The following is a 57,671-nucleotide window of genomic DNA, read 5'->3' as shown; positions in this document are numbered from 1 at the left end:
TGGAGCATTGTCTGGTTCAGAAGATTTCTCCCATATCTCTCAGGCCGTTCCTTCCGCATTTGTGGTTCTAGGTACAGGGAAAGAAGGAGAACCGCCGGTGCATAACCCGCGCATGCATCAAAATGAAGCTATTTTCAAATACGGTGCTGCCTTACATGCCAATGTGGCGATGGAATGGTTAAAGGCGCAGCATAAATAAACCTGCACTTGCGGAATAGCCAGCATAATAAATGCATTCGTTTTCCAATGCCGCCCGAATAGCCAAAGTAAAAGAATGTGCTGAAATTCCGGCACATTCTTTAATTTTTATTATTTTTATGTTTGCCCCCACAGCCTAACAGTAGCATGGTTTATTATGTCCATTACAATTTCTGGTCAAAATTTATTTATCCCTGGGTGCTGACTACCTTCATAATCCCTTTCATACCTGCCTCCTTATGGCCGGGTATGGTGCAATAAAATTCATAAATCCCAGATTCAAGTGGAATAAATTTAAATTCACTTTGGCTATTCGGTAATCCATGTAAATGGATGGTGAATTTTGAGCAAAATAAAGTACAGCCAAAAATAGAATGAATTACATAATTTAAAAATGAAAAGAGATCGGCATGTTACCAATCTCTTTAAATATTATTTTACAGGTGATAGTTCACTTTCTGTTACCCACATATGATTTGTTATCTTCTCACCAGTTTTTGTATCGGTGTAATCCACCATATAAACGGTGGTTGGTTCAGCCGTATCAATTGTTGCCTTTGCGCCTTTCATTCCTTTCATATGTTCTGCATTTAAAACAACCTCATCACCCTGTTTATATGGTTTGTCACTAGCATTTTCAATTTCTTCATGAACCACCCATTTGTGATTTTTCACTGGATTCCCGCCAGTTGTTGGGGTGTAGGTTACTGAATAGACAGTAGTATCAAAAGCTCCAGAAACAGTTGCTTCAGCACCTTCCATTCCCGGCATATGTTCAGCATGAATAATCACTTTACTTTCAACAGGATAGGTAGGATTTTCTGCCTTTGCTAGACCTTCTGGAACCTCTCCTGAACCAGAGTGATCCATTTCTGAATGATCCATTTCTTCCATAGAATCAGATTTATCATGCGTGTTAGATTTTGTTTCCGAAGTATCCTTTGGAGATGTCTCATGATTACCTCCACAAGCAGCTAAAAAGAATACCAACAATAATGAAGCTATTCCTAAAAATGCCTTTTTATTTTTCACTATTAACACCCTTTCTAACATTTTTATAGTCTAAAATAGATTATCAATAAATTGTGGAGATTTTATGCAGATAATATAGGGCTTTTGTCTTGATTTTGACCTTGTATAAATTTATTTACCACATGAAATATAATTAAAAGTTTCAAAACAAATTATATGGATAATATAATCATTGATAGTTTATTCATTTCGTAATATCAAAGTATCCACGAAGTCTAACGCAATATGATTACCACTATAAATGTAGTTGAAACTTGAAAATGGTCTTTTTTCAATCAGGGTTTAAAAAATAAAGCATATGGCATCCAAAAAGGAACACTTTCTCTTTATGTTAATATTCAAGCAGCTAGTGACTATTTCGGAGCATATTTTTGCTTAAAACCACACCATATTTAAACGGAAATTAACCATTTTTTTAAAATACTTCCCCAAGTATTCCCATACATAAGAAAAATCATCAAGTGCAAACTTTCAATGTAAGAAGGAGGGAAATTGTTTGAGTATTTCTGGAAAGCAGTTATCAGAGAAGGAGTCTTGGAGAGACGTCGTCAAAATAGTAAAACAGTTAGACCCAAAGAAATTGGAAATTGTTAAAGCCACATTGCCGGTGGTCAAAGAGCACGGTGAAGCAATTACCAAACGGTTTTATAAACGAATGTTTGCCAACCATCCCGAATTAAAAAATATTTTTAATATGACACATCAAATAACCGGTCACCAGCCAAAGGCCTTGGCAGACGCTGTTTACGGTGCTGCTGCTAATATTGAAGATATGTCCCAAATCATGCCCGTTTTAGAGCGGATAGGTGAAAAGCATCGAAGCTTACAGATCAAGCCGGAGCACTATCCGATTGTCGGCGAAAATTTATTAGGTGCCATTAAGGAAGTATTAGGAGATGCGGCCACCGATGATATTATGGATGCCTGGGCCGATGCCTATGAAGTGATTTCCGACGTCTTTATCCGCATGGAAAATGAGATGTACAAAACAACGGAGGCACAGCCTGGAGGATGGGCTGGGTTTAAGGATTTCGTCGTCGACCGGAAAATTCCGGAAAGCGACGTGATTACATCGTTTTATTTAAAACCAAAGGATGGCACAAAACTGGCCGAGTTTACGCCAGGACAATATATTACGGTCAAAATGGAAATCCCAGACCAAGAATACACAGCTCTTCGCCAATATAGCTTATCCGACCGACCAGGTCTGGATTATTTCCGCATCAGTGTTCGACGTGAAGATCCAAGGCAGGAAGGGCTGCCTCCTGGGATTGTTTCTACCTATTTGCATAACCACATCAATGAAGGAGATATCATCCCAGTTTCCGCTCCGGCAGGCGACTTTTATTTAGACCGAGATAGCAAACTTCCTCTGGTGCTAATTAGCGGCGGCGTTGGCTTAACCCCGTTAATGAGCATGTTAAATACGGTAATTGAAGAAGAACCACAAAAGGAAATCTACTGGATTCATGCAGCGGTTAGCAGCAAATATCATGCCTTTAAAAAACATGTCAATGACCTAGCTGCCAATCATAAAAATTTGAAGCCTTATATCATTTATGAAAAGCCAACAGAAGAAGACATAGAATCTAAATTATATGATAAGGAAGGGTACATTACACTCGATGTCCTTAAAGAAGCACTCCCTTCTAAAGACAATGATTTTTACTTCTGTGGTCCAACACCGTTTATGAAAGCCGTAAATCGAGCCCTAAACCAATGGGAAATCCCAAAAGAACGGATCCACTACGAATTTTTCGGATCCTTTGGAGATTTGGACGAATAAGAAGGACCTATCACTGCCCGAGAATCCAACTTCCGGATGAATCTTATTCAAAGAAGAAGTATCGAACTGTTAACTTTTTTGACTAACAGTAGATTACTTCTTCTTTCCAAATCCTTTTCCCCTTTTTGAAAATCCTCTTCAAATACTTTTAAACCTTCCAGAGCATTTTGTCCGCCTTCTAGGATAAATGATGCAGAATATCATATTTATTCTGTATATTACCTGCTATATTTGTTACGTTTTTTCAAATATGAACTTCTATTTGCACGGCGCTCTTAATTTTCAACCTGTTCGCTTTTCTTTGACCCTTCTCTGTTCATACTTCCACCTAATTTATCCATTTTTTTAAAATATCGTTTATTTAATAAGTCCGTAATACCTATTTCAAATGGTTTAGATGTAAAGGGTATCTACGTTCGTTTACTACGACAAAAGAACTGTTTTTATTCGTTTTACAGTGTCTTCATATTCTATTAATAGCTGCTCAACAATTCTCTTATATTTTTAGTTTAGAAATATACTAATCATATGGGAGATGAAAAGAAGATGAAAAAAAGTTTGATTGCTGGTCTTGCTTGTTTATCCCTGTCAGCAGCGGTTGCCGCTCCTTATGCCGTTTTGGCTAAACCGATAGAAATAACCGACAATGGACAGTCAACATTACGTCCGCTTACCTCTGATGTAGCCGTTATTGCCCACCGCGGTGCTTCGGCATACGGCCCCGAACATACACTTGCAGCCTATAAGCAAGCCATCACGATGAAGGCTGATTATGTGGAATTCGATTTACAAATGACTAAAGATGGACAATTGATTGCCATGCATGATGAAACACTGGCCCGAACAACCAACGCCAAGGAACTTTATCCGGATCGCGCTCCATGGAGGGTAAAGGATTTTACCCTCGACGAAATCAAGCGTCTTGATGCCGGTTCATGGTTTAATAAAGCTTATCCCAATCAGGCTAAAACAGCATACATAGGAGAGAAAGTTCCAACCCTCGAGGAAGCAATTAATTTCGTCAAACAGCATGGAAACGGAAAAGCCGGTCTTTATATGGAAACAAAAGCACCAAACGTTTATCCGGGAATGGAAGAGAAAGTAATTGAAATCTTGAAAAAAACCAATGTCCTGAATGATGAAAAACTGTTCCTCGAATCATTCAGTGAGGAAAGCCTTCGTAAACTACATAATCTTGCACCTAATGTTAAACTGATTCAGCTTTATACCGGAAAAATGATGGCAGGAAAAGATGTGTACCAGGAAATGAAGCGAATCACTGATTATGCTTCTGGTGTTGGTCCAAGTAAAGAACTGGTGCTTCCGAAGCTGATGCAAGCTGCTCACCAAAACAAGCTTCTCGTTCACCCATGGACCGTCAATTCTCGGGATGATATGGTATCGCTGACCTCCCTTGGTGTAGATGGACAATTTACAAACTATCCGGATCAATTTGAGAATCTTTTGGACAAACCGTTTATTTCTCATGGGGTTGCGAGCGGAGATGTAACAAGTTCTTCAGCGATTTTATGGACACGGACAAATAAACAGGCAACAGTACAATTTGAAATCTCAACAGATAGCACTTTTAAACATAATAAAATCGTCAAAACGAGCCCCTCGGATCAAGCAAATGATTTTACTGTAAAAGTAAATGTTAACGGGTTAAAGCCGGATACCACTTATTATTACCGGGCTCATGCAGTTTCCAGCAACTATACCGTAAACGGCACATTCAAAACGGCACCCGAGGAAAACAGCTTAAAGCCATTGACGATGGTTTGGGGCGGAGACACAGGCGGCCAGGGAGAGATTCCACCATTTAAATCGTTTGAAACGATGGCAGCGTTAAATCCGGACTTCTTCCTGTTTAGCGGGGACACGATTTATGCTGATAACGCCACACCAGCTGTGCCGAATCCTCCCTCCCAAAAGGTAGAGGATTTCTGGGCGAAATATAAAGAAAACAGGACCGACAAAGGATTGCGCAGTCTCCTGCAAAAAACAGGCACCTTTGCGATTTGGGATGATCATGAAGTAATCAATGACTTTTCAGGCCCTTCCCAACCGCTGACTCCAACTGGACTAAGTGCCTTTAAAAATTACTGGCCAATTTCAAGTGAGCGCAGCGACGCAGACAAGCTGTATCAGAAGTATTCTTGGGGGAATACAATGGATATGATTATCCTGAACAACCGCGGCTACCGCTCTCCAAACACTCAGGCAGACGGGCCAGACAAAACCATGCTTGGTGATGAACAGCTAAATTGGCTGAAACAGCAGCTTCTTGAATCAGATGCAAAAGTGAAGCTAATCGCGACTTCTGTCCCCATCTCAATTCCAACCGGAAAGGCGATGGCTAGAGACGGATGGGCAAATGCAGATAATATAAATCCAAAAGATCCAACTGGATACGAGAATGAGTTCAAGAAAATCTCTGATTTTATCATCGAAAAAGAAATCAAAAATGTATTCTTTGTTACGACTGATGTTCATTTTGCCGAGGTTATCAAGTATGATGCCAATCAGGATGGAAAAACGGATTATAACGAACTAATTAGCGGTCCAATTGGAGCTGTAAATATAAATCCAGGAACTCTGGACCCAACCTTTGGCCCTGAGAAATTATATGCAGAAGGAAAATTTTTCAACTTTGGCGTCTTCCGTGTTGACCCTGCAAAACAACAAGCTACGGTTGAAATTCAGGATGAAAACGGCAAGGTTCATTTTAGTCATTCCTTCGAGCTCGAAGATTAACTACAGAAGTGTGCTTAATTCTATAAAAAAAACCGGGCAAACTGAACTGCCCGGTTCTTTTCTGATTGGAAAAAAATCAACCTAACTGCTTATTTATAAGACTCTTTATTTTTCAATTCTATCTACCAATAAACTCCTGCGTCCAGTAGTTTCCTTGCGAAACGTAACCAACACCAATGTGTGTGAAATTAGGGCTAAGAATGTTCTTACGGTGCCCTTCACTATTCATCCATGCCTTGACAACTTCCTCTGGAGTTCTTTGTCCCATAGCAATATTTTCACCTGCATAACGATAGCTGATTCCATATTGCTTCATCATATCAAATGGTGAACCATATGTCGGACTGGTATGGTCAAAATAGCCATTGGCAGACATATCACGAGATTTCTCATGTGCCATCTTACTTAACTCCCCATCTATCTTAAGGCTAGGCAGCCCGTTTTTCGCACGCTCTTGATTGGTAAGATCAACTACCTTTTGCTCATATGCGCTTAAGCTGGTAGTTGTTTGTGTTTTTGCAGGTTCTTGTGGTGCCGCAGGAGTCTGTGGCTGTTGTGATAACTGGGCTGTTTCTTCCTTAGCAGGCTGGTCCGTTTGCGACGTCCCCTGCTCACCGATCGGCATCTTCGGAACCGTCAGACCATAGCGTGTATATAATTGTTCAAGAAAGCTATTAAACTCATCCAAATTCGAATATTGATAGACATATACTTTATTAGCCGTGGTTGCAGCTTCTGCTTTGTTAATAGCAGGACTTGCCATCATGACTGCTGCTGCCGCTGCAACAGTTAACATTACTTTCTTCTTTGCCATTTCTAACATCCTCCCCTGAAAAGCAAGTTATTGAAAAATGCAGTTTCATCTTAACACACAATTTTTGTCATATTTCAGGAAGGAATTGTTAGATTAAGAGTGTTCTATTTACTTGGCACCCTAAAACTCTTATAAATAAAGGATTACCTTTAATTTCAAAGCGACTTCTACATACACAATTCTACTATTTTTCCAAAAACTGATATAGAAATTGATATTGACAGCTTTAGAAAAGGCGGTCTTTTTTAACAAATATTTCTGAAAGATATCAAAGCTTACACATGTTTTAAAAAGATGCGTGTACCAACGGATGATCAGGTAAACAAAGCTCTGGCTAATCCAAGGTTATTTCCAAAACTATGACGAGCATCCTCCGCCGCAGCTAGAGCAAGAAGAACAGCTGCTATCCCCGCCACCGCCGTTGTCCCCACTGTCATCCGACGAACTAGATCCGCAAAAGGAAGCGTTGGAGCAGCCGCTCGTATATTTTGTTATTTCAGCAAATGCATATACTTTCGCATAATCCCAATATTGACCAAAATAATAATACGAGAAGAACACCATCATCAGCGACAACGCGGTCATATCACCATAGGTCCGCTGCTTCGAAAACGAACCCTTTGGATTGGCCTGATAGATTTTTTCGGACACGACTAATTGCTGTTTCATTCGGCCTGCCAAATATTCCAGCAGTTCTCTGTTATCCTCATTCGCCTGAAAATACTTTTCTATCAATTCATCTTCAGTATGATTTCTAAAATCCTTTAACACCGTTCCGGCCATTGGATGTTTGAAAAAGCTCCCCCATGTTTTCCAGCTAAATTGTGTGATCTCAAACATCTGGGAAAAGACCCAATCAAAGAATGCACGTTCCTGCGGAGCCGGCTCTGGACTAGTGTTTGGAATATGGTGAAGCATTTTCCCTAAAAACTTCTCCGAAAACCCTTGGTATTCCTTGGTGAAAAGAATCATCTCATGCCAGATTTCATCGACATCCTCACTAAACATTGGAGCCTTCTTCAGGATGTTAGCCATCACGAAATAGCGCTTTAGTTCAAACAACAGCCATTCAAACTCATCCTCGCTCCGATTAGGATGGTCTTTTAGAAATCGCCGCTTTACTTGATGGATATATTCAACGTCCAATGATTTATCTAATTTTTCAAGCAAAGGCTGTAACGGAACATGTTCGATTACACCCAGATTACCCGGGATATTCTCCTTTAATAATTTCTTACGTTTCTTTGCAGATGAAACAATGGCAGCTATAATCCCTATTCCTATTAGAAAAATGACAACTCCAGTCATTTCCGCTTCCCCCTTTTACAAACTACATTTTCAAATACCTTTTGTAAAATTGTACCATATCATCATTGTATTTTTTATAGAAAAGGAGAATCGGACCAAACCTTCAGTAAAAAAATGGTAATCCCTTTTTCTAATTGGCCTTACGGTAATTTTATGTTACATAATTGGCGGTTTAATTGTCGGATAGCGTGTCCCAATTGTCGGATAGGAATTCAACTGTCGCCAAGCGATCCACAACTGTCGGATAAGACAGTTTAATTGTCGCATAGCGTGTTCCATTTGTCGGATAGGAATTCAACTGCCGCCAAGCGATCCCCAACTGTCGGATAAGGCATAAATTGCGAAATAACATTTAAACTGCACTACAACCAACACACCTACCGCTCTTCCAAAACTTATCAGGCTAACATGGATTATAGTTTAAAATCTTACAAACAATGTAGCGTCCCGTTAATTCTTCTTTTTGCAAAAACAGGCTTGTTTAATTGACTACATTTTCGGGGATATATAATAGCTATAATGGTATAAATTAAATTAGGAGGCATCGGAAATGAATGATATTACGGTTTATTCAACCAATACTTGACCTTACTGCACTATGATGAAACAATTCCTTGAGGCTCAAGGATTAAACTACAAAGAAGTTAATGTGCAGACAGATCCTGCCGCCGCCCAAAAGCTTGTTCAGGAAACCGGACAGATGGGCGTGCCACAGACAAAGGTAAATGGCCACTGGGTCCTTGGCTTTGACCCTGAGACGCTGATGCAATATGTAAAAAAATAGTATGCAAAAAGGTAACGTGTTCCATGTCCTATTGCGACCAGAATTTTCATAAAAATAAACCCTGCCTTTTCTCTTAAAGGGCAGGGTTACTTTTGGACCTCTGGTAAAATTTCCACCTTCACACTTCCTTCTAAAAAATTGCTTGCTTCAAGTATTCATCCAGCTGTTCTTTTGTTAAATCCTTTAAAAATTGATAAAAATTCAGCGAGTCCATATCGTATCTTTGACAAGCTGCTCGATAATATTGATATGCTCTTTTATACATTTCCATTAACACCAGCCCCTTCTGTTGTATAACAATATATTTAATTTATTTTTACTATATAACAGAAAGACGACTACGTCAATATATTTATAAAATTCAAAATATTTCACAGTGCTTTATTCCAACAACCAATCAGAAACAAAAGACCATCAAAATGGATGCTCTTTTTCGATATAAATAATTTATACATAAGATTTCTCCTTCCATAAAATGTTAGATAAGTGTTATGGTCATGAGAAAGTAAACTTGTTCTTCATTACCCATATAAAAAGAATGGGCTCCAGCTTGAACAAACCCATTTTCTGATAAAAAGCAATTGCATTTTCATTTTTTTCCCCATACGCCTACCCAGATTTTCTTATTATTAGTTTAATGACAGGGTGATTTTACATTAAAAAATAAAGCCAAATGAATTTATTGTCCGTCTAATAGTTGAAAGGAATTAGGAGGTGGCTCGGTTGTTGAATTTAATAAAGAAAGCTCAAAACGGAAATGACAAAGCGTTTTTAACATTATTCCAGAAATATGAACAAGATATTTTTCGAACAGCATTTATATATGTAAAAAACCAAAGTGATGCTCTTGATGTTGTTCAAGAGACTGCATATCGATCATTCAAATCAATTAAAAATCTGAAAGAACCTAAATACTTTAAAACTTGGTTAATAAGAATTGCAATTAGTTGTGCCATTGATTTGCTTCGTAAGCAGAAAAACGTAATTCAAATGAGGACAGAATTTGAGGAATTCATATCTAGAGATATCAATGAAGATATTGATTTAGAAATGACAGTTCGAGACCTAATCGAACGATTAAACGAAGATGAGAAAAGCGTAATCATTTTAAGATTTTATGAAGGTTTGACAATTAAAGAAGTATCAGAAACTCTTGAGATACCTTTGGGTACGGCAAAGACAATTTTATACAGAGCTATAGACAAGCTACGTAAAGATTTGAAAGGAGATGGTTTATATGAACAATAGGATTAAACAGGAAATGTATAGAATTGAAATACCAAAAGAACTAAATGAAAGAAGCAAAATGGGTGTTTCAAAAGCAAAATATGAGATGGGAAAACCAAAGCGGAGATGGTCTTATATTATAGGAGCAGTAATAGCAGCTTCACTTACATTAAGTATTTTTGGTCCCAATTACTTTTCAAATAATCCGCCAGAAAATCCTATTATTAGAACAATGGAAACAAATACTGTTATTGATATAGACGACCCAAGAGAAGTTGTAGGTTTTTCAGATAATGTATTTTTAGGAAAGGTTATAAAAAAAGTTGGTTCAAAATCACTAAATGATTATCCAGAAACACAATTCAATGTTGAAGTGCTCGATAGTATCAAGGGAGAGTTGAAAGGTACGATTAAAGTTAATCAACAGGGTGGGTACGATGGAGAATATTTGTTTCTGATGGAAAATGATAAACTTCTTGTAGAAGGACATACGTATCTATTTGCCACAAGGTACTTAAAAGAAGAAAATTGGCACACTGTAATACCTGTTGGCGGGGACATTCCTTTTAATAGTGACGAAGAAAAGAAAGAACTTATTGAAAAATACAAAAAAGCATATGATGAAGAAATACCTTTTAAATTAAAGTAATGGAAAAAACGCTTGGAATCCCAAGCGTTTTTCTGGTTAATTCATTGTTTAATTTCGTGGTAATATGGGTGCTACTTAGAATGATAAACAAAGTGTCATTTCTCGTTTTCCATTTTTAATTAATTAGATTTGATAAAAATACATTAAGTTTTAATAAAATTTTATTGATATTCGATAAATAACATATTAAAATCAAGATACGAACAATTATAAGTGAGGTGCTTTTTATGAAAAAAGTTTCGACGTTGTTTTTAAAAATAGCTGTTATTCTTATTGGAATCCCAGTTCTTGCTTTGTGCATCTTTTTGGTACCTGAGCTAGCGAACGTTACAGTAAAATTGCTTCCAAATTTCGCTTATATAAAATATCTCGTTTACGCCGTTTTTTATGCATCGGCAATACCTTTTTACTATGCTTTGTATCAGGCTTTTAAACTTTTACGCTATATTGACAAAAATGAAGCTTTCTCGGAAATTTCTGTAAAAGCTTTAGAGAAAATCAAATACTGTGCTATCACCATCAGTATTTTACATGTGCTAACCTTGCCGCTATTCTATCTCTTTGCAGAGAATGATGATGCCCCAGGAGTCATTTTTGTTGGATTGGTTGTCCCTTTTGCTTCGATGGTGATCGCGGTTTTTGCGGCCGTTCTTCAAAAGCTTTTACAAGAAGCAATTGATATCAAATCAGAAAATGACTTAACGGTCTGAGGTGAAAAACAATGGCGATTATTATCAATATTGATGTAATGTTAGCGAAAAGGAAAATGAGCGTAACAGAACTTTCGGAGCGAGTTGGAATAACAATGGCTAACCTTTCTATACTGAAAAATGGTAAGGCAAAAGCCATAAGACTTTCAACATTAGAGGCAATTTGTAAGGCTTTAGAATGTCAGCCAGGAGATATTTTAGAATACAAAAGTGACGAAGATGTTAAATAAGCTCTGTGAATCAATATGATGTACCCCGTCTTCCTTAGAAGACGGGGTATTGTACTATAGCTCATTGGAAAATCCGTAGAACCCTTTCGCTCTTTCTACAAAAATGAAATAAACGACATGAAGACGGATTTTGATTTCTACATCACAGTAAACATCCAGGTAACTCCAAATTTATCCTTTACAGAACCGTGAAGTTTGGAGAAGAAGGTTGGTTGAAGATCCATTTGAACATTTCCCCCCTCTTTAAGAATGTTCCAAGCTTTAATAGCAGGCTCCTCCGCATTTAGCTCGATACTGATGGACACTTTTTGTCCTTCATTAAAGTCACGACTTCCATCAGAACCCATAATGTATCCATTGTCTGTTAACTTTAATTGTGCGTGTAACACAAGATCTTTATCACTTTCGCTTACAGGAAACTCTGGATTAGGAGGCATATCACCATATTTTTGCATTGCAAGTAATTCTCCATCAAAAGCCTGTTGGTATAATTTAAATGCCTCTTCACATTCTCTGTTAAACATTAGATAAGGTTTAATCATCATCCAATCTCCTTTTTCAAATAAATAGTTTAACTAATTAGAGCTAAAATGCTTTTGACAGATTGAAGTATAGCTCCTTATATCATTATATACAAACACCTGTTCCGAATTCAACAAACAATACCTTTTCATTCACAATTAAGCACATTATGTTTTATTTACAGGAAACAGCCCAGTTTATTGCTAAAAAGTCTTGTTCAATGTTAGGAGTCTTTTATTTTCAACACTGCATTTTTCGCATTTTCAAGAGAGTTATAGTTCGAAACAATAGATATTACAAAAAATGAGTTTAAATTGGAATATGTTTAGATAGAAATACTCCCCCAGAAAATCAACATCCTTGTATCCTCTTTCGTTTTCTTCTTTTCCTTTCCTATCGTTCAATCATCAAGATAAAAAATCTTATTATCTTTTTACACTAATAAAGACGATGATTCCTTAGCGTAGGAAACATCGTCTTTTTTAAGTCAAAATTTACTTTCATCCTTTTTCTGCTGATTTTCGTTTTATTCTTTGATAAATTCCTTTGTACTTCTCACTGTATCAATTGGCCGAACTAATTTTTCTATTTCTGCACGTTTAGGCTCTAGGAATGGAGGTAATGATAGCTTTTCCCCAAGCGTTTCATATGATTCATCTCCCATAAAACCAGGACCATCGGTAGCAAACTCAAATAAGATTTGTGGTGCAACCCTTGCGTACAATGACTCAAAAAAGTGACGATTTACATAACCGGATGTTTGAAATCCAAAGCTGCTCATACGCTCAATCCATTCCTCTAATACTGAGCGATCCTCTACTCGGAATGCCGCATGGTGTACCGTACCAAAACCTTGTCGGGCTTCAGGAAGAATCGCGTTATATTCTGCTATGACTGAGGCACCATTTCCACCTTCACCTACTTCAAATAAATGGAATAACCCTTCTTGATCAGTCTCTTTAAATAATAGAACTTTTTCCATCATTTCTTTAAAGTAATCAAAATTTGCAATTCGAACAAAAACAGGTCCTAAACCAGTAATTGCATATTCTAATGGAATTGGACCCTTTTGCCAAGGTGTACCGGATTTCACCCCTTTATTGAATTCATCTGAAATCAACTGATATTGTTGATCATCAAAATCAACGAAGGAGAGAGTCTTCTTGCCAAATTGTTCTTTGATTCCAGTATGTTTAACTTCTAGACGCTCAAAACGATTAACCCAATAATCTAATGCCGCATCACTTGGCACACGGAACGATGTTTTTGAAATCTCGTTTGTACCATGTACACCTTTCGGAATGCCGGGGAAGTCAAAGAAAGTCATATCTGTGCCTGCGCTGCCTTTATCATCTGCAAAAAATAAATGATAGGTTTGAATATCATCTTGATTTACCGTTTTTTTAACTAAACGCATTCCTAAAACATTAGTAAAAAATTCATAGTTCTTTTCTGCACTACTTGTAATAGCTGTTACATGGTGTATTCCTTTTAAATGGTTCATTATATATTCCTCCAAGTAAATGAGATTTAATTTAAGATTAGTGATCGTAATTTTGCTTCGATCTCTTTTCGATTTGGTTCCAAAAATGGTGGAAGTGCCAGTTTCTCTCCCATTGTTTCCATTGGTTCATCTGTCGCAAATCCTGGTGTATCCGTTGATAATTCAAATAATATGCCATTGGGTTCTCGGAAATATAATGCCTTGAAGTAATACCGTTCCACTTTCCCAGAATTCTGTAACCGATACTCTTTTAAACGCTCTGCCCATTGCTCATATTCTTTCTCATTCGGAACACGGAAGGCAACATGGTGAACACCTCCACGACCTAAGCGGACTCTGGGCAAATCTGCCCTTGTTTCAATATGAACTTCCCCGCCATTGCCTCCTTCACCAGTTGCATAAACCAATATTTCGGGATAATCCCCTTCAAGTGACGGATAAGAACCAACAAATCGAAAACCCATAACCTCTGTTAATACTCCGACTGTCGGTTCTGCAATTGCAACTGTGAGGGTTACGGGACCTAAACCAATAATGGCATGTTCCAGCGGAATGTCATCCCTTTTCCATGGAACCCCTGCTCTCACACCTTTTTCACCGTTATCGGCTGCCAGGATTAAACGAGTTCCCTCGAAATCTCTGAAAGCCAATGTATCACGATTTGCTCTTTTTTGGATAACATCCTGTTCAACCCCGTATTGTTTAAAACGTTCTTTCCAAAATAATAATGATTCTGAGTTTCTAACCCTGAGTGATACAGTAGAAATATCTGATGTACCACTGTATGTTTTTCCAAGATGAGGAATGTCAAAGAACGTCACATCAGTCCCTGGGGTTCCTTCCGCATCAGCATAGAAAAGGTGATAGGATTCTGTGTTATCTTGGTTAACCGTTTTCTTTACCAATCTCATTCCTAAAATTTTTGTATAAAATTCATAATTTTTTTCCGCTTTTCCTGTCAATATTGATACATGATGTAACCCTAATAGTTCCATTCTTTTCACTCCTTTTTCAAAAAAGAAGATATTCTCTTCACTAAAACATGGCTAAAATGGTAGGATGTTTGCTCCATTTAATTAGATTGGCCTTATTTTGTCCATTTGTAAATTTCTAAGCCATGTCAAGTATTTTCATTTTGAAAATATAGCTTCAATTCGAGATTCTCTAATTACCAAACGAAAATCTAAAAAAACAATATTTTCCGTTGTAAATCCTTTAATGTATTTATCTCGAATTCGAGATATTACTTAAAAAAAAGCACCTATTTCCTACTTAATTACCAAAATATTTTTTAGTATTTTATTTAGAGTAAATCAGAAGAAACATCAACAAGCTGTACTTAAGCTATATTTTTCTTTTGTATAGCAAAATTAACACCTAGCTTACGAACATTTAACAATCCTTCTAACACTGAAAGTTTTGCATTATATTCCTGAGCTTCAATACCACTAACTTCATTTGCTTGTTTATAATTATAGATTATTTTCCTTACTAATTCCTTGAATGTTGGAGATTGAATTAATAAATAATCAATAAGTTCGATTGCAGCCTGCTTTTCCAGTTCATTCTTAACCGCAAAGATACTTTGTTGATCTGGTTCATATACGACAACAGATTGTAAATCCTCTGTAATTCTTAATCCAAAGTAGCTTTTTTTCGTTCCATAAAATTCATTATTTCGTATTCGTATTAAATCTAAGCCCACCATAATTTCATAATAGGGAGATTTCTTAATTGGAGATTTAAACCCACTAAGTTCAATGTTTGAACTGTCGTCAATAAAGATTTCCTTTTCTAACTTGGTTAGGATTACCTTTGATTCTAAAAGGTTCATTATAAAAACCTCTCTTTCCTATATAAATTATTTTTAAGGAACATAAATACAACAGTGTATAAAAAGTAACCTAAAGAGCAAAAATGACAATATCTCGTATTCAAATATCTTGAATACGAGATAATTGTAATGCTTTTTCTGTTTTATGTCAAACTTATACTCTTCCATTAATGATAATGCTTTTTTCTTTATTCAAGGTAATAATTTTATCAGCCATTCCAACAAAGAGTCCGTTTTCGACAACACCCGGGATCATATTCAAGCTTTTCTCGAGTTCTCTAGGATGTTCTATTATTGGGAAGCTGCAATCAAAAATATAGTTACCGTTATCAGTTAGAAAAGGGATTCCATTGCTTTGCCGTAACTTTGGGTTACATCCGAGATTTTGGATATGCTTCATAGTCATTTCATAACCAAAAGGCACTACTTCTACTGGAAGTGGGAATGACCCTAATTTATTCACTCTTTTGTGGGGATCCGCAATAACTATAAAAGATTTAGCTGCTTTTGCGATAATTTTCTCTCTTAAAAGAGCACCTCCACCTCCTTTAATAAGATTAAAATCATCATCCACTTCATCTGCACCATCGATTGCCAAATCAATTTGTTCTATTTCATTAAACGTAACAAGTGGGATTCCTACTCCTTTTGCCAATTTCTCCGTTTGATTTGAAGTTGGAATCCCTTTAATAGACAGTCCCTCTTCAACCAATTTTCCAAGCTTAGAGATGGTATGAAAAACAGTAGACCCCGTTCCAAGTCCAACTACCATACCATCTTTCACGTATTCTACAGCCTTTTCTCCAACCACTTTTTTATCATTCAAGGATTTTCACCTCCAATTAAATAGCAAGTCCTTTATATGTTAAACACGATTAACAAATTGGTCCTTTCTTGAATGACTTTAGAACACAATTTGCTGTGTCGTGTTAATCGGATATAATCTTCCGTTTAAGGCAAATGAAATTTTGCCTGTTTCTTCAGAAACAACCAGTGCAAGCGCATCACTTTGTTCCGATACTCCTATAGCAGCACGATGACGGGTTCCAAGCTTTTTTTCTGTAATCATCTTCGTTAATGGAAGTATATTGGCTGCTGAATAGACTACATTTCCTCTGATTAATACCGCCCCATCATGCAACGGGTTACCCGGATAAAAAATGGATTCCAATAGCTTTGGTGTTACCATTGCGCCTATAGTTGTACCTTTTTGGATAATGTTATCAAGAGAGTCACGTCGTTCGATGACAATCAACGCACCATGTTTACGTTTGGATAGATGCTGAGCCGTAGCGGTTAAATCCTCATATGAGTCAGTAAACGATGACAAATAACAATTTAAATAAAAGGAGGCCGCCATAGATTCAATTGAATTCAGCTGGTCTTTCACATCCTCTAGACTTCCCAAAACACAATAGTTTTCGTTTCCTAGTACTTTCAAATTTGATTGGAGTAGATGAATTAAATTTTGTATTCCATGTTCTAAATTTTGTTTCATAGGTGAAAAATCACAATTTTGACTGTCCATCTGTTTCCCTCCTACTAATGTTTTATCCTTTTAAACCTATTGAATAGAACAATGAGCCTCATTCTCCATTACTTTAATAGCTGCCATATGATCATCAAAAACATCTAACTCAGCTAATGTACCTCAAAAAAAGCCCATGCTGATAGGCTCTTTGAAATTTAGAAGGTCTCCCACTATAATGTCTTTCGAAGTAATTTTTATTAAAAATATAACGTATTATAAATCCAATTCCTAACCTGGTATCAAAGACAGCATTGGAAGCCAGATAGGACCGATTGATATACCGAACTTTGGTGAATACATAAGACCCACTGTGACAAAATAGACTCCGAAAGCAAATAGGACAAACGATAACCGAGGATTCTCACCTTCTGCATATTTATAAGCATCATACATTGTAAACATATACACACATGGATAAAACATAAAGCTATTGGTATTCACCACTCTGGCAGCATCATTTATTTTCCCAAGAAAACTAAACATGATAGCCTGATTAAATAAACTAGTTACATAAATAATGAATTCTTAGTTGAACAAAGCCTGGAAAAGCAATGCTCCAAAGAATTGCTTCTAATTTATACGTTTTATTCTGAATATCACACTTTATTACTCGGTTATATTTTGGTTACCCTTTATTTTATCTAATTTTTTTATTAATCCCACCAAACCTCTAATCGTAAATAAAGTAAAATTCACACTTCCGAATGTATGGAATGGTGACCATTTTTTCCATTTAAATAATCTTGAATTCTTTTCAAAATACCACTGACCGAAACTCATCGGAACACTAAATACTAAACTTTTCAATACAATCTTCCAAAAATTATCATTATAGGACATTTTCACCCAAATGACACTTAAAATAGGAAAAAACAATATATCATAAATAATGTTGGTTTTAAAAATTTTTTTAAAAGGACGAACTGGGTATTCAATTCTTTTGGTTCCGACAACATAAGCATCAACCAGTGTCGCAAGAACACCTTTCGAGAAGAAAATAAGAAGATTTTCTCTCATTTTTGAACCTTTAAATAAGAATGGCAGGGCGACCACACATAAACCAGTAAGTAAATTTAGCAACTTTTTCTCCATTAGACATCATCCTTTTTTGATTATTAATTTTAAAATTACCTCCAAAAAATTATTTATACCTATTCTTAACGGCTTGCAAAAACCGCGAAATTACTCGGTATCCCTACTATATTAGTTTTGTATTAAAACAATTCATTGGCTAAAAATAGAAAAACTAATCGGAGTTCCAATTAGTTTTTTTAAAAATTATTAATTTGCTTTTTTTACCCATTCTGCAATGGTAATAGTGCGTTTTGCCTGATGTTTCACAGCATCTTGAATGGCACGAACATCTTCAACCATCTTACCCGACTGATCTACTGTGACACTTGTTCCATATGGATTTCCACCAGCCCCGAAAATGACTTGGTTTGTATATCCTGGAGCTGCAACAATAGCTCCCCAATGATGAAACGTTGTATATAATGATAGAATTGTGGCTTCCTGGCCACCATGAGGGTTTTGTGCAGAGGCCATAGCACTGACCACTTTGTTCACCAGTTTTCCATTAAACCAAAGACCACCGGTTGTATCTAAGAACTGTTTCATTTGAGATGGCATATTACCAAATCGGGTTGGTACACTAATAATTATGGCATCTGCCCATTCTAAATCACTAAGTGATACAGTTGGAACACATACTGCAACTTCCTCAACATAATTTTTCCATGCGGGATTGGAATCAATAACAGATTGAGGAGCTAATTCTGGTACTTTTAATACTTTGACCTCCGCTTTAGCCTCCTGTGCCCCCTCTGCAGCCCATTGAGCTAATTGATAATTTGTACCTGTCGAACTATAGTAGATGATAGCAAGCTTTACATTTGACATAGTTCTCATTCTCCTTTTCTTTTTGTTAAAAAGGTCTAAACTATCGAATCAGTATTATTCAATAACCTCTAGAGTTACGTCAATATTCCCTCTTGTTGCCTTTGAATATGGGCAGAATTCGTGTGCCTTATGTACAAGGTCTTCCAATTTTTCTTTTTCAATACCAGTTCCTTTTATTTGCAACGTTACAGCAATTTTATATCCTTGATCATCTTCATCTTTTAAGAAACTAACATTTGCTGTTACTTGTGATTCGAATTTGATATGTGCTTTCCTAGCCATATGCTGTAAAGCTCCATCAAAACAAGCAGAGTATCCAGCCGCGAATAATTGTTCAGGATTTGTAGCGTTGGGTAACTCATTCGCACGGGGAGATCCCGGCATTGCTAGATCAAATTTTATATTGCCATCACTCGATTCAACTCTGCCTTGCCTTCCTCCAACAGCTGTTGCAGATGATGTAAATAAGGGTTGTTGAGTCATTGTTTTTCTCCTTACTTGTTAAATTTTCATTTTTTCCCTGCTTATTATTTACTTCACTTTTAATTGATATCCCGATTAAAGAATACAAAATAGTAAAAACTTCAACCAATCTTCCGGGATAAAATGGTTGAAGTATGTTTCTAGCTGGAGAAATTATGTTATAAGATTAATAATGGCACCCGGGCAGCCATTCCACACACTTATAAGGAATTCGAAAAAGTCCTGACTGCTGAAGATTTAATAGTAAAAAAAGAGGCTGGACCCAAAAAGGTCATTTTTCATCGACCTTTTGGGACAGCCTCTAATATCTTTTTCTATTTGGTTTAATCCATTATTTACTTATTACTTTGCGATACCAAATTCCTGCTGCTTCTACTTCTTGTAGTGTTAATTGATGACCTCTATTCTCCCAATGAAGCTCTACATTTGCATGAGCCTTTTCTAGTAACGATTGTAATTCAGTTGATTCCATTGGCGAGCAGATCGGATCATTTGTCCCAGCCCCAATAAACACAGACTTACCTGATAAATCAGGAAGTTCAATTCCTTTTTTCGGTACCATTGGATGATGAAGAATAGCGCCCTTTAATGCATTTTGATAGTGAAATAATAAACTCGCCGCAATATTAGCTCCATTTGAGTATCCAATAGCAATAATATTATCCCGGTCAAAACCATACTTTTCAGCTGCTTCATCAAGAAACTCATTTAATTCTTTTGTTCTGAAAATAAGGTCTTCTTCATCAAAGATTCCTTCAGCTAATCTTCGGAAGAATCGAGGCATACCATTTTCTAATACGTTTCCTCTCACGCTTAAGACAGAAGCCTCATCGTCAATTTTTCCCGCAAGAGGCAACAGATCTAATTCATTGCCGCCAGTACCATGAAGCAATAATAATGTTGGTTTTGTTGGATCTTGCCCTTTATTGAATATATGTTTCATTATCTATCTCCTCCATAAATAGGATTGTGGAACTATTTAGGTCTTTCTATTTCAAAAACCTCACCAATTTTGGCATAATTATTTCCAGCTAATCGACTTACAGCAGCTAAGCCCCTTGGATCGATTCTTCCATTTTCATAAATATCGCTTTCAATATGAAACTGAACAACTTTTCCTATAATCAGGTCACACCCTGGCGTATCCGAGTTTCCCAATTCTAAGGAATGCTCTAATAAACACTCCATTCTGATTTTTGCTTCATTAACTCCAGGAACTGAAATTTTCACACTTTCTACTGGTGTTAAGTTAGCTAATTCAATCTCACTCTCGTCAGGAGGAAGGTTTGCAGCTGTTTTATTTATCTTATTAATATTTTGTTCGTCTACGATATGAACCACAAATTGCTTGGATTCGATGATGTTTCTTGCAGTATCCTTTTGTCTCCCCGATGAACGCTGGATAGATAAAGAAATCATCGGAGGATTGGATGATACGATATTAAAATAGCTAAATGGTGCACCGTTCAAAACTCCATCTTTCGAAAGCGTTGTGACGAAAGCAATTGGCCTAGGTATGATGCTGCCTATTAGAAATTTATAATTTTCTCGTTCAGACAATGAGGCTGGATCAATTGACAGCAAAGAAATCACTTCTTTTCGTAAAATTAGTCTAGTTTTCCCACTATAAATGGTATCAATCTATTAAGAAACACCCTTTGATCTTCTGCTAATTTTATTTTGCCACTACTTACTCTCTTTATCATTTTTCCTTAATATGACTTCTGAGCGTATCCTTCAATTTGCTTGATAACGATTCGCTCAACTTTCATACTGATTTCTTAAGGGACAACATGTGCATTATACAAATGCACATGTTGTAATTTGATTCTTTACATTATCTGATAGTGAATAATGCCTTTGACCAAGGAATTAATTGATCTAACATTTGATTGACTGAATCTTCTTGAACGGCTTTTGGTTTGAAATCCGTGCCGTTTTCAAAGTCTGTAAATAATGATAATGCAGGGTGAACACGAACATCTGCTACTAACAATTCACCTAAAATGCCACGTAAATGTTCCGCTGCACGAGCGCCGCCTACTGAACCGTAAGAGACGATACCTGCAGCTTTGTTGTTCCATTCTTCACGAAGATAATCTAAAGCATTTTTAAGAGCTCCTGTAATAGAGTGGTTGTATTCTTGTACGATGAAAATGAAGCCGTCTTGAGCCGCAATAATTTCAGACCATGCAGCTGCACCTGAGGCATCTCCTCCTGCTTCACCTAGCAATGGTAATTTGTAATCAGCGATATCGATAATTGTGTATTTTGCATCCCCGCGTTTATCTGCGATTTCTTTTACCCATTCTCCTACTTGTGGACTTACACGCCCTTCACGTGTTGAACCTAAAATAATTCCAATGTTTAATTGTGTCATATTATCATCCTCCTCTTGTTTAAATCCAAATAATTTATTAAAAAATCCCATTTGATAATTCCACCTCCTTAAAAGTCTCGAATCTGAGATATAAATTTAAAAAAATATTTAATGAATGAAGTTACCTTGAATTAACTTATCTTTATTTCGAGATAAATTTAACATATATCCATTTTGATTGTCAACATTTTATACCGAGGAACTTACCCCGAAATCAGTCTAGTTCTTTTACTTCAAAATGCAGCAACCCTCGTTCAATCTGCCCTCTATATTGTTCGTACTGTCTAGGTAACATTAATTTTTTACCCATTGTTGCCGCGGATTCATCATGAGCAAATCCCGGAGGATCAGTTGCAATTTCAAACAGTATTTTTCCATGTTCTCTAAAGTAAATAGCATTAAAGTAATTTCGATCTTGTACCGGGGTAACGCCATATCCATTTGATTGCACAAACTTTTTCCAATCTAATTGGTCCTGATCATCTTTAGCCCGCCATGCAATATGGTGTACAGTGCCAACACCCATTTTCCCGAGACCAATAGGGGTTAATTTTAGGTCAATAATATTCCCAATATCCGCTAAGGAACGAAAACGGACAAAATCCCCCTCAGTCCCAATTCTTTCTAGACCCAAAACATTTTCTAACAACCCCGCTGTTAGCTCAGGATGTGCAGATAAAAGAGTTGCGCCGCCAAATCCTTTGATGGCAACTTCAGATGTTACCCCTCCAAAGATCCATGGATTGATTTCTCCTTCTTCTCTTTCCACAATTTCAAGATGAAGCCCATGAGGATCATCAAATTCCAAATATTGCTCTCCAAAGCGTTCCATTTTAGTAAAGGGAACATTGAATTTCCCTAGTCTTTTTTCCCAGAACCTTATCGCACCATTTGGAACTACATAAGAAGTAACTCCTACTTGACCATCTCCAATAATTCCTTGTTGAGCCCCTGCCCATGGAAAGAATGTAATAATGGTTCCCGGCTTCCCGCCCTCATTCCCGAAATAAAGGTGATAAGTACCTGGATCATCAAAATTGACAGTTTGCTTGATTAAACGCAGACCCAAAACTCCAGCATAGAAATCTACATTCTCTTGAGGATGGCCGACGATTGCTGTTATATGGTGAATACCCATAGTTTTCTTACTCATTTTCACACCCCTTTTTGATGTAAAGTTCAATTAATGAAAGGAACTTGAAACCATATTTTGCTCCTAATAAAATATTTAAAGTCACATATCATTTATTTTAATTTAAGAATCTCTAAATGCGAAATAAATTAAAATAATAATGAATCAAGAGCATATTGACCAGGACCGATTAAGGCTATACCTATAGCCACTGCAAGCAATGTTAGATTATATTCATATCCATTTGCTGTTGACCATAATCCGTTTGGAGCATGCACCTTAATGATCGCCATTACCATGGTTCCGGCAATCATAATTCCTGCAAGCGGGGTTAAGAGTCCTAAAGCAAACAATGCTCCCCCAATAAGTTCTGCTAATCCTGCGAATAGAGCCATGGTTACTCCTGGTTTCATGCCAATGGATTCAAACCAGCCTCCTGTACCCTTTAAGCCGTAACCACCAAACCAACCAAACAATTTTTGAGCACCGTGACCAATGAATAAAACACCAATCACCAACCGAATTAATAACAAACCAAGATTTATCATCTTAAATCCCCCCTAAATTCAAATATCTCAAACCTGAGATATTATATTTAAAAAAATCCTCGTTTAAACTTCATTCCTTACTTTTTTCAAAAGATGCACCAAAATCTTCGCCTCATCAGAATTTAACGAATCAAACAAATGATCAACTAACTCCACATATTTAGGCATGATTTCATCCATCAATTTATTTCCTTTATCAGTTAATATCACATGTATTGCTCGGCGGTCATCTGGGCAGGCATTTCGACTTAATAATCCTCTTTTTTCTAGCTTGTCTAAACAATAGGTCATTGAACCACTCGAGATTAAGATGCAATTTCCAATTTGTTGAATTGTTTGTTTTCCTTTTTGATAAAGCACCTCTAAAACAGAAAATTCCGTAATACCTAGCTTGTTTTTTGCCATTTCTTCTTTTATTCGATCATGAATTCCTTTAGACGTTTGCATTAATACCAGAAAGGGCAGATTATTGCATTTCCTCTCCATTTAGTTCACCTCCCTAAAAGTCTTGAATTAAAGTATCTCTAATTCGAGATAACTATAATATAATTAGTCTTGTTTGTCAATGATTTTTTAAAAATATAGTTAGTAGTAGCTCGGGCTTTCAGTTGACCTAAAGCAGAGTGCCTGGCACAGTCAAGTATTTGCTGATATAAGCTGATGCAGTATAAAAAAAAAGAGCTCTAGGCCCTTTTTAGCTTATAAATAAAGTTTAGACTACATCTTATTGTTTTTATGAGAAATAATAGACGAAGATTTTCTGCCTCTTCGATTGAACTAGTGGCTGTACTACATGCTAATATCATCAATTAACTATATAAAATAACATTAAATCACAATTGATTCATACGATTTAAGGAGATAACGTTCTATAAACTCAGCTAATCCAGAGGCATTGTGGATGCGAAGGAAATCATCGTAAAGTCCTTTGGTGAAGAGGTCTTCGTGGAAAAAGAACCTATTATGAGTGAAGAGGATTTCTCCTATTATGTAAAAGAAAAGACGGGTGCCTTCATCAACAACAGGATGCAAAGTGAAAAAAACCAATACCCGCGCCACCATTCCAAATTCGACATCCAAGAAACGCCTGCCCCTCTGGAATCGAACTAATGATTCAACTGGCATTAAACGACTAAATCAACTATGAGTATAGAAGGAAAGAGTGTCGGCACCATTTGAATTTTTGACATGGTGCCTGACACCTATCTTTTTATTTTTATCTTCTCTGTTTCCGCTCAGACTGTACCGGGCATAATCGGTTAGCCATTGCTTATTGAGGATTAATAATTGCCCGCCCAATTTTTATATTAGATTTTATTAAGTACCAACTCTGCGGTAATTGGCAAATGATCAGAAGCAATAGTATTTATAACTTTACAATTACAAATTTCTACATTTTTAGAAGTGAAAATATAATCAATACGACTATCTGGTTTGTCTGCCGGAAAGGTAAAGTCATTATTTTGATTCAGTTCGGCAAACACATCCTTATATTGTGCAGTCATCTTTCGTATTTCCGCACTTTCAGGAGTTGCATTGAAGTCCCCTACAAAGATACTAGTTCCTTCCTTTTGGTGTGCAATGTTATGTATCTCTTTGATTTGCTGCTCCCTCAGTTCGGCTCTTTGATCATCAAGATGCACATTGTAAAATTGAACATGATTTCCTTTCACGTTAATCACCGTTTCCAAAAGACCACGCTGCTCAGAAAGGTTTGGAATAGTAGTGAGTAAATGATTTTCGGCAGACAGGATAGGATATTTGCTTAATACGGCCGTTCCATATTGACGACGGTTCCCGCCTTCTTGCAAAGGATCAAAGTCAAGATTCGCACCATATGCAAAATGCATGTCTAAGTAATTTGCCAACCATTTTGCTTGATCTTCGAAATTACTGCGCTCGGAAAAATGATTATCTACCTCTTGTAAACCAATAACATCAGCGCCCGATGTTTTAATTAGTACGGCGATTCTTTTCAAATCCAATATGGCATCTGTTCTTCCATGATGAATATTATAAGTCATGACTTTAATGACAGCCTCTTTATCGCTTCTATATCTCTTTTTCAACAATTTCACTTCCTTATTAGAACGAATCCGTATTTTTCGGCTCGAAGGGGCGGCAATGACATGTTCGGTGATAGTATGGCAACAACTTCAATTTCCTTACGCGCTAATCCTGGGATTATGCCAATACTTTGCAATTCCACTCCGCAATCAAACACCAACTATCCTATTCTAACTGTTTCCATTAATTATAGTCCATTCATTTCAAGTAATTTTCCAAATCAACCATGTTAAAGGTAGGTATAGTTTTTATTAAAGACTAATAGATTTATTTTCCATGACAGACCCCTTTGGCTTCGAAAGTGAATGTTGAGAAAACCGTCTTTTCGTTGTATGACAGGCAAGATTTCTGTAACAAACTCCCCTGCCCGCAAAACTTTTTCCGGCTTCCATACGTTTTGTCCTTCGATTTCTACCTCAGTGTATGATGAGGCATCGTTGTCTCCCGACACGAATAACATATCGTACCTGCCTTTTGGAAGCTCCAGCAAAAATGTTTTTTCTGTTTCGCTACCAACGAAATCCCTCCGAATCTCATCAGGTCCTTCGCGATCAAATGAGATTAAATCGTCTGCATTTTCCCAGCCAAGCCCTGTATACGGAGTAAATACCGTTTCCGACGATATTTTTCGGAAATCTTGACCGATTCCACCTCCCATATGAAGCTGTCTTGGGATCGCTTTGGAATAATCTTTTAACGGTTCATTCATTGCCGTTCCAAAGTCTAATCGGTAAACGGCGGTTCTCGATTCTCGGTAATTGCCGGAATAATAATCGAATGTAAAATGATCCAGCATCTTCATATGATGTGTATCTTTATTCTTACCTAAGAAAACTCTTCGGGACGTATGGGCTTCATGGATTCGTGGATATGTCCCTTCGGCCCCTCTTTCACTCAGAGAAAGAAACGTATCTAAAGTAAAAAGCCGATTTGGATGGATATCTAGGCTGATACTTTCATCCCTTCGCGGGAAAATTGCATACTCACCATTTTTTTCAGTAAAAAAAGAAACGTATTCACCTTCCTGGTCATGCTTAATCCACTCCCAAGATGCCCCTTCAAAACTTGCTACCGACAACTTTTCTCCCAATTCATATGGATTTCGCATAACGAACTTGTTTCCCACTAAGCTTTTTATTTTAACAAAGGTCGTTCTACCCTTTTTCATAACGGCACTCACTTCGAAGGCTCCTTCGGCAAGCAAACCATGGAATTCACAATCCTCCCATCTTTCGTACGTCCGTACATTCTTTTCGACCTCGTGATCGTAAAGGCCGACCTTACGTTCATTTTCGGGTTCCCCTGATGGGACAGCAGGGAATACATCGATAATTCCGTTATAACTTTGCAGCAGCATTTCATTAACGGATGCTACCATTTCGCCGGAAGCTTCCATCATATGCGGATAGTACAGCGGCTCATTTGTAATATTACAATAGTTAATCCACCGCTCCGTTTCTTCGGAAAATAACCCGTTTGGCCGTAAAGACAAATCGATGCCTTGCTCATAAAGCATTCTTAGCGCCGTGTTCCCTTTTCCAAGCCTTGAAGCAGCACATGAGAGCCAGCCAAACTGAAACACACCGAACTCCGTATTTTCCTGTACATAACGCAGCGTATTTTCCGCCCTTTTTCTTATATGTTCTTCGCTATGTTTATTGATTTCACCAATAGGATAAATCGGCATAAGAACGGATGGGTGCCTTAAATGCAAATTGGCAGGTGCCCACTCGGAATCCTTGATGATCTCTCCATATTTTTTAGAAACGGCTACTGGATAAGGAGCTAATCGGGCTAGTAGTTCACTCCATTTTTCGCGATCAGCTTTCTCTTCACCAAGAATGACGTTTGCCTCGATTGAAATAGTTAATAAGTAACGGACTGTCGCAAGCGAAATGGTGGAATTCATCGTTACAGGACCTTGTTCTGGTGAAATATCAGGAAAGACGACGTAATGCCCTGTTTCATTGTCGAAATGGAGATAACCTTCAAAAAATGTAAGAATTTGCTTAAACAACGGATAAGCTTTCTCTCTCAAAAACTCTTGGTCCATGCTGAATTTGTAATAATGCCATAAAAACTGGGCACACCAAGGCCATGTGCTTAAATACAATGGGAACGGATAATCTCCCGCATATCCTTGTAGCCCGTGGAACTGCTTTGCCATTTTTTCAGCAAGAGATGTGAAAGACAACAAGCCGTCATTAAATGCTTCAGCAATTTCAAGGTGATTTGCCGTATAGAGCGGCCAAAAGGCAGCCTGAATGTTAACATCCCAATACCACATGCTGCCCCACTTTGTCGGTTGTTTTATATCCCACAAACCGTTTAACCCGCATGCCTGCTCATACATTCTTCCACCTTTTCCACTACTGCAGGCAATGGCGTACAAATTAACGTACCATAAATCCTCCACCATTTTATCAGGCAAAGTAATCGAGGATTTCTTCCAAAAGTGTTCCCAATGTTGCTTGTGATGGGTGACTTTGTCAGGCACAAAGTGGACAGCGTTGTCTAATCTTTGTGTGGCCGTCTGCAAAAGCTCCTTTGTCTCCTCTTCCGTTACAACGGTTGTGATAATAGTGAATTTGCTCTCAGCATCATGAATATGGATGTCCATACCATTCGATCCAAACTCAGGATGTCCCTTTGCTCCGATTAGCCTCATCATCACGAGAAAGGTAAATGGGCTGCATTCTTTATCTTCACCATCTGGATAGAAAGACCCTGTGTAATAGAAGGTTGTGTCGTTCAACCGGTGATAGTGTACGGTCATATTTCCATATCTTCTTGACGGGACAGACATAACGACAGCTTTCAATAGTGTCGAAGTCGTCTGATTAATTTGGGTGATGACAAAATCCTCGTTTTGAGTTACGATCGTACGTGCCTCAAGTTTGTCGCTTTCTTTCTCAATCTGGAAATCGACGCAAGCCTTCTCCACGTTTAGCTGAAGAGAATAGTGATCAGAGTCAGCCAATTTTTCATGCGGTATAAGCTGAAGTTCACCTGTTGGATAATGTGTTGCCCCCCCTCCAGGTTTGCCATACCGTCTATAAAAAGCGCTGTTCCATAAGGCATCGGTGTATAAAAAATACGAGCCTTGCTCAGGATCGCGGTACATTTCTTTCGCCCTTTGTTTCATTTCATCAAACGTGAAGCCAAATACTTTATCGAAATGAGGTCCTTCGCCTCTTTTATACTTTTCGCTGTAACGATGAAGTTTCTTATAGTAAACCTCATAATGATTCATGGCCATAGTCAGCTTATGTTCCTCGAAGAATACCATTCCCCCAAAATGTCCATTTCCAAGTGGCAAAGCCTCATTCCAGCCACTTTCTGCATTTTCGTATTTTACTACATGCACGGCGTTCCCTCCGTTTGTTTATCATCTCGCTGGTCCATCTTTTTTTCTTGATAAGGTTTGAATCAGAATGAATAGATCCAGTTAGCATGTAAGACCCCTAAGATACTAAACTAGGGGCCTTTAGCCTTTATCTTTCACTTTTACGTTTTTTTAGCAGAAGGGATAACCTCGACCTTCTCTAGACTTAGCGGAAAACGATCAATTAACTTCTACTAGTTTTAGATAGTCAATGTTCAAAGGAGAGGAGACGTTTGTCATATGGAAGACATGTTCACCATTCTCTAGATTAAATTCAAGCGGATTTCCATTTATGTCGGTCAACATCACATCACTCCAATTATTCCACCCTTTCGTTGTAGGAAAATTAAAATAAACCTCTGATCCTCCGTCAATTGAAAAATCACGATTTGATGTTGTTGAGTCTGTACTATATCGGACGACAACCTTGTATTTCCCTGAATGCGGTACACTAACTTTCCACTCGAGCCAGTGGCCGGAATGATCCCATAAATTAATGGCATTGCCCTCGGATGCCCCCGGCTTAGGAACGATATTAACAGAACCTCCCCCTTGAGCAGAAAAGTCTTCCCCTTCTACAACAATGCCTTTAAGTGATTCTGATACCGGAGAAACCTTTAAGTATTGACGGATAACTTCTATACTTTTGGAGGCATTCTGGATTGTATTTCCCGCTTTTAATAAGGCATTGATCTCGTATTTATCGTATTTAACATCTTCGGGGATGATCATTTTTGCATCTAGTGTATAGGATTCGCTTGGATGAAGTTCCGGTACTATAAGATTTTCTGAATCTATCACCCATCCTTCTGGTACGTTAAACGAGAGCTCTCCCCCAGGCAAAACCCTTTTACCACTGTTGGATAGATTAATTTTTACTGGTACCTGGTCGCCCCTGTAAACCTTGTCTTTCATGACAACATCAATCCTTGCGACTGGCGGGAGTTTCCCTCCGTTTGCTGTTGACTTAAACGTAATCGTATGTGTTTTTCCTAATGACTTGGCTACGTCAACTTCTACCTTAATGTAAGGCGAAGTTTGTACTACTTTAATCGAGTCATCTTTCGTAATAACTTTCGATCCAATTTTGCCTAATTCAAGCGTGATTTGATCTTGTATTTGCGTTGGATCGGATAAAGATAATGTTAGTTCGTCCCCATTTTCCTTCACCATGACAGAGGCTGGCTGATAAGATCGAATAAAGTCAACTTCTCCCGGGTTCCAGAAATTAGCTCCAATTAAGCCAAGCTTTTTCTCTTTGACCGCCTGTACATCACTCGTATTGCTTACAATGTCAATGTCCGAATGCTGGCTATATTGCTCCGTTTCCCCTGGACTTTTATTAGGCAATACTACATATGAATACGATGCGTTATTTGGTTTTACACCATGTTCAAGAGCCAGACTTAAATAATTTTTCGTAATCGGCTTATCCGAACCACCTATATTGATGTCTTTCCAAGAACCGGTCCTCGCTTCACGCAACCCGGATACAGTTGAAGATCCAGGGAAGTAATAGCCGATGTCGGATCCTTGAACGTCACCCTTCAAATGGGCCCACTTCACCTTTTCCATCGTTTGAGACCAACCTAATTGATTCGATTTTGTTTCCCCATTCACTGTTAAGGCATTATTCCCGCTGGCATTTAACTTGCGATTTTCCACGATGGTTTCAGCCTCTTTATCATCACTGCCTGTAATACCGGTACCTAATGCTACGATTTCATCATCGAACGAGAACCACGATTTTTTTCCAGTCAATGAGCTGTTCTCTAAGTCAAATTCCATTCCCGTAGCTCCGTAAAGCCCGTCAATGGATGAGCCACCAACCCATGTTTTTGAACTGAAATACGGCTTCCACGATTGTAACGGACTTCCTTTTGACCCGTCGGTCGTCGTACCCGGTAGACGAAGCATGTTAACGGTCGGCCAAAAGTCATCGCTAAATTGGGTCAAATCATTGTTGTATAAATATGTCATCCCATATCCTGTATGCCAACCTTTCGTGTTTTCAGCACCGCTGGCAGTACCCATTTCGAAACTTGAAATCCGTTTGGAAGACATACTAATTCCAAAACCAAATCCCTGACTTCTATGAACAACCTGATCCATCGCTGCAAATACTTGATGTTTCACCAACTCACCGCGGGGAGTAATGGAAGAATCCTTCATTACCTTTTTAACGAGCAGCATATCGTTAATGTTCAAGCCCGCAACATAATTATCAAAGGTCTTATCTGACTCAATCCAATACTTGACCATACTTTTGATTTTCATCGCTACATCAGGCGGTGCCGCTCCAGATAGTTGTAAAATCGGGATAATGACAGATCGGCCCGCGGAATGATCTTGTGACCCTTCCCTCGAGATTGCCCTTCCTCTTGTCATGTCCATCATTGCGCCTTTATAAATAAGTGGTTCAAAGGAATCAAACACCCAGTTATACACATTCTGTAAGTTATGATCGGTAACCTTCCAGGTCGATTCAGCCAATATATATAACACATCCGCTAGATGATCCATCAACACAATCCCATAACTTCCATTGTATGGAACATAATTATGTTGCACGAAAGAGCCATCCTTATAAAAACCGTCTCCATCGGTCACATATTCAAAAACTTGGCTCAATGCATCTCTTCCGGTGCTAATTCTCTCGCTGTTTTTGCCAACAATGCCACGAATGATGACAATAAGTGCTTTGTCCATTCTATTAGCCCCAGTTTCACTAAGACTAGGATAGTTTGTCCGTTTTGTAGGATCTGGCACAAATCGATCAATTGCTTTCGTATAGTTATCAATTTGGTCAGCCGATAAATCTTTGTACATGACTACTAAGATGTCTTTCAATGCCATCGGTGCCCCGATTTCCCAGTTCCACCAATTTCCATACTCCGACTTCTTTTCGTTGTAGCGATTCGCATACATCCAGTCTAATCCGCTAATAATATCTTGTTTTAACAATTGGTTTTGATAAAGCTTAGATCCTTCACTGGAGTAGGCCAGTGCCATGTCTTTTAAACGGTAATAGTTGTTAGATACATCAGCTGAATCGGTTGTACTTGTCAAATCGTTCCATAAATATTTTCTGTTTTCGGAACGATCCATTGTGTCCCAAGCACCAGTGCCTTCTGCATTGGTAACCTTTGCGTCTATCCCTTTTACAAAGGAAGAAATATCTGGGTCATCACGATCGAATCCGGATCCGCCTGTTAAATAGTCTTTCCATTTCTCACGCAACATGGTGAATTCATCGGTCATTTCAGCAGCAGCAACGTCTTTTCCATAAAAAGCAGTGAACATTGGTGCCATTAACAAGACGGTTACTAGAATGGACACCATCTTAAATCCCAGCCTTCTAATTCGAGCTAGCCTTTCTCGTATTTCTATCGATAGTTCCTTCATCGTATCACCCGTTTCCAATATACTTTTAAGAAGAATATTTTCAGATTGATAGTTTCCCGGCAGCTGCTTCCTGCTTTGCTTTTTCGAAGGCAAGGTTAGCGATAAACATCAAAAACCACGCCAATAAACTTACACTTAAGAATGGCAGCAGGCCTGGCACATATGTCATGAAAAAGTAGAATGCGACAAGCCCGCCAATCATGGAAATCCCGTGAAACGGGCAGGAAAGGCAAAATAAAAGAGACATTTTCAGATATTGAAAGAAACGCAGCTGATAATGAACAAAAACCGGGCCCAAGAACAAGTTTGTGATGAGAAAGACAAAAGTGGTGGATAGCACAAGAATATAAAGAATTACAGAAACTACCCCTTCATGCGCTTTTAAAAAGACAAGGTAGAAATACAGGATAAACCCAATTAGAGTAATGATCCCGCCCAAGGCATTCGCCTTCCAAAAGTCCCTTCGAAACGCTGACCAAAACGTCTGGAAAAAGGAAATTTCCTCCTCTCGCTGAATCATCTTTCTAAGCACCGCAAACATAGCCATTGTTGCCGGAAAGGTCCCTCCAATGATGAGTCCTGCTGCACTTCCAAGAAGCCATAGAAATTGTACATATACAAGCTTCGCAATCCAGTCCATTCCGTTATAAATCCGGCCCATAACCCCGTTTAATTCCATGATGAAAACCACCCATTCCTCTCAAACTACCAGTATAATGTCCAATTTTTTGTCAATCTGACAAGTGCTTCAAAATAAAAATAATCGCCCCACATACAGCTTTCATCGACACCGTGGTTGAAATTTTTATTGTACACACTATGAAGCAATACCCCTTCTTCTGCATCGTCTTCACTAGAAACATAATGTTTCGATAACGAAGAAATGATCTCTATGGCTGCATGTTCGTAGTACATGCAATCTTCATCCAAAACCGGAAGCTGTTTGACCATTTCCAGTAATCCACATGCGGCGATTGCTGCGGCTGAACTGTCGCGTTCCTCATCTCCCTCGCTAAAAATCAAATCCCAGTAGCAGACATCATCTTCAGGCAGCCGATTGAGAAAATAATGAGTTAATTTTTTACTTAATGAAAGTAATTGTTCATCTTTTGTATAGAGATAACTTAATGGGAAGCCGTACATTCCCCAAGCCTGCCCCCGAGACCAGCAGGATTCATCGGAAAATCCTTGGTGTGTATCTCCCTTAATCGGTTCGCCAGTTTCCGGATTCATATAAAACGTATGGTAGGTAGACGCATCATCGCGTACAATATAGTTATACGCTTGGAGAATATGCTGATAGGCAGCTTGTTTGTATTTAAGGTCCCCGGTTTCGCCTGATGCCCAATAGAGTAAAGACAGATTCATATTGCAATCGATAATCATACGGCCCCTCTGCCTCGGATTGGTTAAATCTCCCCACGCCTGTATAATCCCCGCCTTTTCATGAAATCTTTCCAGCAAGAGGTCTGCTGCCTTCAAGGCAATCGTGCGTGCCTCTTGATTTCCTGTCAATTTATAAGCGGCCATACAGGAGAGGGTATATAAAAAGCCGAGATCATGAGTATTGGTCATGATTCTTTTTTCGATTCTTTCCTGGTAGCTGGCCAGTTGAATTTCCGCAACTTCCCGGTATTTGGTATCACCCGTTACTTCATAAGCAAGCCAAAGCATCCCTGTCCAAAATCCTGGGGTCCACTCAAGATTTTCCGTTGCTTCATAGAGAAGATTTGTTGTACAAGGTGCTGGAAATTGTTCAGTAAAACGAGGTAGCTTTTGGTCTATTTTTTTTAGCACGTGGCGAATGGCGTTTTCTGCATCCTCCCTCGAAAATGCCGGCCGGCTCGCATAACGTTCTTTTCGCTGAATACCTTCATCTGTAACAGTTTTATTAATTTGTTTAATCATCACTTTCCTCCTCCTCAAACAGTTGAATCCGATAGGATTCCCTTAATCTCGTAAACTTCTTTATTTTCATGGGTCACAATAACCAGATTATCTTTTCTTAAAACTAACTTAGGCTTATGCTCCCAAAGGAATTTTCCCCGATTCGAATCACTATGACCTGTCACAGCTGTTGCGTATAGATGCGTGCCAGGGCTGATATTTCCGTGTAAAGTTGGTATGAACGAAGTAGAAGAATGCAATACATTTGTATTGGGGTCAGCTAATACTAAGGAAGATGACCGTTCTCCAAATAAATTGATGATTCCACTAAGACCCCATGGGCAATGGGTAGCAATACCATCTGCATCTACCAATTCCTGATGGAAGTTATGCAGACTAATTTCCTTTTCCCGGGCAATCGCAAACCCGCCTTCGGCTGTGGTTAGAGATCTTTCCGTTTGAATTTTATGAATTCTTACATGCCACCCCTCCAGTGGAATCAGCCAAGTATTTACCTCGACATTACTCCATGGCTTCCAGCGTGAAAAAATGGCTCCGTCCTCCATCATTACTTCCTCACATTTTCTGCGGCCGCGATAATACATATTTTCCTCACTGAAAACGAGCATTGAGTCAAACGCACCTTGAATCAAGTCATAGTTACTTTTTGGCACACTGAATCCAAAGGCAGTGGAATAAGCAAACTTTGCATATTTTTCAGCTGTGTGGGCAGGTTCGAATAACGCATACTGTCCAGAGGTCAAAGCATACACATGGTCTCCATCCCTAGAAATGATCATGTTCGGGTGCAGCAGCCCTTTCGTGTGTTCGAGTTTAGGCAGCGGCTCCTCTTCAGCAGCCCAGAGCGGATGATTTTCATCCAGGGCAAGCAGCAGGAAAATTTTTAGCGCCCAATAGGGTGAACCTGGAGCATTATACTTTTCCGCCATAATCAAGTTCGGATAGGCATACCCAATGCTTAAAGTACCATCTGAATGATAGATTGGCTTACTTAGCCACCACCGTAAATGGCGTAGAATTATTCCTTTCATCACGCCCCATGAATAGACTTCAAGGTCGGCAAATGCACACGCACTCCAAAATGACCCTTGGGCAAATCGATAGGTTAGACTTCTGCCAAAAGGGATAGATGAACCATCCTCGGAAAACCAATAAATAAAGCTCTTCGCAAAAACTTTAGCCCGGTCTTTAAATCGCTTGGAACGTTCAGGGTCCTTATCCTTCATGACTTCTGCGTAAATAAGCCCATAAAAATAAAAGCCAAAAGGAATATAATAATCAACCTGCGGGGTATTGCCATCTGAGAACCAGCCAACCCCTAAGTAGAACTCTTCTAATCTCGTTAACGTTTTCTCTTGAAGTATTTGGTCATAAGGTAACCCCAGCGTATCAAACGCAGTATTCACCATGACTCTGAAAAAAAGCCAATTATTATCGACAGGCTTTTTTTCATTTATTTGATTTAACCACAGATACAAGTTTTGTTTTTCCTGATCTGTTAAAGGATGCCACAGTTTATCTGGAACAAGCATCAGTCCCAGTGAAAGAGCAGCCATCTCGACCATCCGCTGGTCAACATCCGTAATGGTCCCCCAGTATTCTTCATGATCTGGATTGGTGCCGTTACGTATGCCTTCCACATATACATCTTCTAAAGCCGGGCAATCACCGCCGCCCTTCCAAAAAGGCACCAGCCCCCATAACGGCCGGGAAAATCCCTCCATTTGGATCACCTGGTTTCTGGAGATAGCACTCGTTCTGCCAACATCTAATAAAGATTTACCGTTTGAGTAAAAGTCAACCAATGGCAGACAAAGTTGTTTTACTGCCTCCATTACATCTTCTCTCGTTTTAAGCGGATTTTTCATAATCGGAATTTGATTAAATTTCATCTTCTTCTCCCATCCTCAGTATGAAATGAAGGCGTTAGTTCAGGGGAAAGAACTAACACCTCTGGGTTATAGATCTAAATAAAGAGCTTAGCTATCTTGATAACGTTTATAAGCCGCATTGTAAACTTTGATATACTCTTTAAAGCCCATTTCATCTAATCTTTTTTTGAATTGTTCAAGGTTTACTGGCTCTGATCCCATAATCCACTTTTGTACCGTTTCATCTTTATAAGTTGTGATTTGCGTTCCAATATCTGTAAGGGTTTTTTCTTCTTCCTCGGTAAATGTCAGGTTCGGAATTTGTTCAGCAAAGAAATTACCCTTTGTATATTCCTCAATCCCTTTCACCGCAATTGGATTCATCCAAAGCTTTTCATATTCAAAATCTTGATGGAAGGAGAACGGAACTTGAGAGCCGTAAGACCGCAGATTCTCAACAATATTGCCATCTTTCGCCTTTAACGCCTTGTCAGTAAACACTGGCTTGCCATCCTTGATTTCATAGGTTTCTCCCTCAATCCCATAGTTCATCAATCTTCTACCTTCTTCACTATAGAAAAAGTCGAGATACTTAATCACCTTTTCAGGATTTTCAGTTTGTGCACTAATCGCAACCCCTAGATTATTTCCGAAATCAGACCGTTTCGTCGGCTCAATTCGTTTTCCCTCTGTATTTTCAGGCGGAGCCATTACGATAAAGTTAATGCCTGGAACTTTATCCTTTAGTGCATCGTTATAACCGGCCGTACTTCCAGGATAATAGCGGGATGCCCCGCCAAGGTTATTACCAAGCAAATATTCCCTTGATTTTTCTCTAGTGAAAATTTCAGGATCAATTAACCCTTCCTTATACCATTTTGACAGGTTTTCCATTGCCGTTTGAAACTTCGCTTCATATGGTCCGTATTTAATTTCACCATTTTCAAGGTAAAGGCCATCGAAGGCTCCCCATAACGTACCCAGACCAAGGATATTATCCTCCGAAAAATAAGGGATTTCATCTTGTTTCCCATTCCCATTCGGATCCTGTTCTTTAAACGCCTTCAAAACCTTGTAAAACTCGTCCACTGTCTGTGGCATTTGTAGCTTAAGCTTATCAAGCCAATCCTGTCTAATAAAATACGTTTCCGCGACCAAGCCATCAGAAATGTACGGCACCATATACAACTTTCCATCCGGACCTTGATTCGCCTTCAAGAAACCCTCTTTTTCTTTTACGTATTTTTGGATATTCGGCGCATGCTTTTTGATTAAATCATTCAACGGCAGGAAAGCACCTTCCATACCATATTTATTTAAGTATTTCTTTTGACCATGGACCAAATCCGGTATCTCCCCAGATGCAATCATCAAGTTAAAGGCTTCTGCACTATTTGTCGACGATTTTGGCGCCGTTCCCTTTAGTTTAATTCCCGTCTTTTTAGCTGCTTCTTTAAAGGTGGCCCAATCATCATTAAAAATAAAATAACCATTGGATGCATGCATGAATACCTTTAGTTCTTCGACTTTCCCATCCTTTTTCACATTCTTTTCCTTGCTGCTGGTGGAAGCGTCATCACTGCACCCGCTTACTAACATCATCATACTTGCAAGTAAAGGAATCATTAATTTTCTTTTTTTCATTTTATTGCCCCCCGCTTTTCATGTTTTCACCTGCTAAAGCTTTCTACTTGATGCTATACTCTTAGTGCATTATCAAAAAATTATTCTTTTATCCCGCCAATCATCGTCCCTTTCACAAAATACTTCTGAAGGAAGGGATAAACCAGCACAATCGGCAAAATTGACACAATGATCGTTGCATAAATAAATGTTTCCTGTGACATCGTATTTGCGGCATTCATCGAGCCTGTCAGTTCCTCATTTAAACTCATTTCAACAATCATTTTTTTCAGCAATACCTGAAGGGGAATTTTATTTTCATCCTTTAACAGAATCATCGCCCAAAAGTAGCTGTTCCATTTACCAACGGCATAAATAAGACCCACTGTTACTAGGGCTGGTTTAGATAATGGCAGGTAAATATACCGAAGGATTTGCAAATCATTGGCACCGTCCATTTTAGCCGATTCCTCTAATGAATCAGGAATGGATTGGAAAAAGGTTCTCAAGAGAATGACCAGAAAGGCTGAAACAGCAAATCCGACAATGATGCTAGTCCTTGTGTCCAATAACCCCAATTCCTTAAAATTCAAGTAAGTCGGAATAAGCCCCGCACCAAACCACAGAGTAAACGCGATAAAAAAGGCGACAAAGGTCCTGCCCCGGAGCCTGCTTTTCGACAAGGGATAGGCTCCGCAAATGGTCAAAAGTATACTAAATGCAGTACCGGCTACCGTATAGAACACAGTATTGCCATACGCCTGCCATAACCCCTCTTTCGCTAAAATAGATTTATAGGAATCAAGTGTGATGTCCTTTGGAAACAGTACCACTTCACCCGTGATGACCGCATTCCCTGAACTAAATGAAGCAGAAAGGACGTATACAAAGGGATACAGGCAGACAACTGAAAGCAAAATTAAGATTATTGCAATAAAGCCCGAAGATAGTTTATCAGAATAGGATTGCCTCATCTCATCACCTACCATAATCCAATGTTAGTCATTTTTTTACTTAGACGGTTGGCTACAACCACTAATATCAAGCTTACCACCGAATTAAACAGACCGGCAGCTGCCCCTACCTCATAGTTTCCGCCTTGAAGACCTGCCCGGTACACATATGTGTTAATCACATCAGCCGTTTCATAAGTGGCAGGCTGGTATAATAGGATAATAGATTCATAGCCTACTTCGAGAAAACTGCCGAGATTTAAGATCAGTAAAATCATAATTGTCGGCAGCATTCCTGGCAGGGTAATGTGCCACATTTGTTTCCACCTGTTTGCCCCATCCATTTTTGCCGCCTCATAAAGGGCAGGATTGATGCCGGCAATGGCTGCCAAATAAATAATGGCACTGTAGCCTACATCCTTCCAAATCTGCATCGAACCAATATAAATAGTACGAAAAAATTCCGGCATCGCGAGAAAATTGATTTTTTCTCCCCCTAATTTTTCAATCATAATGTTGACAATCCCATTAGTTGGCGCCAGAAAATTGGTAACAATCCCTGCGATAATAACAACCGAAATAAAGTGAGGGAGATACGTAATCGTCTGTACAGTCTTTTTAAACATCACATTTTTTACTTCATTTAACAGTAAAGCAAGAATAATCGGTGCCGGGAAAGCAAAAATTAACCCCCACAAATTAATCATAAATGTATTGACTAAGTTTCTGATAAAATACTCACTACGAAAAAAACGTTCAAAATTTTCAAATCCGACCCAGGGACTTCCTGAGATTCCCTTAAATAAGCTATAATCTTTGAATGCAATTTGCAATCCGTACATCGGCTTGTAGGCGAAAATTAAATACCATAGAATAAATGGAATTAACATTAAATAGAGGTATTTGTCGCGCCATATAATCGTTTTTGCTGCCTGCAGCTTCACTGCAAGGTGTGATCGTTTTGCTGGAACAATTGTTTCTTTTACTTCTGACAATGGACTATTCAACTGCAACCATCCTTCCTGCATTTATTGTCAGTGAATACGCTTTCTTTTCTTGTTCAAATTAACTCTCCCTCCTTCTTTCTATTAGTTTCCATCATAAAAAACAATATCTACGGTTGCTATCACCATTTTTTACGGTTTATATTCAAATTTTCATTTTATTTTGAATATTGCACCCCTATAGCAGTTTTGATTTCTCCTATTTTGAAAGTTTTGTAGATAATCTAAAAAAATGAATATCCCTTTTTTTAGATTATGACCGCGGAAAAACGGTAAATAAATAAAAAAAGCATGGAATGGGATATTAAAATCCAATCCACGCCAAAATGTCAGCTGCTTTTTTCATATTGTCCCGGCGGCAGTCCTACATATTTCTTAAATGTACGGATGAATGTGTTCACGTTGTTGAATCCTACCATCCCCGCCAATTCCTTTATTTTTACCTCTCTATTTTCTAAAATCTCCTGCGCTTTTAAAATACGATATTTATTCAAGTAATCTTTATAATTTTCTCCAGTGTGATTTTTAAAAATGGTACTGATATAGCTGGAGGACAACCCAAATTCATCAGCAAGATCGTGAAGGGATATATCCTTTTCATAGTTTTGCTGAATAAAATTCAAAAATTTCGTCGCAACCGACGTTTCTTCCTTACTTTCCTTTGTACTAATTTGTATTAACATCACCGAAAAAATCCATCGGATTCTCTCTTCTAATTGATCTTTATCATTAATTTGCTGAAGTTCAAAATGAAAAGTGGACATTTCATCCCCGAAAATCTCTTTCGATGTTTTATTGGCCGCCTGCAATATACGGTTGATAGTCCCTCTGATCGCAAACACAAATTGGGAAAGTGCATTCTTTGTCAGCTTCTTTGAATGCAAATTTTCTTCAAGAACACGATCTAGAATATTTTCTGCCTTTTCTCGGTTTCCTTGGATAACTAACTGCATTAAACTGCGTTCGACCTCTAATGGAAAATAAAAGTTTGTCTGGTCCAAATATTTAAAATCTTCGTATGAAAGGATCGTATTCCTCTCTAAAGCAAATTTACTCTCCAATATTTTCGACGCACTTTCAAATGAATGATAAATTTGCTCCAGCCCGGCTACAGGCTGGCCGACAGCTGAAATAATATTAAGCTCCAATTCTTCATTCAAACTTGAAAATAGCAGAGTCAGCTTTGAAACAACTTTCTCTGTATCTTCCTGATGTATGATTAGCACGATTTTCTGATAACCATATTCAAATAATTCACAGGCAAAAAAAGGCTCAATTTCTTCAATAAGAATACTTAAGATTTGCTGCTTTACCGTCAAAATCCCCTCATAAGAAAGACTTTCCTGCAAAATAATGTTGGAATCGACCTCAATCATAATGACCTTTACATTTTTTTGTTTAACTTTTATGGAAAAGCTCTTTGATTTTTCTAAAAACTCCTCCTGGCCCATCGGCCCCACTACCAATTCGTGAAGGAACTGCTGTTTGAGCGATAGCTTATTTTGCTCGATGGTCTCTTTCAAATTTTCATTCATTGTGCTAATTTGATCTGTCGTACTTTTTATAAAAGAAAGTTCATCATTTCCATCATACTTCTGATATTGGGACAAATGATGAATAATATGTTGTATGGGCCGATACGTTCGATTCACTAAATAAGCAGCTAATAGTATTCCTGCTGATAACAACGAAAGTCCAATTACAAGGGCTTTAAGATATACCGCTTTCATAGCTGCAATCGAAGCAGGTTTTGGTGAAAAATAAACATAATTTAAATTACTAAGAATAGTAGACTGTGTAAGATGAATATCGTACCTGGCATTTTCCGCCGTGACAGAGCCGGACTCAAAACTAAGCTCATCCAATTTAGCTAATTCCTTAGGATCTAGGATATCCTTCACTTTGGCCGAATCTAAATCGGTCTGCAAATATTTTATATCATCCTTTGTTACCAAGCAAAAGCCTTCCTTGTCCTTTGCATCCACAAAGGAAAAGAAACCTTTTACATAAAAGGAAATAAAGAATAATGTTTCTACCTTATTAAAATTTGTTTCTTTTTTAATTAATGTCAAATAATCACTATTATTTTCGTTCGCTAGGATCATGACCTGATGATTGCCATATTGCGGAGTTGAATTATGTACATATTCCTCCAATGCTGCAATATTCTTTTTAGAAAATCCTAATTCCTTAAAAAACATTTCTTTGTTTACCGTTGAATCTTGTGTAACGACTACGTTATCAGCAAGATTCAGTACCCCGGTTCTATATTCAAAATTAGCAAATGCAGAATTATTAATTTTCAACTGTTTCAACAATTGCAGCATTCGGTAATAATAGGCTTCTTTGTGATTTGGCCTAATGTACTCTTTAAATTCCTGGCTATTTTGCAGCTGCATCAGAGCATTAAAAGCTACCTGGATTCTTGTATCAATACTTTTTTTGGCCTGCTCCAACAATATTTTCTGATGCTGGCTGCGCTCCTTTTGGTAAACTTCACTGCTCTCTTTATATAAAAGGAAGGTTGTAACGGAAGAAAATAAAATAATAATTATACCGAAGTACATCAGCATCTGCCAAAATAACTTTCTCCTTTTCATTTTTACCTCCTAAATCTAATTAAGGTAACGAACAGTAATAAATTCCTGATTAAGTAGCCTTTTCAAAAAAACCAACAGAATATATCCTAAAGAAAGACAGGAAGAATTTACTATTTTTATATTTTTTGAAAATTTAGAATTGATTTCAATCTACGATGATGTTAAGTTAATCTACAGTGAAAGCACTTGCAAAAATGTCAAAGGAGGGTGTGGCATAAAAATACAAAGGTGCTTTTCATTAACGACTGGGTGATGATTTAAGGTAACTGGTCATTATATCATAACATCATTAAGAAAAACTAACCAGAATTTTCTTTTTTTGGTCACCCCTATCATACTTTCATATTGAGCACATTATTACGCTCTAACTGGTAATGACATCATTACAATATTAAACCAGTAAAAGGAGAGTTCACGTGAAAAAAACGATGATTACAGTACTGCTCGCCGGTGGTCTAGCTGTTAGCCCCACTATTATTCCCTTCGCCAACACTGATGTACAGGCAGTAAGCAAAGTGGAAGCAAAGGAATTGGGCGAGTCGACTCAGAAACAGTTACAAAACGATATTGCGCAGTTTTATAAAGATTTACAAGGATTCCCTACTTATTCCAGTTCTCATGCAGGTGGTGTGAGCGCTATCAGTGAGAGAGCTTTTGCCGTTGCGATTAACCCTGAAACGGTTCCAATTCTTGGTGCGGCTAGATTTGGCAAGGGGAGAGTAGTGGCAGCAGGTTTAAGTGAGTATTTTGACTTTACAAATACGGATTCAACAAAAACAGCTGTTTCAAGTAACATATTAAAATGGGTGACAGAAAAGGATCACCGACTACCTGTCCATTCAACGTACGAGGATGCTTTAAATGGCAAAGGGGAAATTACGATGGTGACAAATCGGGAAATCACTATCAGTCCCGATTTACCTATAGAGCTAAAACATGTAGATAATTTCTTATCCATTCATTTAAACCCATTAAAACACCAGGTTGTTTATGTTAACAACTTTCACCAGCCCCTATCAGATGAAGAAGTTCAAACATTGCTTAAATATGTGAAGCAGGGTGGAGCCGTAATCTTTGGAGAAAAGGGCTGGGTAATGGAAGGTTATCCGAAAGAATGGATGGCGAATGAAAACAGTAAGCCAAACCTTTCGGATTACGGTATTCAAAAATTCCTTAATGAAGTCGGACTATCATTAACTAATATTACAGCAACCACCAAGACAGCAACACTGCCGCCTCTCTCCTATGAAAAAGTACAAAATTATTATGTACCATCACTGATTGACAAAGCCAAGGCGATTGAAAATGGGGCGCTAGATGTCAACACCCTTGATATTGGTCCCGAAGGAGCGACACCAACTAAAAAGAAAGAAATTATTGCTCAAATTGTCAGTGGCACCATTTCCGGATTAGTAGAGGGCCATCCTCTTCAGCAAAAAGTACTATCTGACATAAATCGGCTTAACGTGACATGGCCTTTTATTAAGAGCGATTATCCCTATTCAAGTGCCCTTTTAGCCTTTCAGGTGAACAAAGCAAGCTTAGACCCGAACGGGGAGAAATCCCCATATGCCGACCATTTTCCAGGTCCGGTCCCACAGGATGCAGCTTTGATCAATAACAAAGAAATACAGGTCGATTTTGATTATGAGGATCTTAGCCACTTAAGAATGGGCTATCCCCCTGGAAACTGGATCAGTACAGGTCTTTATGCCCCTGCAGGAGGCATGATCACCATTGATGTCCCGGAAGGAACAGAGGATTTGTATGTTCAAGTCGGTTCCCACACAGATGTGTTAACGGGAAAACCTTCCTGGAGCCGTATGCCGGTGGTCGCATTGCAGCAAAAGCTTGAGCCTGGAACAAATCAAATAAAAAGCCCTTATGGCGGCCTTGTCTATCTCATTCCTAAAAAAGCAAAGGCTAATACCAAAGCAAATGTAAATATAAGCGGAGGCGTTGCCTCTCCAACCTTTGTAAAGGGAAAGACATCAAACGAGGAATGGCACAATTATATTAAAAACAATCCGGCCCCATGGGGTGAACTCGTGGGTGAGCACGTTATTTTTACATTGCCAAAGGAAATGTTATTAACCATTAAGGATCCATCGGCACTCATGGAACAGTGGGATACCATAACAGCCAGCTATAATACTTTCGTCGGCATTTCGCGTGAAATGCCTGTCCCTCATAGAAGCCCGGATAGACCGCACCGATATGTGGCAGATGTTCAGATTAGTGCAGGCTACATGCATGCAGGCTACCCAATCATGATTCCAATTGACCCGGCTGCTTCCCATGTAGTCGATCCGGAATTGGCATTGGTAAGAGGATGGGGCTTTTGGCATGAAATGGGCCATGAATACCAGCAAAATCCTTGGAAGTGGGGTGACATTACAGAGGTCTCTGTTAACATCTATACCCTTTTTATACAGGAAAAATTTACGGAAGTTCAAAGGCTTCTCCAAAAAAGTCCAGATGGGAAATCCCATTATGACAGAGCCTTTGAATTTATTGCCAATCCTTCCTCTTCGAAGAAATTTACAGACCTGGATGGGATGGATCAGCTGGTATTCTTTAAACAGCTTCAATTAGCTTATGGCTGGGACTTCTATACAAAACTGCATCTAGCCTATCGTGAGCTTGATAGCAGTACGCTTCCAACAACGGACCAGCAGAAGAAAGATATGCTTCTATATATGACTTCAAAAATAGCCGGCAACAACCTTGTTTCTTTTTACCAGAAGTGGGGATGGAGCATTACAGAGGAAGGGATTCAAAAGGTGAATGCTCTAAATCTCCCAGAACCTGAGGCTGCCGTTGAGACTTTAAGAGAATACGAATAACCAATAATCTACCATTTCATACGCAGTGTCGATTGCTTAGCCTTTCGGACTGCGTATGTGAAATAAAATGAAAGTGGTGAAAAAAATGATACCTCAATTCAAGAAAATTATGTATTCAAGCATATCCCTTCTCTTCTTAGCAACGGCAGCTATTCCTGCATCAGGCGCTGCAGAGGTTCAATCTTCAATCCAGACAAATGTGGCCCCAGCTGATTCAATCGAGAAAGACTATAACTTTTTCATAAAAGATTTAAATGGTATCCCTATTGTTTCTGGGAGCGGTGGTGTAGCTGCAATTGGTGAAGAAGCATTTCCTATTATTGTCCCAGATGCAATCTCCAATATGGCAGCATCCCGCTACGGGAATGGAAGGATTGTTTTAGCAGGTGATCAAAGATATTTTTCATTGCAAAATAATAAGGAGCCGCTAAGCTTGCTCTCCCGCAATATACTAATGTGGTTAACCGAGGAATCTGTTATGAATAATGGTATGGGAGCAAAATATACCGGAAGATACGAAGAAGCCTTAACTAACAAAAAGACATTGCGAATCGTCACTACTTCGGAGAAATTAACGGTTGACCCTTCGCTTCCTATTGATGTTGTTAAAGTAGACAAATGGGACAGAAGCACGTTAAACCCCAATAAATATACAGTTGCTTTGATCGATGAATCAGTTAAAGAGAATGAAGTTCCAATTCTTAAAAAATATCTAAATCAAGGCGGCAATATTATTGCCACCATAAACGGCGGTGATTTAGAGGGAATTACAAGAAATACACCTGTAGAAAAAAGAGCCCAGCTCGGAAACTGGAGAGGAATTCGTATCAGCGAGCATTACCCTGTCCAGAATCTGTTAAATAGGACTGGTTTATCCCTGCTTAATATGAAAACCAATACTTCAGGAACAATCAATCATATGACTGCAGATACCATTAAGGAAAATCACTTTTTAAACAGATTAATACAAGGAAAGAAAATTGAGGATGGAGTTTTAGGCTATGAAGATATTAACCTTGGGCCTGCCGGTACTGATAACGAAAAAAAGAAAAGCCTTTTATTAAGTGTCTTAATGGAGACCCTGGAAACCATAACACCAGATTCTCCCCTGTATGATTGGGCAGTTAAGGAAGCGGCCACATACGGTAAAGTTCAGTTTCCTATTAAAAAAGCGGAAATGCCCTATCGTAATTCTTTATTAAACTTCCAATTTACTCATTTCACTATTGATGCAGGAAATGAAAAGTCACCTTATGCTGATGAATTTCCAGGAAAGGTGTCAGAAACAGCACAACCTGTTCAGAACAAAAAGATATCTATTAATCTTGGAAACCCTGACCTTATGTACACTCGTGCATTACCAAGCAAGAACTGGATTAGCACTGGATTGTATGCACCACCAGGAAAAGACATAACCATTATAGTCCCCAAAGGTGTTGAAAATGTTAGTGTCCAAATTGGCTCACATGATGATGAATTAAATGGACTGTCAGAGTGGAAAAGGGTGCCGAACATTGTTCATTTTAAAAAGCTCACTCCAGGAACCAACGTGATCAGCAGCCCATACGGCGGTTTAATTTATTTTATTCCGATGATGACCAAAACTCCCGATCAGCAAGCGGATTTTTCAATAAGCGGTGCCATCGAAGCACCGTACTATGAAATTGGGAAGACAACCGAACAAGAATGGCAAAAAATAATGGCTAGCGGAGCCACTGCCCCGTTCGGTGAAATAAAAGGAGAAAAGCTCATTATAACCCTCCCATCTGAATACTTATTGGAACTGGAAGATCCCAGGCGCATCATGTCATTATGGGATGATATCATTACTGATTATGACCGTCTCGCAGGGCTGGATACACAAAAGGAAATGCCACATAAAAGATATCCGATCCCCTTCCGTATTGTTCTGGATAAACAAATTAAAGGCGGATTAATGCATGCTGGAAATCCTATCATGGTACCCATTGAATATGGTTCCACAAATTATGCGGCTTCCATCCTTAATGAAGCATATATCAAAAATAATGCTTGGGGATTCTGGCATGAAATCGGACATGAGTATCAGCAGGCTCCGTGGACATGGGGAGATCTTGGAGAAGTAACCGTCAATCTTTTCTCCCTTCTTACACAAGAAAAATTCAATAACCCCTCTCGTCTATTGGATGCAACCAATGGAAAAGACTCATATGACAGGGCTTTGGAATTTGTCATGGATACGAATCCTAAGAAGCTTTACAAGCAATTAGGAGACTTTGAAAGACTCGTCATGTTCCAGCAGCTTAGAATGGTTTATGGCTGGGATTTTTATACGAGCATCTTTACAACTTATAGAGAGATGCCGGATGATCAGCTCCCAGCAACAAATCAGCAAATGATCGATACTTTTGTGACAATTTCCTCCAAAATAGCAGGAGAAAACCTTGTAGAATACTTTTCTAAATGGGGGATTTACTGTTCGGAGGATACTCTATCCCTAATAGAATCGTTACATCTGCCTAAGCCTAAGACTGAAATCTGGCTAGTAAGAGAAGAGAAAAAATAATATTTAAATCAACACATTTGCCAAAAAGAGCAATGTTTATTTTTAAAACATTGCTCTTTCATTTTTGTGACTTCCTAGGGTGAGATGGCATACTTAAGTCATTCAATGTATAATTAGTGTATTCGAAAGAGATTTAATTAACTGAATAAGGAGTAATATATGATTATGAAAGATCCGCGATTACCCCTATATTTTCAATTGATGGATACCATCCTCGAAAAGATTGAACTTGGAGAACTGAAGGAGAATGAAAAGCTGCCATCGGAAAGAGAACTCTGTGAATTATATAGTGTCAGCCGTACAACCGTTCGTCAAACCATGCAATCTTTAGAACGTGATGGATATATTTATAAAGTACATGGGAAGGGAAGCTTTGTCTCTCCAAAAAAATATAATCAAAGCCTTATCCAATTTTATAGTTTTACCGAAGAAATGAAGAAAGCAGAAAAAGAACCCTCTACCAAAATACTTTCCTTTGAACAGATTATTTGTGAGGCTCACATTGCAAAAAAAATGAATTTATCAGAAGATTCAGATGTATTTAAATTAACAAGACTGCGATTAGCAGATGATGAACCAATGCTTTATGAAACCACTTATCTCCCAGTCTCTCGATTTGACAATTTAACAAAAAATCAGTTAGAAAATACGCCAATGTATGAAGTTTTTCATGAATTGTATAATGTAACAATTACCAAGGCGACGGAAACGTTCAAAGCTGTATCCACACGAACGATTGAAGCTGAATATCTTCAAATAATTGAAAATACCCCCAGCCTCATGTTTGAGCGTATAACCTATGAACACGATACCATTATTGAATATACTGCTTCTATTGCTAGGGGTGATAAGTTTTCATATACTGTAGAGTTAAAATAATTATTTAGTGTTTTCATAAACGAAAGAACTCCTTATTCTTCAAGAGGAACACATTTAAAAGGAGTTAGCTCTTGCTGCTGAATGGGTTCTCCTGCTTCATGAAATGAAGCAGGAGAACCCTCCCTGCATTCTTAAATAAAAACATACTTTTGCTGTAATTCACGTAAAATATATTCCTTTGTTTTCAATAGATGCTTAACCATGTCAGCTTCTACTAAAGGCGTGATTCGATAAGAAGGAACACTTACACTAAAGGCTCCGTAGGTTTGTTCATTCAAATAAAGGGAAACCCCTAAACAATACACATCCTTCTCTGCTTCATTATCATCTATCGCATAACCGTTTCTTTTTATATCCTGTAATTGCTTTAATAGGACCTCGGGATTTGTAATCGTGTTTTCGGTAATTGCCTTTAGTTCCACACGGTTCAAATAATCGATTACCTGATTTTCTGGTAATTCAGCCAAAACCGCTTTGCCCATAGCCGAACAATAAAGTGGTTTCGTTAATCCAATTCTTGAATTCAGACAAACGATAGATTTTTGCGATTCTAATTTATTCACAGTTAGAATCTCATCGCCTTCAAGAATACCTAAATGAACCGTTTCATCCAATTGAATTTGCATTTCTTTTAAATATGGATACGATATTTTGGAAATATCGAGATTGGCAAGATACTGATTAGCATATTTAATTAAACCACTTCCAAGTTCGAATTTTTTCGTCTCATGATGCTTTTTCACATATCCAATTAACAGAAGTGTATCTAATATCTTTAGGGCAGTTGAGCTTGTCAACCCGGTTTCCTGTGCTATCGTATTCAATGCCTGAGGTCCTTTTTTAGCGGCTAAAAAGTCCAGAATACTGGAAGCTTTAATAAGAACCGTTCCATATGGCTGTTTTTCTTTCTCCATCCACATACCTTCTTTCAGAAAGTTACTCTTTATTATACAGTGATTAGTAACGCAAATAAATGGAAGCAAATACTAGTCCAATTACTTAATCTTGTAACCACTAAAAGAATGCTTACCACCGTTAATTAGCCGTTCAATATTCCCTAGACGATCCACACTGAATTCAATTACATCATTACACAAAGTTGTATAGACAGCAGTTAGTTTATCCGTAGAATCAGTTAAAGAACAGGCATGAGAAAAGCATGCTTGATTCTTTTCTTTCATTGCCAAAATAAATGCATCTAAACTTACAATACCTAGACTCAGAGCGTTTTTGCATGATACTGCCTCCATGATTACCCCGTTCCACCCTGATGTAAACTGGCTTGTAATTGAATGCCGATCTTTTCTTTCTTCTATATTATATTTGTTCATAAGTTGAAAAGTTATATAACTGTCGCCTGCCCTTCCGTATCCAGATACATCCTCAAATATCCATTCTCCTTTAGGAAGACAGCCTGCAATACTTGGAAAAACCTCTTGATCTCCTTCAGGGACAGGCCATAATTGCATAACCATATTTTTGTAAAACATTACTTCCCCAAAAGAACTTTCATGCCGTTCATCCCCCAAAATGTATTTCTCACCTGGATGGAAGAAAAATGCTTGGTTCACACTGTTAGCTGTACCTTCTGTTAACGGCAATGTGATATCCCAGCGATGTTGTTCATTGTCAAATTCATTTACTCGTTCATAAATACCGCCAACAGCAAAATCAGGTTCTATATATACATACGTATGAACTTCTTTTTCCACATTTCCATCAACGTTTGCGAATTGAATTTTACGCATGATTTCCTCTGGTTTAGTTCTGTTGACCGAATCCTGCACAATTTCATCAGCAACTTTATACGTAAATAGTGCCGAACCTTCTAATCTAACAATTTCATTTGGCAAAGGAAAATCACCAAATTGAATATAATCCAATAGTGTATTTTTATCCTTCGGTGCATCGTGAGGCCACTGGCGTGAATGGGGGCCAGCCCATGTACCTTTCAAATAATAGTCTGCCCGCAACTTCCATAAGTGTTCAAGCAAATCATTCATTGCGGTACGCACTTCTGAATGTTCTACAACCTCCCAAACACAGGTAAAAGATTGAATCCAATGGAAATACCAGGGAAGAGCTCCATATTCCTTGAATCCGAATTGCTTAATATGTTGTAACATATAATTTGCCGACTGCAATCCCTCTTCTAGAAGCTTAAGATCATTAAATAGATGGCCAAGTAATAGTTTAAGAGAAGTATGCTTGGACTCATGATGATTCATATGTTTCAATGGCTGCCGGTAAACATTGCTTTTATATATATTCAAAATAGCCTGACTGCAGTAATGATTTACTTCCCTCGGTAATTCGGTTTGATATTTGTTATGGAATAATATAAGCAAACATCCCATTAATTCTACCGGAAGTGGATGAGGCTTTGCTGCGGCTGGATTGCTGCCTAAATTTAATGGCCAATGTCCATACATTGAATCTTGTGGATTCTTCTCCTGCAGCAATAATACTCTCATAATCATATCAAGAGCAATCTCTTTCCCCTTCTTACATTGCTCTACATTCCAGCTACATTCAAATTCTTTGTCTGTACAATAGGCAAATAAATGAATTGCGTAATAAAAATTATCTCGTATATCTTGATGAAACCAGAATCCACTTGGCAATAAAGTAAGTTCTAAAGCTTTATTAGCTGCCAATTCTACAATCTCTTTTCTTCGACTATTAACCGTAATAGTTGAATTAAGCATCCTTATCCACTCCTAAAAAAAGAATATAGCTAAAAATTCAGCTATATTCTTATGATTTATTCTATGATTATTAATGATTACCGTACTAACCAGCCGCCATCTACGGGTACAATTGCCCCATTCATATAATCAGATGCTTTACTTGCAAGGAAGACAACAACGCCTTGTAAATCTGCAGGAGTTGCCCAGCGTTCAGCAGGAATACGTGAAGTAATTTCAGCTTTGCGCTTGTTATCTTCAAGGATTGGAGCTGTATTATTTGTTTCTACATATCCCGGAGCAATAGCATTCGTTTGTACCCCATGAACGGCCAATTCATTGGCAAATGATTTGGTTAATCCCGCTACAGCATGCTTACTAGCTGTATAGGATGGGACAAATTTTCCGCCTTGAAATGAAAGCATAGAAGCAATATTAATAATTTTACCGCTCTTTTGTTCTACCATTACCTTTGCTACTTCTTGGCTTAGTAAGTAAACAGAATTCAAGTTAAGATTGATAACTGCATCCCAGTCTTCTTCTTTATACTCCACTAATGGCGAGCGGCGAATAGTTCCTGCATTGTTCACTAGAATATCAATTTTCCCATATACCTCTAAACATTTTGCTGCAACCGCTTTAATCGTTTCACGGTTTGATAAATCCCCTTGGAAAAATTCTACGCGGCGGCCTTCTGCCTCAATAAGCCTTTTTGTCTCTTCTGATCCGCTGCTATGAGTAGTAATAAACAAATCTGCGCCTGCTTTTGCAAGTGCAACCGCAAAGCCTTGGCCAAGACCCGTACTTCCGCCTGTCACGATCGCTACTTTGCCATCCAGTTTGAAATAATCTAATGAAAATTGTTGTAACTCATGCGTCATGCTTCATTCCTCCATTTCTGATTATTAAGTAATTTACTTTTCAAAAGAAGCAACTATATTGGAAGAGTAAAATTTACTTCAAATCTTGCATTCGAACATTGTCCATATCTTCATATGTAATGTTTTCTCCGCACATTGCCCAAATAAAAGTATAATCACTTGAACCTACCCCTGAATGAATTGACCAGCTGGGTGAAATACAAGCTTGTTCATTCGCTACGACAAGATGTTTTGTTTCATCAGGTCTGCCCATGAAATGGAACACACGCGTATCTTCCTTCATATCAAAATAAAGATACGTTTCCATACGGCGTTCATGGGTATGGCATGGCATTGTATTCCAAGCACTTCCAGGTGAAAGAATCGTATAGCCCATTTGAAGCTGGCAGCTTTCACATACATTCGGGTGAATATACTGATAGATGGATCGATGATTTAGGGTTGAGGATTCCCCCGTTACTTTAGGTTCAATTTTATCAATGCTGATTTTGACATTTGGATACTTATGATGAGCTGGTACAGATACAACATAAAATTTAGCTGGATTCGCTGGATCATCTGATTTAAATTGGATTTCTCCTGTTTCTTTACCTATGTAATAGCCGTCTTGTTTTTTCATTGAGTCTTCTGTTCCCTCGATGATGATGGAACCAGATCCGCCAATATTGATTACCCCTAGCTCACGGCGTTCTAAGAAGTATGAAACCCCTAGTTCAGTTGAAAGTTCAATGGTTAAAGGTTTATCTGTTGGTGTCACCCCGCCAAAAATCATGCGGTCGTTATGTGTATAAGTTAAAATCACTTCTCCTGGAACGAAATTTTTCTCTACTAAAAACTCTTTGCGCAATTGTTCTGTTGAATAGTGACGAATATCTTCTGGACTGTGTGTATAACGAGTTTCCATTATTATCTCTCCTCTTTATCGATTAATTTTGGCAGAAACATTGTCTAGCATATTTTCTACTTCTTTTACTGTAAATGGATTGCAATCACCAAAAACCGTATGCTTTAAACTTGAGCTGGCAGTTGCAAAGGATACATTATAGGTTGGATCTGCACCTGTGGCTAAGCCATGTAGTATTCCCGCCGCAAACGCGTCTCCTCCGCCAACGCGATCCACAATCGGATGAAGGTGATGAACTTTAGAAACATAGGTTTTTCCATCTTGCCATAGTGTTCCTTGTAAATTATTTGAAGTCGTTGATATAACTTCACGGATAGTAGAATAAAAAACTTGAATATTACTATATTTTTTATGCATTTTTTGATAATAATAATCTAGATTTGATTCGCTCGTTTGCTGCTCTGGAATCCCCAGCAAATATATCGCGTCCAATTTCCCCGCTGAACAATAATCTACAAACGGTAAAATTTTTCCAATGGCATTGGAGGCTTGTTCAGGATGCCATAGTTTTGAACGATAATTAATATCAAAGCTTATCTTTATATTCCTTTTTTTTGCCTCTTTCACCATTGTCAGTGTCATTTCTGCTAAGGTCTCTGAAAGGGCTGGGGTAATTCCTGATAGATGAAAGATAGATACGTTTTCAAATAATTGGTCAAGATCCCACTCTATCGTTTGCAGCGAAGCAAAGCTTGAGTATGCGCGATCGTAGGTAACGGATGAAGGACGTTCACCAGTCCCAAAATCGAGGTAATAGGTCCCTAGACGCGGACCTCCGAAAAGTAATTCTTTCGTGCTAACACCATATTTTTGCAGATGTTTTTTCGCCGCCAGTCCTAAGGCATTATCCGGTACCTTACTTGCAAATGTTACATTATGCCCTAAATTTGCTAGATTAATTGCAACATTTGCTTCAGCACCCCCATAATGAGCCTGAAAATTGATCGAATCACTTAAGTGGGTTCCGTTGTAGGTCGATAACCTTAACATTATTTCTCCAAAGGTAAGTATGCTGCTCATTGACACACCATCTTTATTTCATTGAATTTATCGATATATTCTTTTGCTATTTGTGTTACCTTCGTGTAATTCCCATGTTTTGCTGGTGCGAACAAACTGCCCCCTACCCCAACAGCAACACTGCCCGCGGTAACCCACTGCTCTATATTGTCCAGATTAATACCGCCTGTTGGCATGATATTCACCTGAGGCAGCGGTGCTTTAATCGCATTAATAAAACCGGGTTCAAAATGATTAGAAGGAAAAAGCTTAATAATATCTACTCCAGAACGAAGGGCAGCTGTCATCTCCGTGACTGTCATACAACCAGGAAGATATGGCACCTGATATAGATTACATAACTCTGCGATATCTTGGTCAAAAGCTGGGCTAACAATAAACTCTGCTCCAGACATAATAGCAATTCTTGCCGTTATCACATCAAGAACAGTCCCTGCCCCTATGACGATATCGGAATTATTCTGATAGGCAGAAACGGTTTCTTTAATTACTGATTCGGCATCAGGAATGGTAAATGTTATTTCTAACCCCGTTATGCCTCCTTGAACAACTGCATCAATGGTTCTAAGTGCCATTTCTTTTGATTCAGCACGTAATACCGCAATCACACCGCTTTTTTCAAGTTTGACTAAAGTATTCGCCTTTTTAATTGTATTCCCCTCCTTTTGATTTCCAAATAGGAAATCGAATTTTTTATTTGGAAATTTATATTTATTATAGTTGACCTATATAGGTTTTTCAATAAAAGTTTTGGAAAATTAAAAACGAACAGTGCTAAGTACTGTTCGTAAACTGTAAACGGGTACCTCCGGCAAAACACGGATTTACAGCGTTAAGGATATTTTAAAAAGGTCTAATTTCTCAACTTATTGTTTAGAAACTTTCAGTTTTTGTTGGTTTGGAAACAGTTCATATGCTTATTCCACAATTGTCTACGAGTTTCAATTTAATCCTAAGTTTAGAATACGATTTAATAATTAACTTTCCCTAAATCACATATGATACAAACGATTTAAGGAGATAACGTTCTATAAACTCGGCTAATCCATCATGTTCATGGTGTCCCGTCACAAAATCAGCTGCTGCTTTAACCATGTCGCTCGCGTTCCCCATTGCCACACCAGTACCGGCATGACGTAGCATCTCTAAATCATTAGGTCCATCTCCAATAGCTGCTACTTCATTTGGACTGATTCCATACTCACGAAGTAAGGTTTTTATCGCAGACCATTTAGACACATTGGGAGCAACTAATTCAAACCCGTCATTCCAATTGATGACCTCTGCTTCCTTTTCAAATAAAGCTGAAAACTCAGGACTTGGTGCACCTGTTCGAACACTATATTTTAGAACATCCTGGTAAGTTGCACGTCTTAAATCTCCAATATACCGGGGCGGAATTTGCCCAACATTTGTCCAATAATCGATTTCTTCATTTGTTTGCTTACAATATAGTCCGGTTGCTGTATGGATCATAACATTACATGGAATTTCAGCGGTTAGATGGTGGAATCGTTCTTCGTTCACTCGAACGGTTGTCATTTGCATAGCTTTTCCTGTCACTGCATCATGAATAGAGGCACCATTTAAACAGATCATTGGGGTTTGTAATTCAAGTTCTTTATGGTAGGGAACGGTTACTTCATAGTGCCGGCCAGTAGCCAGAAAAACCTGAACCCCCTGATGAATAAGCCCATAAATGGCTTCCATATTTCGGCTTGAAATAGTGTTTGAGGCTTTTAAAAGTGTACCATCCATATCAATAAATACTGCACGCACGTTCATTTATACTGCCTCCCCATTCGTTGATAACCCAATCATATCACCGGAATGTAAAAGCCATGTAAACTCTGTGTGCAGATTAAATAAAGTTTATTAGCAAGCAATGATCCATCTAACATTTAGTTGTGTTTATTATTATTTTTGAGTCATTTTTCCCGGGATTTTGGACATCCTCTTAATAGGCAGATTGCTAAGGAGTCAAGACGATGCCGAATGAGCAACCAGAAGGTAAGGATATTGAAGTTAAACAATACTTGGCGGCGTTCCAATACATAAGAGACATGCATTCTCATTTACTGTTACTCGGGATGGAGGCAAAGTGAAATGAACCGAATTTTATTGATCTTCTTATCTGTATTTTGTATCGCCCTATTAACCGCTTGTGGCGGGCGAACAACTGAAACAGATAATAATACAGATCGAAATAATATTGCACAGAATGATATTGTTAAAACCACCAATAGAAATAATTCCAATCATCTTCAAAATACACACGATCAATATAAAATGAAGTCGCAAATGGAAAAATTAGATTTCAGTGAAATTGATTTAGAGGTATCTTACGCGGAGCAAAAAGAGTATGAAGCTGAGATCAATCACGACAACTCAGGTTTTATTGGAGGGGAAGTTGATGATGATCTGAATAATAAACAACTGAGGGGAAAAGCTGCATTCGACAGTATTTATCCAAAAGTTGAAAAACTGACTTTTTCTAAAGGCACGAACAAAAAGGATGCTATTGATCAAATTCTACAGTCATTTGACCTTCCTGCAAACTATACTAAATTTGAGTTGGAAATCATCTTCAATGATGGCACTAAAATGAGATATGTGGATTAAAAAAAATACAGCCGAGGAAAAGTTCCTTGGTTGTATTTTTTTTAACTCTGACCTTCCCATAATGAACTAAAAACATAATTCCATATTGCTGTGGCAGTCTTTTTAGAAACAATCCAGGAGGATTTAACATTCTAACCCCAGATTAGTATAAAATGAGAAATAGTAATATTAACTAATGGCATAAGGGGCAATTTCTAAAGGAAATGAATGAGAAAAAAATTATAGCGCTTATAAACGAAGATATATGGATGATGGAAATATTGAAGGCAGTAAAATCATTGAATTTGCCTGACTGCTGGGTTTGTGCTGGTTTTGTTCGAGCAAAAATATGGGATACGTTACATCATTTCAGCGAGAGAACCCCTATACCAGATATTGATGTCATCTATTTTGACCCGGCAAACACGGAGGAATTAGAGGAAAAGAAACTAGAGAAAAAACTTAAAACCCTTAACCCTTATATTCCCTGGTCGGTTAAAAACGAAGCACGAATGCATATTAAAAATAGTATTCCCCCTTATACATCTTCTGTTGACGCCATATCCAAATTTCCGGAAACCGCAACAGCTTTAGGTGTTAAATTAGGTGAAGAAGACAATATCCTACTTACAGCCCCATGGGGAATTCATGATGTTGTTAATCTGGAGGTAAAACCGACTCCTTTTTTTGTCGAAACTAAAGATCGAATAAAAATATATGAGGACCGCATAACAAATAAGAATTGGAAATCAATCTGGGGGGAATTAAAAATCCACCATATTAAAAGTTTCTATTAAACTCCTTCATAGAACCTTCCTATGAGACAGGTTTTGCTATTCCTTAGCTTATTCTGTCCCATAGACTCTTTCTATGAGACAGGTTTTGCTATTCCTCAGCTGGTTCTGTCCCATAGACTCCTCCTATGGGACAGTTTTGCCGATCCCACTGCTGGTTTTGTCCCATAGAACCTTTCTATGAGACAGGTTTTGCTATTCCTCAGCTGGTTTTGTCCCATAGACTCCTCCTATGGGACAGGTTTGCCGATCCCACTGCTGGTTTTGTCCCATAGAACCTTTCTATGAGACAGGTTTTGCTATTCCTTTGCTGGTTCTGTCCCATAGACTCTTTCTATGAGACAGCTTTTTGATTTCTTAGTTGATT

At 38.3% G+C, this 57,671-nt stretch carries 51 protein-coding genes and 2 pseudogenes (1 of these 53 only partly in view); 14 read left to right on the top strand and 39 right to left on the bottom strand.

From position 1 onward, the window contains the following. Nucleotides 1–199, top strand: the 3' end of a protein-coding gene (locus IE222_RS18295) for a M20 metallopeptidase family protein (RefSeq protein WP_223282794.1). It extends 1,064 nt beyond the left edge of the window; the window shows 199 of its 1,263 coding nt (coding positions 1,065–1,263); its start codon lies off the left edge, out of view; its stop codon occupies nucleotides 197–199. 187 nt (nucleotides 200–386) lie between these two features. Here IE222_RS18295 and IE222_RS26475 read toward each other — a convergent pair whose 3' ends face one another. Next, nucleotides 387–488 (bottom strand): plastocyanin/azurin family copper-binding protein, encoded by a 102-nt coding sequence (locus IE222_RS26475; protein ID WP_223282797.1) that lies wholly within the window; start codon nucleotides 486–488, stop codon nucleotides 387–389. Nucleotides 489–630: 142 nt separating this feature from the next. Next, nucleotides 631–1,230 carry a YdhK family protein gene (locus tag IE222_RS18285; RefSeq protein ID WP_191275318.1) on the bottom strand — a complete coding sequence of 200 codons (600 nt, stop codon included), beginning with the start codon at nucleotides 1,228–1,230 and terminating at the stop codon, nucleotides 631–633. Nucleotides 1,231–1,726: 496 nt separating this feature from the next. Between IE222_RS18285 and hmpA the strand changes: the two genes are divergently transcribed. Both hmpA and IE222_RS18275 read left to right on the top strand, forming a co-directional pair. After that, nucleotides 1,727–3,016 carry an NO-inducible flavohemoprotein gene (gene hmpA, locus IE222_RS18280; RefSeq protein WP_308435612.1) on the top strand — a complete coding sequence of 430 codons (1,290 nt, stop codon included), beginning with the start codon at nucleotides 1,727–1,729 and terminating at the stop codon, nucleotides 3,014–3,016. A 546-nt stretch (nucleotides 3,017–3,562) separates the two neighbouring features. Further along, nucleotides 3,563–5,773 (top strand): glycerophosphodiester phosphodiesterase family protein, encoded by a 2,211-nt coding sequence (locus tag IE222_RS18275; protein WP_191275316.1) that lies wholly within the window; start codon nucleotides 3,563–3,565, stop codon nucleotides 5,771–5,773. Nucleotides 5,774–5,891: 118 nt separating this feature from the next. Here IE222_RS18275 and IE222_RS18270 read toward each other — a convergent pair whose 3' ends face one another. Together IE222_RS18270 and IE222_RS18265 are read right to left on the bottom strand one after the other, a co-directional pair. Beyond that, nucleotides 5,892–6,587: a CAP domain-containing protein gene (locus tag IE222_RS18270; protein ID WP_191275314.1), complete on the bottom strand. Its 696-nt coding sequence runs from the start codon at nucleotides 6,585–6,587 to the stop codon at nucleotides 5,892–5,894. A 357-nt stretch (nucleotides 6,588–6,944) separates the two neighbouring features. Next, nucleotides 6,945–7,895 carry a UCP032817 domain-containing protein gene (locus tag IE222_RS18265; RefSeq protein ID WP_191275312.1) on the bottom strand — a complete coding sequence of 317 codons (951 nt, stop codon included), beginning with the start codon at nucleotides 7,893–7,895 and terminating at the stop codon, nucleotides 6,945–6,947. Nucleotides 7,896–8,445: 550 nt separating this feature from the next. On the opposite strand from IE222_RS18265, the gene IE222_RS18255 reads away from it, so the two are divergent. Next, complete coding sequence (locus IE222_RS18255) at nucleotides 8,446–8,679, top strand: glutaredoxin family protein (protein WP_191275308.1); 234 nt, start codon at nucleotides 8,446–8,448, stop codon at nucleotides 8,677–8,679. A 130-nt stretch (nucleotides 8,680–8,809) separates the two neighbouring features. Here the strand turns inward: IE222_RS18255 and IE222_RS26730 are convergent, their stop codons facing one another. Continuing rightward, nucleotides 8,810–8,944: a hypothetical protein gene (locus IE222_RS26730; protein WP_275671474.1), complete on the bottom strand. Its 135-nt coding sequence runs from the start codon at nucleotides 8,942–8,944 to the stop codon at nucleotides 8,810–8,812. 213 nt (nucleotides 8,945–9,157) lie between these two features. After that, nucleotides 9,158–9,310 (bottom strand): annotated as a pseudogene (locus IE222_RS26965) (GNAT family N-acetyltransferase); the annotation flags it as partial. A gap of 92 nt (nucleotides 9,311–9,402) precedes the next feature. On the opposite strand from IE222_RS26965, the gene IE222_RS18250 reads away from it, so the two are divergent. The 4 genes from IE222_RS18250 to IE222_RS18235 all read left to right on the top strand — a co-directional run bounded on the left by IE222_RS18250 (nucleotide 9,403) and on the right by IE222_RS18235 (nucleotide 11,495). Further along, nucleotides 9,403–9,927 carry a sigma-70 family RNA polymerase sigma factor gene (locus tag IE222_RS18250; protein WP_191275303.1) on the top strand — a complete coding sequence of 175 codons (525 nt, stop codon included), beginning with the start codon at nucleotides 9,403–9,405 and terminating at the stop codon, nucleotides 9,925–9,927. Beyond that, complete coding sequence (locus tag IE222_RS18245; RefSeq protein WP_191275301.1) at nucleotides 9,917–10,555, top strand: hypothetical protein; 639 nt, start codon at nucleotides 9,917–9,919, stop codon at nucleotides 10,553–10,555. The genes IE222_RS18250 and IE222_RS18245 overlap by 11 nt, the downstream gene beginning before the upstream one ends. Before the next feature lie 227 nt (nucleotides 10,556–10,782). After that, entirely contained in the window at nucleotides 10,783–11,265 is a 483-nt protein-coding gene (locus IE222_RS18240; protein WP_191275299.1) for a DUF2975 domain-containing protein, read from the top strand. A gap of 11 nt (nucleotides 11,266–11,276) precedes the next feature. Then, nucleotides 11,277–11,495: a helix-turn-helix domain-containing protein gene (locus IE222_RS18235; RefSeq protein WP_191275297.1), complete on the top strand. Its 219-nt coding sequence runs from the start codon at nucleotides 11,277–11,279 to the stop codon at nucleotides 11,493–11,495. Between the two features lie 137 nt (nucleotides 11,496–11,632). Here IE222_RS18235 and IE222_RS18230 read toward each other — a convergent pair whose 3' ends face one another. The 16 genes and pseudogenes from IE222_RS18230 to IE222_RS18155 all read right to left on the bottom strand — a co-directional run bounded on the left by IE222_RS18230 (nucleotide 11,633) and on the right by IE222_RS18155 (nucleotide 23,817). Further along, a complete protein-coding gene (locus IE222_RS18230) occupies nucleotides 11,633–12,040 on the bottom strand; it encodes a VOC family protein (RefSeq protein WP_223282793.1) in 408 nt (135 codons plus the stop codon). Between the two features lie 503 nt (nucleotides 12,041–12,543). Further along, entirely contained in the window at nucleotides 12,544–13,521 is a 978-nt protein-coding gene (locus IE222_RS18225; RefSeq protein ID WP_191275292.1) for a ring-cleaving dioxygenase, read from the bottom strand. A 26-nt stretch (nucleotides 13,522–13,547) separates the two neighbouring features. Beyond that, the gene (locus IE222_RS18220; protein ID WP_191275290.1) at nucleotides 13,548–14,516 is read right to left on the bottom strand and encodes a ring-cleaving dioxygenase; all 969 of its coding nucleotides are present in this window, start codon (nucleotides 14,514–14,516) and stop codon (nucleotides 13,548–13,550) included. 344 nt (nucleotides 14,517–14,860) lie between these two features. Beyond that, complete coding sequence (locus tag IE222_RS18215; RefSeq protein ID WP_191275288.1) at nucleotides 14,861–15,355, bottom strand: hypothetical protein; 495 nt, start codon at nucleotides 15,353–15,355, stop codon at nucleotides 14,861–14,863. 154 nt (nucleotides 15,356–15,509) lie between these two features. Then, a complete protein-coding gene (gene rpiA, locus IE222_RS18210) occupies nucleotides 15,510–16,181 on the bottom strand; it encodes a ribose-5-phosphate isomerase RpiA (RefSeq protein ID WP_191275286.1) in 672 nt (223 codons plus the stop codon). Nucleotides 16,182–16,259: 78 nt separating this feature from the next. Continuing rightward, nucleotides 16,260–16,883, bottom strand: a complete 624-nt coding sequence (gene cdaS / locus IE222_RS18205; protein ID WP_191275284.1) for a sporulation-specific diadenylate cyclase CdaS — start codon at nucleotides 16,881–16,883, stop codon at nucleotides 16,260–16,262. Between the two features lie 109 nt (nucleotides 16,884–16,992). Further along, nucleotides 16,993–17,481, bottom strand: a pseudogene (locus IE222_RS18200) (hypothetical protein). Between the two features lie 11 nt (nucleotides 17,482–17,492). Further along, on the bottom strand, nucleotides 17,493–17,978 hold the full coding sequence (locus tag IE222_RS18195; RefSeq protein WP_191275282.1) for a CBO0543 family protein: 486 nt from the start codon (nucleotides 17,976–17,978) through the stop codon (nucleotides 17,493–17,495). Between the two features lie 189 nt (nucleotides 17,979–18,167). After that, the gene (gene wrbA, locus IE222_RS18190) at nucleotides 18,168–18,788 is read right to left on the bottom strand and encodes an NAD(P)H:quinone oxidoreductase (RefSeq protein WP_191275280.1); all 621 of its coding nucleotides are present in this window, start codon (nucleotides 18,786–18,788) and stop codon (nucleotides 18,168–18,170) included. 54 nt (nucleotides 18,789–18,842) lie between these two features. Next, entirely contained in the window at nucleotides 18,843–19,271 is a 429-nt protein-coding gene (locus IE222_RS18185) for an organic hydroperoxide resistance protein (RefSeq protein ID WP_191275278.1), read from the bottom strand. A gap of 331 nt (nucleotides 19,272–19,602) precedes the next feature. Beyond that, nucleotides 19,603–20,214, bottom strand: coding sequence for an alpha/beta hydrolase (locus tag IE222_RS18180; RefSeq protein WP_191275276.1), 612 nt, complete (start codon nucleotides 20,212–20,214; stop codon nucleotides 19,603–19,605). Nucleotides 20,215–20,246: 32 nt separating this feature from the next. Then, on the bottom strand, nucleotides 20,247–20,855 hold the full coding sequence (locus IE222_RS18175; protein WP_191275275.1) for a flavin reductase family protein: 609 nt from the start codon (nucleotides 20,853–20,855) through the stop codon (nucleotides 20,247–20,249). A gap of 253 nt (nucleotides 20,856–21,108) precedes the next feature. Next, complete coding sequence (locus IE222_RS18170) at nucleotides 21,109–21,702, bottom strand: NADPH-dependent FMN reductase (protein WP_191275273.1); 594 nt, start codon at nucleotides 21,700–21,702, stop codon at nucleotides 21,109–21,111. A gap of 163 nt (nucleotides 21,703–21,865) precedes the next feature. Next, complete coding sequence (locus IE222_RS18165) at nucleotides 21,866–22,804, bottom strand: ring-cleaving dioxygenase (RefSeq protein ID WP_191275271.1); 939 nt, start codon at nucleotides 22,802–22,804, stop codon at nucleotides 21,866–21,868. Between the two features lie 128 nt (nucleotides 22,805–22,932). After that, on the bottom strand, nucleotides 22,933–23,331 hold the full coding sequence (locus tag IE222_RS18160; RefSeq protein ID WP_191275269.1) for a DoxX family protein: 399 nt from the start codon (nucleotides 23,329–23,331) through the stop codon (nucleotides 22,933–22,935). Nucleotides 23,332–23,394: 63 nt separating this feature from the next. Further along, nucleotides 23,395–23,817, bottom strand: a complete 423-nt coding sequence (locus IE222_RS18155) for a MarR family winged helix-turn-helix transcriptional regulator (protein ID WP_191275267.1) — start codon at nucleotides 23,815–23,817, stop codon at nucleotides 23,395–23,397. A gap of 411 nt (nucleotides 23,818–24,228) precedes the next feature. On the opposite strand from IE222_RS18155, the gene IE222_RS26470 reads away from it, so the two are divergent. Further along, complete coding sequence (locus IE222_RS26470; protein WP_223282792.1) at nucleotides 24,229–24,441, top strand: hypothetical protein; 213 nt, start codon at nucleotides 24,229–24,231, stop codon at nucleotides 24,439–24,441. 197 nt (nucleotides 24,442–24,638) lie between these two features. Here IE222_RS26470 and IE222_RS18145 read toward each other — a convergent pair whose 3' ends face one another. From IE222_RS18145 to IE222_RS18100, 10 genes are all read right to left on the bottom strand, one after another. Next, nucleotides 24,639–25,400 carry an endonuclease/exonuclease/phosphatase family protein gene (locus IE222_RS18145; RefSeq protein ID WP_191275263.1) on the bottom strand — a complete coding sequence of 254 codons (762 nt, stop codon included), beginning with the start codon at nucleotides 25,398–25,400 and terminating at the stop codon, nucleotides 24,639–24,641. Between the two features lie 227 nt (nucleotides 25,401–25,627). After that, the gene (locus tag IE222_RS18140; RefSeq protein ID WP_191275261.1) at nucleotides 25,628–28,765 is read right to left on the bottom strand and encodes a glycosyl hydrolase family 95 catalytic domain-containing protein; all 3,138 of its coding nucleotides are present in this window, start codon (nucleotides 28,763–28,765) and stop codon (nucleotides 25,628–25,630) included. 198 nt (nucleotides 28,766–28,963) lie between these two features. Continuing rightward, nucleotides 28,964–32,188: a polysaccharide lyase family 8 super-sandwich domain-containing protein gene (locus tag IE222_RS18135; RefSeq protein WP_223282791.1), complete on the bottom strand. Its 3,225-nt coding sequence runs from the start codon at nucleotides 32,186–32,188 to the stop codon at nucleotides 28,964–28,966. Nucleotides 32,189–32,228: 40 nt separating this feature from the next. Further along, nucleotides 32,229–32,867 carry a YesL family protein gene (locus IE222_RS18130; protein ID WP_191275257.1) on the bottom strand — a complete coding sequence of 213 codons (639 nt, stop codon included), beginning with the start codon at nucleotides 32,865–32,867 and terminating at the stop codon, nucleotides 32,229–32,231. 26 nt (nucleotides 32,868–32,893) lie between these two features. Further along, nucleotides 32,894–34,096: a glycoside hydrolase family 88 protein gene (locus IE222_RS18125; protein ID WP_191275255.1), complete on the bottom strand. Its 1,203-nt coding sequence runs from the start codon at nucleotides 34,094–34,096 to the stop codon at nucleotides 32,894–32,896. A 14-nt stretch (nucleotides 34,097–34,110) separates the two neighbouring features. Beyond that, entirely contained in the window at nucleotides 34,111–35,988 is a 1,878-nt protein-coding gene (locus IE222_RS18120) for a DUF2264 domain-containing protein (protein ID WP_191275254.1), read from the bottom strand. 87 nt (nucleotides 35,989–36,075) lie between these two features. Then, the gene (locus IE222_RS18115; protein ID WP_191275253.1) at nucleotides 36,076–37,611 is read right to left on the bottom strand and encodes an extracellular solute-binding protein; all 1,536 of its coding nucleotides are present in this window, start codon (nucleotides 37,609–37,611) and stop codon (nucleotides 36,076–36,078) included. Between the two features lie 80 nt (nucleotides 37,612–37,691). Further along, on the bottom strand, nucleotides 37,692–38,564 hold the full coding sequence (locus tag IE222_RS18110) for a carbohydrate ABC transporter permease (RefSeq protein WP_191275329.1): 873 nt from the start codon (nucleotides 38,562–38,564) through the stop codon (nucleotides 37,692–37,694). Nucleotides 38,565–38,572: 8 nt separating this feature from the next. Beyond that, nucleotides 38,573–39,550: an ABC transporter permease gene (locus IE222_RS18105; RefSeq protein WP_223282790.1), complete on the bottom strand. Its 978-nt coding sequence runs from the start codon at nucleotides 39,548–39,550 to the stop codon at nucleotides 38,573–38,575. A gap of 326 nt (nucleotides 39,551–39,876) precedes the next feature. Beyond that, nucleotides 39,877–42,147 carry a helix-turn-helix transcriptional regulator gene (locus tag IE222_RS18100; protein ID WP_191275249.1) on the bottom strand — a complete coding sequence of 757 codons (2,271 nt, stop codon included), beginning with the start codon at nucleotides 42,145–42,147 and terminating at the stop codon, nucleotides 39,877–39,879. Nucleotides 42,148–42,563: 416 nt separating this feature from the next. Here IE222_RS18100 and IE222_RS18095 point away from each other — a divergent pair, with 416 nt between their 5' ends. From IE222_RS18095 to IE222_RS18085, 3 genes are all read left to right on the top strand, one after another. Further along, nucleotides 42,564–44,993 carry a M60 family metallopeptidase gene (locus IE222_RS18095; protein WP_191275247.1) on the top strand — a complete coding sequence of 810 codons (2,430 nt, stop codon included), beginning with the start codon at nucleotides 42,564–42,566 and terminating at the stop codon, nucleotides 44,991–44,993. An 85-nt stretch (nucleotides 44,994–45,078) separates the two neighbouring features. Continuing rightward, complete coding sequence (locus IE222_RS18090; protein ID WP_191275245.1) at nucleotides 45,079–47,538, top strand: M60 family metallopeptidase; 2,460 nt, start codon at nucleotides 45,079–45,081, stop codon at nucleotides 47,536–47,538. A 159-nt stretch (nucleotides 47,539–47,697) separates the two neighbouring features. Beyond that, nucleotides 47,698–48,417, top strand: coding sequence for a GntR family transcriptional regulator (locus tag IE222_RS18085; RefSeq protein ID WP_191275243.1), 720 nt, complete (start codon nucleotides 47,698–47,700; stop codon nucleotides 48,415–48,417). 131 nt (nucleotides 48,418–48,548) lie between these two features. On the opposite strand, the gene IE222_RS18080 is transcribed toward IE222_RS18085, so the two are convergent. The 7 genes from IE222_RS18080 to IE222_RS18050 all read right to left on the bottom strand — a co-directional run bounded on the left by IE222_RS18080 (nucleotide 48,549) and on the right by IE222_RS18050 (nucleotide 55,694). Further along, nucleotides 48,549–49,331 carry an IclR family transcriptional regulator gene (locus tag IE222_RS18080; RefSeq protein WP_191275241.1) on the bottom strand — a complete coding sequence of 261 codons (783 nt, stop codon included), beginning with the start codon at nucleotides 49,329–49,331 and terminating at the stop codon, nucleotides 48,549–48,551. 81 nt (nucleotides 49,332–49,412) lie between these two features. After that, on the bottom strand, nucleotides 49,413–51,125 hold the full coding sequence (locus IE222_RS18075) for a hypothetical protein (protein WP_191275239.1): 1,713 nt from the start codon (nucleotides 51,123–51,125) through the stop codon (nucleotides 49,413–49,415). 77 nt (nucleotides 51,126–51,202) lie between these two features. Continuing rightward, complete coding sequence (gene kduD, locus IE222_RS18070; protein ID WP_191275238.1) at nucleotides 51,203–51,985, bottom strand: 2-dehydro-3-deoxy-D-gluconate 5-dehydrogenase KduD; 783 nt, start codon at nucleotides 51,983–51,985, stop codon at nucleotides 51,203–51,205. Between the two features lie 73 nt (nucleotides 51,986–52,058). Next, nucleotides 52,059–52,889: a 5-dehydro-4-deoxy-D-glucuronate isomerase gene (kduI, locus tag IE222_RS18065; RefSeq protein ID WP_191275237.1), complete on the bottom strand. Its 831-nt coding sequence runs from the start codon at nucleotides 52,887–52,889 to the stop codon at nucleotides 52,059–52,061. 15 nt (nucleotides 52,890–52,904) lie between these two features. Beyond that, entirely contained in the window at nucleotides 52,905–53,909 is a 1,005-nt protein-coding gene (locus IE222_RS18060) for a sugar kinase (protein ID WP_191275236.1), read from the bottom strand. Then, nucleotides 53,906–54,559 (bottom strand): bifunctional 4-hydroxy-2-oxoglutarate aldolase/2-dehydro-3-deoxy-phosphogluconate aldolase, encoded by a 654-nt coding sequence (locus IE222_RS18055; protein ID WP_191275328.1) that lies wholly within the window; start codon nucleotides 54,557–54,559, stop codon nucleotides 53,906–53,908. Before IE222_RS18055 ends, IE222_RS18060 begins: the two co-directional genes overlap by 4 nt. A 337-nt stretch (nucleotides 54,560–54,896) precedes the next feature. After that, nucleotides 54,897–55,694 carry an HAD family hydrolase gene (locus tag IE222_RS18050; RefSeq protein WP_191275235.1) on the bottom strand — a complete coding sequence of 266 codons (798 nt, stop codon included), beginning with the start codon at nucleotides 55,692–55,694 and terminating at the stop codon, nucleotides 54,897–54,899. Nucleotides 55,695–56,015: 321 nt separating this feature from the next. Here IE222_RS18050 and IE222_RS18045 point away from each other — a divergent pair, with 321 nt between their 5' ends. After that, a complete protein-coding gene (locus IE222_RS18045) occupies nucleotides 56,016–56,531 on the top strand; it encodes a YusW family protein (protein WP_191275218.1) in 516 nt (171 codons plus the stop codon). A 203-nt stretch (nucleotides 56,532–56,734) separates the two neighbouring features. Then, nucleotides 56,735–57,307, top strand: a complete 573-nt coding sequence (locus tag IE222_RS18040; protein WP_191275216.1) for a nucleotidyltransferase family protein — start codon at nucleotides 56,735–56,737, stop codon at nucleotides 57,305–57,307. The last annotated feature ends 364 nt before the right edge of the window (nucleotides 57,308–57,671 follow it).

Source organism: Neobacillus kokaensis, assembly GCF_014656545.1.
In the GTDB taxonomy this organism is placed as follows: Bacteria; Bacillota; Bacilli; order Bacillales; family Cytobacillaceae; genus Neobacillus; species Neobacillus kokaensis.
This window is presented reverse-complemented; position numbering and strand designations above follow the sequence as displayed.

Bases quoted from the DNA above. Each gene is read 5' to 3' on its own strand.
- IE222_RS18275 (WP_191275316.1), top strand. From the start codon at position 3,563: ATGAAAAAAAGTTTGATTGCTGGTCTTGCTTGTTTATCCCTGTCAGCA.
- IE222_RS18270 (WP_191275314.1), bottom strand. From the start codon at position 6,587: ATGGCAAAGAAGAAAGTAATGTTAACTGTTGCAGCGGCAGCAGCAGTC.
- IE222_RS18265 (WP_191275312.1), bottom strand. From the start codon at position 7,895: ATGACTGGAGTTGTCATTTTTCTAATAGGAATAGGGATTATAGCTGCC.
- IE222_RS26730 (WP_275671474.1), bottom strand. From the start codon at position 8,944: ATGTATAAAAGAGCATATCAATATTATCGAGCAGCTTGTCAAAGATAC.
- IE222_RS18245 (WP_191275301.1), top strand. From the start codon at position 9,917: ATGAACAATAGGATTAAACAGGAAATGTATAGAATTGAAATACCAAAA.
- IE222_RS18240 (WP_191275299.1), top strand. From the start codon at position 10,783: ATGAAAAAAGTTTCGACGTTGTTTTTAAAAATAGCTGTTATTCTTATT.
- IE222_RS18235 (WP_191275297.1), top strand. From the start codon at position 11,277: ATGGCGATTATTATCAATATTGATGTAATGTTAGCGAAAAGGAAAATG.
- IE222_RS18230 (WP_223282793.1), bottom strand. From the start codon at position 12,040: ATGATGATTAAACCTTATCTAATGTTTAACAGAGAATGTGAAGAGGCA.
- IE222_RS18225 (WP_191275292.1), bottom strand. From the start codon at position 13,521: ATGAACCATTTAAAAGGAATACACCATGTAACAGCTATTACAAGTAGT.
- IE222_RS18220 (WP_191275290.1), bottom strand. From the start codon at position 14,516: ATGGAACTATTAGGGTTACATCATGTATCAATATTGACAGGAAAAGCG.
- IE222_RS18215 (WP_191275288.1), bottom strand. From the start codon at position 15,355: ATGAACCTTTTAGAATCAAAGGTAATCCTAACCAAGTTAGAAAAGGAA.
- cdaS (WP_191275284.1), bottom strand. From the start codon at position 16,883: ATGGACAGTCAAAATTGTGATTTTTCACCTATGAAACAAAATTTAGAA.
- IE222_RS18195 (WP_191275282.1), bottom strand. From the start codon at position 17,978: ATGGAGAAAAAGTTGCTAAATTTACTTACTGGTTTATGTGTGGTCGCC.
- wrbA (WP_191275280.1), bottom strand. From the start codon at position 18,788: ATGTCAAATGTAAAGCTTGCTATCATCTACTATAGTTCGACAGGTACA.
- IE222_RS18185 (WP_191275278.1), bottom strand. From the start codon at position 19,271: ATGACTCAACAACCCTTATTTACATCATCTGCAACAGCTGTTGGAGGA.
- IE222_RS18180 (WP_191275276.1), bottom strand. From the start codon at position 20,214: ATGAAACATATATTCAATAAAGGGCAAGATCCAACAAAACCAACATTA.
- IE222_RS18170 (WP_191275273.1), bottom strand. From the start codon at position 21,702: ATGGGATTTTTTAATAAATTATTTGGATTTAAACAAGAGGAGGATGAT.
- IE222_RS18165 (WP_191275271.1), bottom strand. From the start codon at position 22,804: ATGAGTAAGAAAACTATGGGTATTCACCATATAACAGCAATCGTCGGC.
- IE222_RS18160 (WP_191275269.1), bottom strand. From the start codon at position 23,331: ATGATAAATCTTGGTTTGTTATTAATTCGGTTGGTGATTGGTGTTTTA.
- IE222_RS18155 (WP_191275267.1), bottom strand. From the start codon at position 23,817: ATGGAGAGGAAATGCAATAATCTGCCCTTTCTGGTATTAATGCAAACG.
- IE222_RS18135 (WP_223282791.1), bottom strand. From the start codon at position 32,188: ATGAAGGAACTATCGATAGAAATACGAGAAAGGCTAGCTCGAATTAGA.
- IE222_RS18130 (WP_191275257.1), bottom strand. From the start codon at position 32,867: ATGGAATTAAACGGGGTTATGGGCCGGATTTATAACGGAATGGACTGG.
- IE222_RS18125 (WP_191275255.1), bottom strand. From the start codon at position 34,096: ATGATTAAACAAATTAATAAAACTGTTACAGATGAAGGTATTCAGCGA.
- IE222_RS18120 (WP_191275254.1), bottom strand. From the start codon at position 35,988: ATGAAATTTAATCAAATTCCGATTATGAAAAATCCGCTTAAAACGAGA.
- IE222_RS18115 (WP_191275253.1), bottom strand. From the start codon at position 37,611: ATGAAAAAAAGAAAATTAATGATTCCTTTACTTGCAAGTATGATGATG.
- IE222_RS18110 (WP_191275329.1), bottom strand. From the start codon at position 38,564: ATGAGGCAATCCTATTCTGATAAACTATCTTCGGGCTTTATTGCAATA.
- IE222_RS18100 (WP_191275249.1), bottom strand. From the start codon at position 42,147: ATGAAAAGGAGAAAGTTATTTTGGCAGATGCTGATGTACTTCGGTATA.
- IE222_RS18090 (WP_191275245.1), top strand. From the start codon at position 45,079: ATGATACCTCAATTCAAGAAAATTATGTATTCAAGCATATCCCTTCTC.
- IE222_RS18085 (WP_191275243.1), top strand. From the start codon at position 47,698: ATGATTATGAAAGATCCGCGATTACCCCTATATTTTCAATTGATGGAT.
- IE222_RS18080 (WP_191275241.1), bottom strand. From the start codon at position 49,331: ATGGAGAAAGAAAAACAGCCATATGGAACGGTTCTTATTAAAGCTTCC.
- IE222_RS18075 (WP_191275239.1), bottom strand. From the start codon at position 51,125: ATGCTTAATTCAACTATTACGGTTAATAGTCGAAGAAAAGAGATTGTA.
- kduD (WP_191275238.1), bottom strand. From the start codon at position 51,985: ATGACGCATGAGTTACAACAATTTTCATTAGATTATTTCAAACTGGAT.
- kduI (WP_191275237.1), bottom strand. From the start codon at position 52,889: ATGGAAACTCGTTATACACACAGTCCAGAAGATATTCGTCACTATTCA.
- IE222_RS18060 (WP_191275236.1), bottom strand. From the start codon at position 53,909: ATGAGCAGCATACTTACCTTTGGAGAAATAATGTTAAGGTTATCGACC.
- IE222_RS18050 (WP_191275235.1), bottom strand. From the start codon at position 55,694: ATGAACGTGCGTGCAGTATTTATTGATATGGATGGTACACTTTTAAAA.
- IE222_RS18045 (WP_191275218.1), top strand. From the start codon at position 56,016: ATGAACCGAATTTTATTGATCTTCTTATCTGTATTTTGTATCGCCCTA.
- IE222_RS18040 (WP_191275216.1), top strand. From the start codon at position 56,735: ATGAATGAGAAAAAAATTATAGCGCTTATAAACGAAGATATATGGATG.